Below are 56337 nucleotides of genomic sequence, written 5' to 3' on the forward strand. Positions count from 1 at the left end.
CGTTCGGACCGGAAGAGCTGGCGGAAGGTTTGCTGCGCAAGCAGCGCTCCACCGGAAACATAAGGGTCGAAATCGAGCGCCGGCTTGGTAGTCAGCGCGACAAGTTCGGGCGGCCAGTTGATGACAAGCAACGAGCCTCGCACCGGGCCCCTATTCGCTACCTCAATGACAATCGGACCAGGTGGCACAGCGGGCAACGCCGGCAAGAAGCGTTTGCCGTCATAATCAATCTTCAGAAGCGTCGGCGCCAATGCCGGGTCGCCTGATATCGGCACAGCGAATGCGGCCTGCGTCTGCACGTTGACGCCCGCAAGGGCGCCCGGTCCTAGGTCGGCACGGAGCACTGTGGTGGTGCCGGGCGGCAGAAACGTCATGCCCCGAACGAAGCCGTGCAGAACGTCAAGAAAGCGAACGTTTTGCCCCGGCAGCCGCGCGTCATGTCCGAAGTGGAGCTTCCAGTGAAAATCCTCGACAGGGAGCGTCTCGGGATTGTGGTGCGGCAGGCGCCGCAACTTCGGCGATATCGAGAAGGTGACCTCGATGAAGTCGTCGAGGTCGGTGTCGCCCGATACGTCGCACAGGCCACAGACGTAGTGGGTCTTCAGCGTGCGCAGGGCGCCGAAACTATCGAGCACCATCCCGGACTGGGGACAGAGCACATCCCAACTCATGTCGAACAAGCCGCAGCGGGCGGCATGAAGGAAGAGGTCGATTGCTTCAGACTCGGCGATTGCGCGGTCGCGAGCAAAGGCCAGCGGATTGACGCGATAGAGTGAGTGGTCGTCGGCGCTCTTGATCAGCGTCTCGAATTTCGAGATGACGCGTGGGCTCCAGGCTCGCGCTTGCTCCACCTTGGTCATCTTGCTTTCGAGAAGGCGATCGTTGACTACCATCACGCCGGATCCTCAAACCTACCTCGCGACAGCCTACTAAAAAACCAGCGCGATGCGAATGGACTGACTTCCCTTGTTGTACGACTGTCTTGACAGAGCAGTGCGGCCATCCGATGCCGTTATCCGTTTTCGAGGTTCCGAAGCTCGATGATCCAAGACAATGATCCCGTAAGCGTTTTGGTACCGATGGCCAATGATAACCATCGGCGCAACGCTTGCCGGCATCCGCCGGCAGATCTGCCTGGCACTGGATATAGTCGTAGTGGACGACGGGGTCGAGGGACGGATCGGGTTCGACTGCCTATGCCAGGCGCAGGAGACTGTTTGAAACGCAGCGTCCCTGAAAACCGTTTCTTTGGCAGGAAATCCGGCTATGTTTCGGGACTCTTGTTCTACCTTCGAAGCAGGCGCGGGTAAGACGGCGTGGCGCATAGTCCCTTGGTTTCAATCGTGGTTCCTGCGCACAACGCCGAGGCAACGCTGGCGCGCGCACTCGATTGCCTCGTCGATCAGCACATACCGGATTGGGAGGCGATCGTCGTCGACGGCGCCTCCACGGACCGCACCCCCGCGATCGCCGCCCGTTATGCGGAGCACGATAGCCGTTTTCGGGCGTTGAGGTCTTGTGCGTATAGCGCCGCCGGCGCGCGTAATAGCGGGATTTCGACAGCGCGCGGAAACTGGCTCATGTTTCTTGATGCGGACGATTGGGTGGATGCCAGCTTCCTGGCGAAAATGCTGGCCGCACTGGAAACCGCTCCCGATGCAGTGGCCGCCTATTGCGGTTCCCGGCGCGTGATGCCCGATGGCGAACTCACCCCGTCGAGCATCTCAACGGAGGTTGCGATCCAGCCCTTCGAAACATTCGCCCGCCAGTGTGCCATGCCCACCAACGCACTGCTGGTCGATCGGCAGACAATTGTCGAATTGGGCGGTTTCGACGTGTCGCTGCGCACCTGCGAGGACTGGGATATCTGGCAGCGCGTTGCGCGTCTGGGCAAACGTTGGGTGATGGTCGACGAGTCGCTCGCTTTCTATCGGGTCGGCCCGAACGCACTCTCCCGCAATTCGACGCAGATGCTGGTCGACGGAGAAATCGTGATCGCCCGCGGCTTTTCTCCTGATCTCAGGGTCAAACACCCGGCACCGGCTCACGCCGACGGAGCGATCGGGGCAAACGGCCGCACCGCTTCCGAAGCACTCGCGTGGTTCGCGTTGTGGAACGCCGCGTCTGATTGCGGCAGCGGCTCACGCTCGATCAACCCGCAGGCCCTGCGCGAGCTCCCGGCAGGACGTAAGTGGGCGCGTGAGATCGCCAAGGTGGTCCTCGATGGCCTTATGGTAGGAAGCCTATCGGTGCCGGCGCAATTGGCTGCCAGGTGGGACAGATTCGGCGGCTCGCTCACCGAGTTGATCATCGAACTCGGCAAGGTCTGGGGCGATCCCGTAGCCGGTCGCCGCGTCCAGTATCACCTCGAGCAAATGATTCTTGACGTCGACGACCTTGCCGCGCCGCGCAGCCTGGCGCGGACACTCGGAATTCGCGTCGACGCTCGAAAGCCAACCCCGACCGAATTGCCGGAAGGAATCGACCAGATTTATGCCTGCCTGATGATGGATGGCCAGATCGAGGCTCGTGTGCAGTTCGGCGTACTCGGGACGGTGACAAGGCGTCATTGGATTGAATTGATCCTGGATTCCGCGCCCCCTGAGCGACGTGCAAAAATTCTCTCCGCCGATAAGCGCGCGGGCCGCCGGCCTGATCGGGACAGCCACTTCGGCAAACTCGCGCAATTGGTCGCACAAGCGCGGCGGCTCGCTCGCTCGAGCGCCGAAGCTTCAGGGCCTCTTGCAGCGCCGCGCCGTGCAAAGGCCGCGGATGGGCACGACAATGATCGCACGTCGTTCTGGAATCGCCATTTCGCGATCGAGGATCCCTGGAACTACGGCTCGGCCTACGAACAGGAAAAGTATGAGCGGCAGCTCGAAATTCTGCCTGCCAGCCCTATCGGACGGGCGCTTGAACTGGCCTGCGCAGAGGGCCATTTCACGCGGCGACTGGCGCCTCGAGTGGACCATTTGACCGCAACCGACATCTCCGCCGTAGCCGTCGGGCGAGCGCGCGTGCGATGCGGCGATCAGCCGAATATTGAGTTCGGCGTGCTGGATTTCGTCGCCGACACGCTGCCGGGCGAGATGGACCTGATCGTTTGTTCGGAAGTGCTCTATTACCTGGATGATGCCGCCGAGTTGCGGCGCATCGCCAAGAAATTCGCTGAGGCGTTGGCGCCTGGCGGCAGTTTCATCAGCGCACACGCATTCGTGTTGCGTGACAATGTTGAGAAGACGGGCTTCGACTGGAACACATTCGGTGCACAAGTGATCTCGGAGACACTGGCGGCGACCGAAGGTCTAGTGTTGGAGCAATCGATCCAGACCGAGCTTTACCGCATAGACCGCTTCCGCCGCGTATCCCCAGACGACGTGACGACGCAACCGACGATTGATCATGTGCCAATCCGCGCGCGCCTCGAATTCGGGGTAGCGCGAAATGTCGTCTGGGGCGGGGCGCGGGCCTTGCGCCGCGACGTCAAACGTAGTGAGCGGCGGCAACGTATCCCTATCCTCATGTATCACAGCGTCGCCGATGATGGTCCGGCCGCGCTCGCCCGTTTTCGGTGCACGCCGGCCGCGTTCGGCAGCCAGATGGCATGGCTGCGCACCAATGGCTTTCACGCGATCACGTCCGAGCAACTGGAAACTTTCATCGCCAACCGCCAACCGTTTGTTGGTCGGCCAGTGCTCATCACCTTCGACGACGGCTTCCAGAATTTTGCCGACCATGCCTGGCCGGACTTGCGCAGCAACGACCTGACCGCGGAAGTGTTTCTGGTGACGGATCTGGTTGGTGGCAGTGCACGGTGGGACGCCGCCATCGGTCCGCCGACGCCACTTATGGACGCCGGGACCGTGCGACGCCTCGCGAGCGAAGGTGCATTCTTCGGAAGCCATCTGGCGACGCATCGCGCGATCGATGGTCTGTCGAGTTCTGACCTGGCCGCCGAGCTCCTGCGCTCTCGTATGTTCATCGAACGGTGGACCGGTCGGCCAACCGCGGCGTTCGCTGCACCCTTCTCTGTCACCGACCGACGGCTCGGCCGACTGGCCAGGGAGTGCGGCTATCGGATCGGCTTCGGCGGCAGACATGGGCCGGCGGACCTCGATTGCGATCCCATCGACCTTCCGCGCATCGAGGTTCGCGGGGATCGCTCGCTCGATGACTTCGTTGCCCGTGTCGAGGCCGTGCTCGAAGAGCGGTAAATCTCTCAGCAGGGTGCGTGCTGCCACGAGCGTGCGGACATCGCCGGGGCCAATGTCTAGATTTGTGACAAATTGGTTCCGCTTTTCATTCAGTGTCCCGCCCGTTACCTCGTTCGCAAGTCTATTGGGCGACTTGGGACACGGCTGACATCAGTTCCTGCGGGTTTGGCGCCAAAAACATGTATCGCCCACCCTCTGGAACCTCCGTGAAGCTCCAGCGGACAACCCCCTGCCGGTCCAGTAGGAACTGACCGATCAGTTGTCCGTGTCCGGTTGCCATCATCTGCTGGTCGGGTTCGGTCACGTCGTAATGGTCCCTCTTGTCGAGGAATTCGCTGGCCGCAAAAGGGTCCATTGGACCGGGCAACTCGCCTGGTACGTCGACCCGCATATCCTTTGCCACTGCCATCGAGACCTTATACGGCCAGTTTGTCTCGTTTTCGGTAAATTCGAGATTGGGCAGACCAAAAGCACGATGTGAAGCGCGTTCAGGATCGGAGGCGGCAAGCAGATTCGGCATCGGGTGGTAGCGGAAGTAGAGACGCGCCCGCTCGATCGGCGTGTTGACCACCGTCAGGCTCCCCACGCCTTTTTCGCGCAGCTCCGGATCAAGCCGCGCCTGGGCAGCGATATGGCGCCGGCAAAACGCACAATGAAGACCTCGAAAAAGGCCGACCAGCACAGGTTTTTGTCCGCGAAAGTCGTCAAGCGCGATCTTGCCTTCCTGGGTGATGGCGTCGAGCACCACGTTCGGCGCACGATCGCCCGGTTGAAGCGGTACCAAGTCACTAGGCGCGGACATTTCCAACCTCCCACCCCGGCTAGTCGAGAAAAGGCAGCACCACAAGCGTTTCCGGGTCGAGCCCGTGCTGGGCGCATATACCCTGCGCCAGGGAAAAGTAGCGTTCGGCCTCTGCCAGATTGTCGAGGTCGAGATTAAGCGTTGCAAGACCATCATAGCACGGAAACAGCAGTTGGGGTTCGCCCGTTTCGCGGGCTACGTCCAGTGCTTCGTTGAACAAGCCAACCGCCAGTTCCGGATGGCCGTTGCACTGGTGGATCTGCCCAAGCACGATCAACGGCACCGGCAGGTGCTCGCGCTGGTCGAGTGCCCGGTCGATCTCGATGGCCTTCTCGGCAGCAGGCACGCCCTCGGTTGGACAACGATCCGTGAAAGTACAACAAGCGACAGCCAGATTGGCGAGGAGGCGCGCCTGGAAGCCCAAATCACCAATATGGCGCGCCACTTCAAGACCGCGCCGACAGACCTCCATCGCCTTTGCCGGATCGATGGTCGTGTAAAGCACGCCGAGATTGGTGAAGCCGCGGCAGGCCGCGCCCAGTAGGCCGACGGCTTCGGCCAATTCAATGCTGCGCTCAACCAGACGCACGGCTTCACGGTTTCGCCCAAGGCGAGCCAACGCGACGGCCTTGGTATTGAGTGCCTCGGCGGTCACAAGAGTGGCATCACACCCTACCTCTGAGATATGCTCCGTTGTCAGAGTGCCTACGCAATCCAGCGCCGCGTCTGCCCATTTTGTCGCGAGAGCGTGATCTCCGCTACGGAACGCCTGTCGGCCCCGTTCTTGCCAGAGATGCGCCTGCTCGATCGGGGCATCCGCCCCATCGAGGAGCGCTGCCGCTTCAGCATAGCGGAATTCTGCGTTGTCCCGCTTGCCGACGTCCCAGAACAGCCGACCGATCTTACGCAAAACGCGCGCCGAAGCGACACGATTGCCTGACTCGCGATATGCCTGCAGCACCGCCTCGTAGTGGTGGTGCGCGATCTCGCGGCGGCCTACCGGGCCGCTCAAATCGGCAATGCGCTCTGCAATTGCCAGTTTGAGCGGTGTTTGCCCGATCACGCCCAACGCAGTCAGTGCTCGCTCGTAGAAACGAAGGGCGTCGTCGTTAGCGTATATCATGCGAGCGCGATCGCCCGCCGCCTGCAGGTAATGCGCGCCCTTCTCCCGCTCGGCGCTCTGTGCGAAATGATGACCGAGCACGGTCAAATCCTCGAGCCGTTCCGGTTTGTCGCCGCACAGATGCTCCAAGGCAGCACCGACCCGCCCGTGGATGTCGGTCCGGCGTTGCAGGAGCAGATTCTGGTAGATCACGTCCTGCAGCAACGTTTGCGTAAAGCGGTAGCTTTGCGACGAGACCGAGCCTGATCCGGCGACTTCCTCGATGATTTCCGCATCGCAAAGCAGTTCGCAGCCGGCTTCCAGGCGGCCGGGGTCGGCTGTCACGGCTTTCAGAAGTGTGGCCTCGAAGCGCGGGCCGATTACCGCGGCTTCCTGGGCCAACCGACGCACCTCTTGGGGCAGCCTGTCGACGCGAGCAAGCAACATTGCCTGGATAGTGGCGGGAATGCCGGTTGCGACTTCGCCTGCCACAGTCCGCCATCGCTGGCCCTCGCGCATCAATACACCGCGATCGATAAGGCCGCGAACGATCTCCTCTACAAAAAGTGGGTTGCCGCCCGCGCGCTCGAGAATCTGGTCGAGAAGCCCTCCTGCTGAGTTTACCCAACTCTCGCCGAAAAGCGACGCCAGCAGGCTGCGTCCGTTATCACTGTTGAGCGGCGAAAGCCTGAGCGCTGTGTGACTGACCCGACTTGAGTCGAGTTGGTCGTTGTGCGGCGCTGGACGATGCGTGACCAGCAACATCAACCGCGTGCGTTCCAACCTGTCCATCACGAAACGTAGTGCCTCGAGCGACACAGCGTCGGCCCAGTGCAGGTCTTCGACGACAATCAACAGCGGCGACAACGCAAGCCGCCGTTCGATGAGCGTGCGGACTGCGTAGAGAATTTGCCGCCGCAGTTGCTCGGGCTCGACATGCTGCAAGGTGGCATCGGGATCGCCGAGGCCGAGCACATGGTAGAGCAAAGGCATCAGCCGCTTCGCCTCCTCGCCCTCCAGGCCGAGGTCGGTAAGCAAGCCTGCGAGCTTCCCCCGCATTTCGTCCCCATTATCGCCTTGCATCATCCCGGAAGCGCTGCGCACCACTGCGCCCAAGGCGCCAAATGATTGTTCGCCCAGCGGTGAGCACGTGGCCTGCCGCACGGCGACGTTGCGAAAACGATCCTCGTCGCCGACGCGGGCGACGAACTCCTTCACCAGCCGCGATTTCCCAATACCGGCTTCTCCGACGAGGCGGACAAGTTGCGCCGAGCCACCGCACGCCTGGTCAAGGCTAGCCAGCATCCTATGGAGCTCCGCATCACGACCTATCATCGGCGCGCTGAGCCCAAGCGCCTCGAGTCCGCGCGCTGCGCGCGGCGCCGCAAGCGGTGCATGCAGTCGATGGACGAGCACGCTGCCAGCCTTGCCGCGAAGCACGACATCACCTAGCGGCTCGTAAGAGAAGGCATGCCGGGTCAGCCTGTGAGTGAGCTCGCCAACCAGCACCTCCCCCGGTTCGGCCAGCGATTGCAGGCGTTGCGCCGTATTCACTGTGTCGCCGGTCACCGAATAGGACTTGGCGGTGCCAATGCCCAATCCGCCAGTGACGACCGGACCAGTGTTTATGCCGATGTGGAGTAATAGAGGCGATCCGGAGTGGGGGGCGCTTTCGCCAAGCCGAGCCGTGCGGGCGATCATGTCGAGTGCGGCGCGAAGCGCACGTTCCGGATCGTCCTCATGCGCGACCGGCGCACCGAACAAAGCGAGCAGTGCATCGCCGATGAATTTGTCGACGAAACCACCAAAGTTTCGCACGGCCGCCGTCAATTCCTTGAACAGTTCGTTCTGCAACGCTTGCATCACCTCGGGGTCGAGCTGCTCGCTGAGTGTCGTGAAGCCGCAAAGGTCGGCGAATAGGACCGTCACCGTCCGGCGATCGGCGTCAGAGACGGGATGCAGCCCATCGCCTTCGATGTTCGGAAGCAGCGACGGAGTTCGAGATGGCGGCACAATGGTCCGGCTTGGTGTCGGAGCAGGCCGTTCGACGGCTTTTGCCGGCGCACCGACGCTTGTCCCACATTTCGGACAGAACTCGAAATCAGGTGCGCAGAGGTAGCCGCAACTGGCGCACGGCACGGGCTGGCGCCTGCCACACCTCGGACAGAAAGCGTAACCGCCCTCAACCTCGAAACCGCAGCCCGCGCAATCCATCGAACAAGACCTCAGCAGGGCCGTGACGGCGTGATCTCGCTACTCACTTCACGGCCGGAGTATTCACACAAGGATGAACCGATAGCCGTCGACCAGCAAGCGGCAACACAAATGGGCATCGAGCGATCAGTGTGGGTCCTGTGGCAGAGCGCTGTCGATTCGGGTGGCTGCGTGGCCGTCGTTTGCGAAAGTTCCCTCTTACCCTCCGTCTTCCTGCTATCCTGGAGATGAGGAGACGACCCATGGGCGAGAATCGTAAGCTAGCGGCAATCCTGGCTGCAGATGTGGTCGGATACAGCCGGCTCGCGAGCGCGGACGAAGATCGTACTTTGGCGAGGTTGCGGGCGCTGCGCAGCGACCTGATCGATCCGACCATCGAAGTGCACCACGGGCGGGTGATCAAACGCACCGGGGATGGGGCGCTGGTTGAGTTCCGCAGTGTGGTGGATGCCGTGCGCTGCGCCGTTGAGGTTCAGAATGGTATGGTCGAGCGCAATGCCGGCGTGCCGCAGGACCGCCGCATCGAGTTCAGGATCGGCATCCATCTGGGGGATGTGGTCGAAGAGAGCGACGGCGACCTGATGGGCGACGGCGTCAACATCGCCTCGCGTTTGGAGGGCGTCGCGGCGCCCGGCGCCATCTGCCTGTCCGAGGATGCCTATCGCCAGGTCAAGGCGAGGCTCGACCTCTCGGTCAGCGATCTCGGTAGCACGCAGCTCAAGAACATCGCCGAGCCGATCCGGGTCTATTCGCTGCAAGTCGGCAGCGCCGGAACCAAGGCGGCCGCGACCTCGGGAACCGCGACGAGCCGGCCGGCGACGGCAGCGCCGCCGAAGCTATCGATCGCCGTGCTGCCGTTCGCCAACATGAGCGGTGACGCCGAACAGGACTACTTCGCAGACGGCATCTCTGAAGACATCATCACGGCGCTGTCCAAACTGTCGCAGCTCTTCGTCATCGCACGCAATTCGTCGTTCACCTTCAAGGGCCAGAACGTCCATGTGCAGGAGGTGGGCACGAAGCTCGGCGTGCGGCATGTGCTTGAGGGCAGCGTACGCAAGTCGGGGAACAGGGTGCGCATCACCGCGCAGCTCATCGATGCAACCTCGGGCGGCCATCTTTGGGCGGAGCGGTTCGATCGCGATCTGACCGACATATTCGCGGTGCAGGACGACGTGACGCAGCAGATCGTCGGTGCGTTGGCCCTCAATCTGACTGAGGGTGAACGTCAGCGGCTGGCGCCCGAGCATCCACGCAACACGGAGGCGTATGACTGTTTGCTGCGAGGCCGGGAGCTGTGGCACCGGCTTACTAAGGAGACGAACGTCGCAGCTCGCGACCTCTTGCAACGTGCCACCGAACTGGACCCAACGTTTGCCTCTGCCTACGCTTTCCTCGCCCTCACGCACGGACTCGATTACCTGAACAGGTGGAGTGCATCGCCCCCGGAATCGATGGCGCAAGCGGAAGAAGCCGCAACGCGAGCGGTAACGCTGGATGACAGCGATCCATGGGCGCACTGGGCGCTGGCTATGGCCAAGCTGTACACACGACGGCACGACGGGGCCATCGAGGAGGCCGAGCGCGCGATAGTCCTCAATCCGAACTTCGCCGAAGGGCACTTCAGCCTCGGCGAAGCGTTGTACTATTCGGGCAGATCCGAGGAGGCGCTTGAGAGTTTCGCCCGGGGAAAGACCTTGAACCCATACTTTCCGGATGTGCTTCTGCACTTCCAGGCTTTGGCGTTGTTTCAACTGGGGAGGTACGAAGAGGCTGTTGACCTCTTGCTGCAACGGCTGGCGCGCAACGCTGTCACCGACGTCTCGCGCGCCCTTCTGGCCGCCAGCTACGGCCATCTGGGCCGTTTGGAGGAAGCCCGCGCGGCATGGCAGGAGGTGCTTCGCGTCAATCCCGATTATTCGCTGGAATACCGTCGCAAAGTCTTGCCTTACAAGAACCCTGCCGATTTCGACCTCATGGTCGAAGGGCTCCGCAAGGCCGGTGTGGTGCAATGACGGGGTGACGGCCGGATCAGGCGCCGGAGGCTCGGCCGATCTTGCGCCATCGGGCGTTTTCGCGAACCAGTTTCAGGTCCTCGGTCGTCTCGGCAAATGTCCGCAACCGGTATTGCCGGAGCAGCTCCGGGAACAGCGCCCCTTCCGGCAGGCCGGCAAGCTGGTCGCGGACCGAGATCCTATCATCGATAACCCGCATGCCCCAAGCATTTTCCCGAACCTGCAGCTCCGCAGCCAGATCGCGCTCTTCCGGCACGTTTTCATCCAGCGCAGCCAGCAGGATCGAGTGGAAAAGCGCTACATAGCCAATCTGTCTCAGGCCGCCTACAACCCGCACGCGCGGCAATATGGCAAGAACGAGGAACATCAGGAACAAGTTCGGCAGCAGCACCCCGTCCAGCAGTGCCTGCTTGAGATGCGGCCGCTCGAACGGGATCGAAAGACCATGTGGCCTGTCAGGCTCGATCAGATGCCCGTTCTCGAGGACGAGCTTGCGCACGCGCTGCTCGCGAATGCCCCAGAAATAGGCCGTGGCATTGGGCAGGAATCTGCCAAATGGGCCCGATGCGGCCTCTTGCAAGGCATGGTCGAGACGCTGGCGCCTTTGAGGCTCAAGGAGCAATCTGGAAAGAAGGCTGCCGTCATGGTCCAGATGCCGCGCCACGGCAGACGCGGCGAGCCGATCGTCGATGAAAACCGGCCGGGCCATGCCGGAACGATCCCAATCGGTGACCAGGTCCCCGTTGAGTTCTGTCAGCGCATCGGCAGCGGTTGCAAACACCTTATCCTGGCTGGCGAGCAGTGTGCTCAGCCATCGGCTGGCATCTGTTTCGCCGCCTACCGCTTCGAGCGCGCGCGTGTTGAGGGTGACGGGACCGGCCGCGCAGACGCTTTTGCGGCACAGTTTGTGGCGCCCCATGCCAAACAGGTTGACCTTGTCGTCGCCCACATCGAGCCATCCCGGCCCCTCCCGGCCAATTGTCTCCATGGTCATCGTTGTTCCCATGAAGCCGAAGAAGGCCGATAGCCCGTTTTCGACCGCGCCAAGCCAGGCAAGCAGGAGGGCATCGAAGGTGATTCGGTCCATCAGAAGCAGGCAGTGCATGCCGGACTGAATCACCGGTCTGTGCTCGAACTCTTCGAGGGCCTTGCCGATCTGTTCGGGCTGCATGATCACACCAAGGCGCTGATGCAGGACTTCGCGCAGGATCGAGCGGGCAGCGATCGCCGGGCCCGATCCAGGCCTTGCCACCGGCCGCCACAGATGGCGGGCGTAATCGGAAACCGGCGCATTCCAGTTCTGCTCGATGTCACGCACGACTTCCGGGCAGAGCAGTGACAGCACAGCCAGAATTTCCACCGGAGGCGTAGGGGTCGGGTCAACCACGGTGGTCATCGGTCCCGTCTAGCGGCTTGCGGTGCAAACGCCAAGAGAGACCAGACTTGCTGAATGCGGCCGGCCCACATGGATCGTACTCGATCAAAAACGGTGTGAGACGAAATTATCCTAACAGAGTTCTCCATGGGTAATCGCATGTTCGCCGACTCGGCATGAATTGTTGGATTGGCTAAACAGTTAAGGCCAAACAGCGGATCTCAGAACCGCAGCCGGGCCATGCTCAGGAGGTCGCGGTACTGCCCGTTGGTAAAACCGGCCTTCACATGCCGGCCCTCAACCTCGAAGCCGTGGCCGGTGTAGAGACGGATGGCCGGTTCGTTGTCGGCATAGACGCTCAATTCGACCCGCTTCAGGGCGCGCCAGTTGTCGGCCACGTCAAGCAGCGCGCCAAGGATGGCAGAGCCGATACCTTTGCCGACAAAGCCATCATCTAGGCCGATATTGATCTCGCCGATATGCGAACGGCGTGGCGAGCTTTGCACGACCAGGCTGCCATGGCCGACGACCTTGCCGTCCAACTCGGCGACGATCCAGGTGGTTTCCTGGCCGGACTTGGCGATGCGCCGCTCCACCTGATCCACCGTCTCGAAGGGCATCCTGAGCGTCCCCCAGCGGAAGCCCGGCATGTTGAAGATAGCGCAAAGCGCCTCCGCATCGCTTGCCCGGACGGCCCGGAGCTGCGGCTGGATTTTCTCGGATGGCGAGGTCGTGCTGGTCATGGCTTTCCCGGCGAAGGCAATCGGCCCGGCACGATGCACCGGACGTCACCTGAAAATCCAGCCGTCTCTGCAGCCTATGCTGCCGATTGCGAACCAAAATACCGGGAGGCGGTGTAGAGTTTGAAGGCGCCGCTGATGCCGATCCAACCGAAAAGGGCGAGCCAGCCCAATGTAGCGGCCGCCGCCCAATCGATCCGGTGCACCGCGGCGTCGGTGATAACGAGGCCAAGGATGGAAAGCAGGCCGACCAGAAATTGCGCCAGGCCTAGCACCAGCAATTCTTCGCGCGGCGCGCTTTTCCAGACGAGATATGCGCCGCCAGCGCCGGCGAGGAAGATGGCGCTGTAGACCTGGGCGTGGAAGGAATCGACCGGCCATGGCCAGGTGCTGCTGACCATCAGGGGAAACAGCAACATGCCGATGCCATAGAGCCCAAGGATCGCCGTTTCCGCCACCATGTAGCCGCGCCATGCGGGGCTTAGGGTCACGCCTTTTGCTGACGGACGGGCCTTTGCCCGCCACAGGAACAACCCGGATACCGCGACCGAACCAAGATAGACCAGAAACCAGAGCCAGGTCGCTTTGCGCCCAAAGTTGAAATAGCCGAGATTGATCAACGAAACCGCTGAGACGATGACGGTGAAGATGAAAGCCATCATCAGCACGAGCCTGCCGGGCGACCAACGATTCCAGAACAACAGCGCCGCCATCACCGCGATTTCGGCGGTGTAGAAGCCGCCGAGGAAGCGGGCACTGAACGGCGTGACGGCCCAGGGCCAACGCGGCTTGACCAACTCAGGCGCGAAAAACAGGCCGGCGCCTACGATCAGGACAACGATGACCCCCGCGGAGAAAAGGCGTAGGGTCGCGGGAAATGGCGGGTTGTCGGATGTCGGCATGGGAGAGAACCCCGATGATGAACGCCCATGGATCATCATAGTGCCGCTTGCGGCCGGTGAAAATCCGCCGAATGGAAATTGAACTTTCACCAGGTCTATTCGAATGGCCGTACTGTCCGTTTCGACGTAAAATGCAAAAAGACCGGCCCGGTCAACACGTATCGGGGCGCATTTTCCGGAGCCTGCACGATGACCGAAGCTCAGGATCTGTTCTCGCTTCTGCGGCAATCGACCGATGTCGATCCGCAGGCAATCGACGCGATCCGGCGAACCATCGCCGAGGGCAAGGACCACGAACTTTGCCGCATCAATGCGCTGGCCTTCGCCAGCAAGAATGGCCTCGACGAGGAACGCACCATCAGCGCCTTTCTCCATGCGGCGCGGGTGGGCATCTTCGACATCTCCTGGAATGTTCTGTGCCCCGGCTGCGGCGGCGTGCTCGACACCAACGCCACGCTGAAAACCATGCAGAAGGACGAATACACCTGCGCGCTATGCTCCCAGGGCTATTCGCCGACCCTCGACGAGATGGTCGAGGTGACATTCACCGTCAGTCCCCGCATACGCAGGATTGCCGCCCACAATCCGCACGAACTGCCGTTGATAGAATACTTCCGCCAGATCTACTGGGCGTCCGGCGCCGATCTGCCGGAAGAGGATTTCGCGGAGAAGATGGAAGCGTTCTCGCTGGAGGATATCGAGCTTGCGCCCGGTGAAAAGGCGGTTCTGCCCATACAGCTTCCGTCTGAATTCGTCATCGTCTTCGAGCCGGTCACGCATTCAGCGCAGTTCATCGACGCTAAGGGCGAACCAACAAAGGAGCGCCGAAGCCTCTCCTTGGTTTTCGACCGCGACCATGTCCAGAACCAGACGTTGGAGATGCAACCAGGCCCTTTGCGCATTTCGCTGGAAAACAGGACCGACACCCGCGTGCTGCCGACGGTCTTCATCGCCGGCCACGCATTGCATGATTTCCTGGGCAAGCGCCGGCCCTTCTTGACCGCCAAGCGCCTGCTCACCAACCAGACGTTCCGCGATCTCTATCGCACGGACACGCTCGACATCAACCAGCGGCTGAAGATCACCAGCCTGACCTTCCTGTTCACCGACCTGCGCGGATCGACCGAGCTTTACGAGCGGGTGGGCGATCTTTCAGCCTTCGATCTCGTGCGCGAGCATTTCCAGGTGCTGCACGAGATCGTCGCGGCGGAGGCGGGCGCGGTGGTGAAGACGATCGGTGATGCGGTGATGGCGACCTTCGCGACGCCTGATCGTGCGATTGCCGCGGCCCTCAGGATGCGCAATGCCATGCGTGCGCTCAATGAAAAGAGCGGGCGCGAGGATCTGCTGCTCAAGATCGGAGTCCATGCCGGCCCTTGCATCGCCGTGTCCATGAACGAGCGGCAGGACTATTTTGGCCAGACGGTCAACATTGCTTCACGGGTCCAGAACCTGGCCAACCCACAGGCGATCTTCGCCACCCGTGCGGTGGTCGACGACAATCTCACCGCCGATCTGTTGCGCAGGAACGCGCTGACGCCCGTGCCTCACGAAGTCTCGCTGCGCGGCATTGAGCGGGAGATCGCGGTGTATACAATCACCTGAGGAATTCCAGAGCAATTCCCGGAAAAGCGTGAAATGGCTTTCCCGGGAAAGCGCGTAACGCTTTCTCTTGGGAAAAGCGTTAAACTCTTGGGAATTGCGTTAAAACAAAGAGCTGGAGCAGCGTTTCCGTGAAGCGCTCTCGGCCGCTCACACGCGCTTGCAGAAGAAATAACGATCGGCGGGCTCGGACGTTGGCGCCGGGAGGCGTTGCAGCAGCGGGTGATCGAGCGGCGTGCCACTTACCGCGAAGCCGCCGACGCGAAGCAGGCTCGCAATCAGATCGGGAAGCCAGGTAGCGGTCACTGCATCGCGATCATCATAGCCGGTGCCGATGTCGGCATGAACAAGGGCGGCTTCGATGCCAATGAACTTGCGGGCCGTCTCGCGTATTTCGCCGAGCACGAGGTTTTCAGCTTCGGGAATTGAGCTGGCGTGTGCGCCGACTTCGCGGTCGAACACCACGATCCGGCGTCCGGGCAGGCGCTCGCGCAGATGGTGGAACGTCCGGCCATTGCCGAGGCCGAGCTCAAGCACCAGCCCTTCCATCTTCGCCACCTCGGGGCAAACTTGATCGAGAATGTCGCGCTGTGCGGTCATCCTGCTGATGAAATTCTCGAGGCGAGTCATATGCGTTTTGTGTGTCCTGAATCAGCTCAAGAAACCGGCAGTGCCCGCGACCAGAACGGTTCACGGGTGAAACCCGAGGGCGACGTGTTAAACCCCGATCGCGTCTCGGCACATATAGAGGCGAACGATGAACGCTGCAATAACCGAACAGGCTGCCGACAAGGATCATACCGGGTGGAGTCGGCGGCCTAGCGCGCGGCGGAATAGCGATCTCACTTGTAGGGGTCTGCGGCGTCCCGCAAGCCGTCGCCGAGGAAGTTGAATGCCAAGATGACGAGAATGACGGGGAGCATCGGCAAAAGCAGCCATGGATAGAACGCGATCACGCTGACGCTGCGCGCCTCGGTTAGCAGGATGCCCCAGCTGGTTGTCGGTGCCCTCAGGCCGAGCCCAAGGAAGCTCAGCGCCGTCTCGCCCAGGATCATGCCGGGTATGGAGATCGTGGCCGTCGCGATCAGATGCGACATGAAGCCGGGAATGAGGTGCCGCCGGATAATGCGGCTGCTGCCGGCGCCCATCAATTGCGCGGCCAGAACGTAATCCTCCTCGCGCAAGGCCAGAAGCTTTGAACGCACTGCCCGCGCCAGTCCGGTCCAGTGGATCAGCCCGAGGATGACGGTGATGCCAAAATAGATCAGGATTGGACTCCAGGTTATCGGCATGATCGCCGCCAGAGCCAGCCATAGCGGAATGCTGGGGATCGATTGCAGAACTTCGATTATCCGTTGAACGATCAGGTCGAAGATACCGCCGTGATAGCCAGCCAGTCCGCCGATGACAATGCCGAGCAGGAAGCTGAAACTGATGCCGACAAGGCCGATTGTCAGTGAAATGCGTGCGCCATAGATGATGCGCGAAAGCACATCGCGCCCCAGCCTGTCGGTGCCGGCCAGAAAGAGTTGGCCGTTCTCGGCAGGACAGACAAAATGCCTGTCACCTTCGACCAGGCCCCAGAACCGGTAACTGTCGCCCTTGCAGAAGAAACGGATCCGCTGAACATCATCCTGTTTTTCGATGTAGTTCCGCTTGAGCGTGTCCATATCCAGCGTCATCTGGCGACCATAGACGAACGGCCCGACAAGCTGGCCGTTGTGGAACAGGTGCACCTGCTGCGGCGGCGAATAGATGTAGTCCATGTTGCGCGTGTGCAGATTGTAGGGCGCCAGGAACTCACAGATCAGTATCCCGAAATAGAGCGCTGCCAGGAATATGCCGGATACAACGGCAAGCCGGTGCCGTCGGAATTTCCACCACATCAACCGTAACTGCGAAGCCTGAAAGACCTTCGACTGCTCCGCCGTCATCGCCTCGACCGACTGTAGATCAAAGGGCGCGATGGAAACGTAGTGTTGCAGTGGAGCACCCGGCGCGGGAAGCGGCGATTGCGTGTTCATTTGGTGCTGCCGCCCTGCAGACGAATTCGCGGATCAAGCAGCGCCAGCGCCAGGTCGGAAATCAGGACGCCGATGACCGTCAGGAAAGCGAGGAACATCAGGAACGACCCTGCCAGATACATATCCTGGCTTTGCAGCGCTCTGATCAGCATCGGCCCTGTCGTTTCCAAAGACAGCACTATCGCAGTGATTTCGGCGCCGGAGATGATGGCCGGCAGGATAGAGCCGATGTCGGAAATGAAGAAATTGAGCGCCATGCGCAGCGGATATTTGACCAGCGCCTTGAAGGGATGAAGGCCTTTGGCGCGCGCGGTCACGACATATTGCTTGTGAAGCTCATCGAGCAGATTGGCGCGCAGCCGCCGGATCATGCTTGCCGTGCCCCCGGTGCCGATGATCAAGACCGGGATCCAAAGATGGGCGAGGATCGACTTCGCCTTGGCCCAGTTCATCGGCGCGCTGAGATATTGCGGGTCCATGAGATGGCCGATGGACGTGCCGAACCAGATGTTGGCGAAATACATCAGGATCAGCGCCAGCATGAAATTCGGAATGGCAAGGCCGAGAAGGCCGAAGAAAGTCAGGCCGTAGTCGCCCCAGCTGTATTGATGCGTGGCGGAGTACATGCCGATCGGAAAGGCGATGAGCCAGGTGAAGATGATCGTGACGAAGGAAACCAGCACGGTCAGCCACATTCGGTCCCCGACGACGTCGCGAACCGGCAGCTCATACTCGAAGGAATAGCCGAAATCGCCGTGCAGCATCCCACCGACCCAGTAGAAGTAGCGAATGACCGGCGGCTTGTCGAAACCATATTCCTTCCGCATCATCTCGATGCGATCGGAATCCACCGCTTCGCCCTGAGCCCGAAGCTCGGAAACATAGCTGTCGAAATAGTCGCCTGGGGGAAGTTCGATGATCGTGAACACCAGCGCCGATATGATCAGCAGCGTTGGAACCATCACAGCGATGCGCCAGACAATATATCGAAACACGCTCAGGTCTCTCCAAGCCAGAATGTATCCGGCATGTAGACACCGAAATAGGCGGTCGGGTCGTAGCCGTAGAGCGCCTTGTCAGGCAGATTGCGTAGCCGTGAGGACGCCAGAACCGGCTGGTGCGTTCCGTTCACCGTGCCGATCGAAAACACCTGATCGGTGTAGATCGACAGCATCGAATTCCAGATCTCGGCGCGCTCCGCGGCCGCGGTCGATGCGTTCCAGCGCTTGAGTAAAGCCATCAACTCGACCACAGGCGGAAGATCGGGCGCCTCACCGAGCGTGCCGCGAGACAAGTAGTGGGCACCCCAGAGCGGCCATTGCAGTTGGTCGTCGACGGTGGGGGCCAGTTGGTAGGGGTTCATGTCGGCGGTCGGCACGCCATTGTCGATGCCCGACCACATCGACATCATGATCTCGCCGCCAAGCGCGCGGCTGCGGAAGATGTCGCGCTGCGAAGTCCGGATGAACAGGGCAATGCCGATCTGGCGCCAGTGATCGGTGATGAGTTCGAGCGCGTCGGTTTCCAGCGTGCTTTCGCCGGCCGTTTCCACTATGATTTGCGCCGGGCGTCCGTCGGACAGTATTCGCAGGCCGTCATCGTCACGCGCCTGAAGCCCGACCTCGTCGAGCAGGGCATTAGCCTGGTCGGGATCATGGGCAACCCAGGCTTTCGCAAATTCCGGCCGGTAGAGCGGGCTCTCCGGCAGGACCGTATCGGCACTTTCCTGCGCCAATCCATAGAACACGGCCATATTGATCTCGCGCCTGTCCACAGCAAGCGAAAGTGCGCGGCGCACGCGCATATCGCGAAAAAGGCCACGCCACACCTGGTCGGCACAATTCAGATTGGGCAGCAGCGCCAGCCGCGAACCCTGTGTGCGCTTCCAGAGATGCATCTTCACCGGGTAGCGCTTCTCCGCATCCTTCAGGAAGGAGTAATCTGTGAAATCAATTCCCATGCCTTGCAGGTCGCTCTCGCCTGCACCGGTCTTAGCGGAAATGATCGCCGACGAGCTGACATTCATCACAATCCGGTCAACATAGGGAAGTTGCCGGCCATTCTCGTCTATTCGATGAAAGAATGGGTTCCGCTCGAAGACGAACTGCTCGGCCGGCGGCTTGGTCCTGTTCTGCCAGGGATCGAGCGTCGGCAGATCCGGGTTCTCCGGGCGATACTGCCGCGACATGCGGATATGCAGGAGCGTCCATTTCTTGGCCCGGTTCTCCTCCATTAGGCCGGCGAGCCGGAATGGATCCTGGTATTTCTTGTGGAACTGCTTGAGATAGGCGGCCGGCAGAACAAGCGATAGCGGCGAAGCGGCAGCGAGCTTGGGCAGGAAGTCGGGATTGGGCGCATCCCAACTATACCGGACCGTCAACGGATCGACGATCTCGAAGCGTGGCGGCTTGCCGTCCGCCAGCAAGGTCGGGGCGAGCCCGCCTTGCGAAAGCTCATCATTCAGCCAGACATCTTCCCAGCAATAGCGAAAATCCTCCGGCGTCAGCAGGCTACCGTCGGACCATTTATGTGCTTCCCGTATCTTGAAAGTGAAGACGCGATCGTCCGCTACGTCGAAACTTTCGAGAATGTCGGGTTGGAGGTTAAGCTTTTCGTCATAGCCGACCAGGCGAGCATATCCGTAGATCGTCATCATTCGGATATCTTTCTGGCTGCCGATGATCGTGCGCAGCGTGCCGCCATACTGGCCGGGCTGCCGGCCCATCGCAGCGAGGTTCAACACGCGCGGACTCTTGGGCAAACGTTCGGAGAGTGCAGGCAGCGCCAGGGCCTTCAGCAGCGGCTGAAGAAATTCCGGTTCCAGATCGCTGGCGCGCAACGTGCTCGGCACAAATGCCGAAGCCATGAGTCCAAGGACGGTGCGCCGGCTGATCAATGGCGTAGCTCGCTGACATCGGCCGAACGTCGGGCCAGCACAAGGTGGCCGCCGCCAAGATCGAGCGGCGACAGCATGTCCTCTTCGCCCTCGTCGCGGAATTGCGGTCCCCATGCGCTGGTGTCGGAAGCGCCGCTGAGCTTCAGTGTCTTAAAATCCATCGGCCTGTCGAGATCGGGGAAAGGTACTGCGGCGACCAGTGAGCGCGTGTAGGGATGGACCGGTTTCCTTAGCAGAATTTCGCGCGGCGCAAGCTCGACAATACGTCCGCCGCACATCACCGCGATGCGGTCTGCCATGTAGTCCACCACCGCCAGGTTGTGCGATATGAACAGGTAGGTCAGGCCCAGTTCCTTCTGCAGATCCTTCAGAAGGTTCAGGATTTGCGCCTGGACGGAGACATCGAGCGCCGAAACCGGCTCGTCGCAGATCAGGAGTTCAGGCCCCAGCGCCAACGCGCGCGCGATGCCGATACGCTGACGCTGCCCGCCGGAGAAACTGTGCGGATAACGCTTGATGAAGCGGGGATCGAGCCCGATTGCCTGCATCAGGCTCTTGACCGTGGCGAGTCTGGATGCGGCGTTGCCACGTTGATGGATTTCCAGCGGCTCGCTCAAGATGTTCTCCACAGTCATACGAGGTGAAAGCGACGAAACCGGATCCTGGAAGACCATCTGGATTTTCGCGCGCAGCATGCGCAGAGTGCCTCCCTCGCCTTCCAAGACGTCGATCGGTCCATCGCGGCCGTTGAAGATCACAGAGCCACCGCTAGGGGTGACAGCCCGCATGAGTATCTTGCTGACGGTGGTTTTGCCGGAGCCGCTTTCGCCGACCAGACCCAAGCACTCACCCCGCCTGATATCGAAGCTCACGCCGTCCACGGCGCGAACAGAGGTCTGATGATTCCCGCCGAACCATCCGGACTTGCGGATGGTGAAGGTCTTTTGCAGATCCCTGACCGACAGCAGGATGTCTTCCGGCCCCTTCGACGCCGGCGCCGTCTGCTTGCCGAGCAGATTCTCGACATTCACCGGCACCTCGCGGAGCGCCTTTAGCCTTTCGCCAGGCTTCAGCTCGAAATGCGGAACGGCTGCCATCAGGCCCTTCAGGTACGGATGACCTGGCCGGCGAAATATCGCTTCGACAGGTCCCGCTTCCATGATCTCGCCGTGGTAGATGACCACCACCTCGTCGGCGACATTGGCGACCACGCCGAGGTCGTGGGTGATCAGCAGCATCGCCATGTTCAGCTTGGTCTGAAGCCCGCGCAGCAATTGCAGGATTTGCGCCTGGATGGTGACGTCCAGCGCCGTCGTCGGCTCGTCGGCGATCAACAGGGCGGGCCGGCAGATAAGCGCCATGGCGATCATGGCGCGCTGACGCAATCCTCCTGAAAGTTCAAAGGGATACATATCATAGGCGCGCTTGGGATTGGGAAAGCCGACAAGGCTGAGCATTTCCTCGGTCCGTGCCTTGCGCTCCGCCCGAGCCATGGGCGTATGAATCTGCAGGGATTCGCTGACCTGGTTGCCGATCGTGTGCAGCGGTGACAGCGATGTCATCGGCTCCTGAAAGATCTTGCCGATGCGGCTGCCTCTCAACGCCCGGATTTCGGGGCCATCACGCGGCATCTTCAGGATATCCTGCGTCGTTCCGGGCTTTTCAGGATCGGAAAACAGGATACGGCCGCGAACGTGGGCTGAACTGGGCAAAATGCCCATCACTGCCTGGCTGAGAACCGATTTTCCGGAACCCGACTCGCCCACAAGCGCGGTAACCTTGCCGGGCAAAACGCGAAGATTTGCGCGCCTGACGGCATGCAACGGTCCGCCGATGATGGCAAAAGAGATGCCAACATCTTCGATCCGCAGCAGATCAACACCTGAATTCATTCCACACCAGCCCCACTCTGGTAGTCCAGAAAGTGAGACTAGCGCATTGCCAGTTTAGAGCAACTTGGATTCGAAACGGTCGCCAGTGGCGGAACCGGCGGCCGGACTGCCTACCGAAGGCGTTCGGATTTTACTGAAGCTTCCTCGGGTCGCCGGCCGACAGCCGCGCGGTATCGCGGTGAAGCAGCATGACCTGCTCGGCGTCGGATCTTCGGTCGTAAATCGGCTCCAGGGCACCATCTTCATCGAGTGCGAGAGCACCCGACAGATCGGGTGAAAGCACCGTCAGCTTCTTGATGCCCGCCAGTTCCTCGTTGCCGAGCGTCAGCCAGTTGTTAGCGCCGCAATAGCTGGCGAAGTCTTTGCTGGCCAGAACGCTGTGCGGATATTTCTTGGTCAGGGTCTGGAGGCGCTGGACCTCGTTTACAGCCGATCCGAAGACTGAGAATGTGAGCCGGTCGGTAAGCCCGACATTTCCGAACATCACGTTGCCGACATGCAGGCCGATGCCGAATTTTATGTCGGACAACCCCTTTTCCTTTCTTCGCACATTGAGATCCGTCATGCGCGACGTGGCCTTGTGTGCTGCCGCAAGAGCAGCCTGGCAGGCGATCTCGGACTGTGAGCGGTGCCTTTCGCAAGGGTAGACGGCAATGAAGCCATCTCCTATGAAACTCATGATCTGCCCGCCTTTGCGATTGAAAGGTGCGGCAACGGCGTCGAAAAACTGGTTCAGCGTATCGATATAGATTTCGCGGCCGGCGGTTTCGGCAAGCCTTGACGACCCGCGCATATCGCCCATGACCAACGCGGCCCGGATTGTATCGCCCTCGCCGCGCTTGATCTGACCGTCAAGCACGCGCCTGCCAGCGTCGCCGCCGAGATAAGTGGTCATCATGTTGTCGGCGAGCTTGGTGAGCACCGCCATCTTGGTGGCGATAGCGAGATGGCTCTGGATGCGCAGCAGCGCCGAAATCATGCTGTCGCTGAAGCCCGCGGCGCTGTCGGTGGACCAGGATCCCATCATGCCCTGACTGGTGTTGCCGCTGAAGGGATGGACGAAAGCCATGTAATCGGTGATGCCCATAAGCCGGAGGTCATCGAAAACAGGAAACTCCGACGGCACCGACGGGTCGAGCCGGCGTCGCAGATGGTCGAGCTTATTGCTGAGCAGATGGTAGTATGGACTGGTCAGGAATCTGTCAGACGGCACGCCGGCCTGCTTGCGGAAGCCTTCCACTTCCATGCCCTGGCCGCGAACCCAGGTGAAGCCGAGCGCGTCATAAAGCGGATGAAGCATCGAGAAGCTCAGGTGCACCCGCTTCAGCGGCAGGCCGGCAGCAGCCAGCCGTTCGCAAAAGCCATTTACCAATGTCTCCAGGTCGTTGCCCGCCAGCGCCGATTGGTTCAGCCAATCGGCAACCTTATCCATGAGAATGGTGGAAATTTCTGCTTGCGCTGTGCTCATGCTATCTCGAAACCCGTGGAAGACGGAGCCATTATCCTCTGATCTGCCATAACACAGTCCGCCAACGACCAACCGATAAGACACCCGAAGTCAACAAGACCGGCCTCGGTGGCAAAAGCGGCGAAGAATTTCCCGGATGACTATCCTTGCGGCCAAGGGGAAGGCGTAAATGCGTCTGTGTTCTGCGGCGTTTATGTGGCGAGGCAGCCGGCGGAGTGCAACCACGATCCTGACACCGCGCAAGAAATTCGCCGGCTCAGATGCCGTCAGGCCTTCACCACCGTCTCTCGGTCCAGCCCGAGGCGGCCAAAAACATTGCGTGTGTCGACGATCAGAAGAGCGTGATCAGCGATCGCCTGATAGTCGATCGCGTCGTGGTCGGTTGCAACGAGGACAGCATCGAAGTCCTTCAAGGCCGCCTTGGTCAATTCGACCGAGCGACGCCCTTTAATCGCCATGTGCTCCCGTGTGCTCGGGATCTCGGTAACATGCGGATCGTGGAATTCCGCCTTGCCGCCCCATTCCTCGATGAGTTCAATGAGCCGCAATGAAGGGCTTTCGCGGATGTCGGGTACATTTTTCTTGTAGGCGAGCCCGATGATGAGAATACGCGAGCGGCTGAGCGCCTTGCCGCAGCGCCGGTCCAGCGCCTTCGCCAGCTCATCGACCACATGACGCGGCATTGCCGTATTGATCTCTGCCGCCAGCTCGATGAAGCGGGTCGGCAGTTCGTATTCGCGCGCCTTCCACGTCAGGTAGAAGGGATCGATCGGAACGCAGTGCCCGCCAAGTCCGGGGCCAGGATAGAAAGGCATGTAGCCGAAAGGCTTGCTCTTTGCCGCCTCGATCACCTCCCAGATGTCGATGCCCATCGCACCGAGCACGACCTTCAACTCGTTGACCAGGGCTATGTTGACCGAGCGGAAGATGTTTTCCGTCAGCTTGACCGCCTCGGCGGTCGCCGTGGTGGAGACCGGAACGACGGTGTTGACCACGCCCTGGTAGAAAGCCTGCACGAGCGTCGCCGCTTCAATGCCGTCGCCTGCCACAACCTTGGGGATCGTCGCGACTTCAAAGCTGCGGTTCCCGGGATCCTCGCGTTCGGGCGAGAAGCCGAGGAAGAAGTCTATCTTCGATCGCAAGCCGGTTTCTTCCAGTATGGGCTTGATCACGTCGTCGGTGGTGCCTGGATAGGTGGTCGATTCCAGCACGATCAGCTGGCCGAGACGCAGATGCTTCGCGATGGTGCCTGCCGTGTTCCTGACAAAGGAGAGGTCCGGCTCACGGTTTTTCGTCAGCGGTGTCGGAACGCAGATTATGATGACATCGCAGACGGCCAGTTCGGCAAAATCCGCGGTGGCGCGGAACTGTCCGCTCGCCACCTGGCCGGCAAGGGCTGTCGACGTCACCGCCTCAATGTAGGATTGGCCGCTGTTCAGGCTCTCGACCTTCTGCGCTTCGATGTCGAAGCCAAAAACCGGGAAGCCGGCGCGTGCGATCGCAACCGCCAGCGGCAACCCGACATAGCCCAGTCCGATCACGCCGACTTGCGCTGCTCGCGTCGAAATCCGGTTCAGAAGACGGTCATATGTCGATCGCGAGGCGTCCAAAAATCTGCTTTCCGTCAATTCGGACAGGCCGTCCGCATCCATGGCGAGGCTCACCCGGCCCCAAGAACCCCGAGACATTATGCGGAAAATTGATTTCTGCAAGCCGTCGTCAGACCAGCACCTTCGCCTTCAGGCCTGCGGCAGCCATCGCATAGCCGCCGGCGGCGCCATCGATGAAATGAACGTGATCGCGCTGCAGCGGCGAGGCGACGAGGCATGTCATCAAAGCCGATTTCTGGCGGTGCAGGCCATAGTTGCAGATGCCTGCCCCTTCCGCCTGTTTCAGGCGGTTCTCGATCCGTTGCAACACATCCGCGTCAACGTCGATGGTCATCTTCAAGCCGTCGTCGAACTTCCGGAAATCGGAATTGCTGGCCACGTCGCGTTTGTAGATCTTCGGGTCGAAACTGCCGATCGTCCAGCCATATCTATCGGTGACAGCCGTAAGCGTCATCAGGAAAACTACCCACAGCTTCGACAGCCACCGCCGTCCTGCCGGCGCCGTGGCCCGCGCCTCGATATCGAGGCCGGCGGGCAGCAAACTGTAGCTCGGACCGTCCACCGGCACCGGGTGGCCATCACGTTCCTGCCTGCTGGCAAGGGCGATGATGTCGGAAACCAGAATCTGAAAACCGCGCAAGTCGCGCGAGGCACCCGGTATGGCTATAATCGAGACGATCTCGCCATGTCGGGCTTCGATCGGGTTCCAGCGGCAGGAGAGGCCGGTCAGATCCGGCCGTGCGCCAGCCGGCGCAGGATCGATGCGGTAGCGCCCCGCTTTCATCTCGGCTTCCGCCCAACTGCCGCCACCGCCGGCGAACATGGCATAGAAGACCGCTTCGGAGGCTTGGAACCTCGCCACGCGAACGTCGAGGCCTTGCGCTCTTATATCCTTTATCGGCACGATTGCGGCACGCAAGGTCAGGTCCAGTTCGTCCGCCACCCATCTCTGGACAGCCGCCAGCGCGTTGCGCGTGATCTCCAGCGCCGAGCCTGGAAACGCCACTAGCGCGCCGTCGCCGCCGAACACAAAGGGAAGATCTTGCCGACCCAGCGCATTCAGCAGCGCCGAAATGACGCTGGCGCCGGCCATATTGACGGTTTTATAGCGCCCAGCCTCGATCGCCTTGGTCGAGCCGACAATGTCTGCGGCGGCCAGCGCCCAGCCATCGGGGAGCGGTCGATAGTTGTCGATATCGGCAACGCTTTCGAACTTTGCGAAGACCGGCAGAGAAGCGACAAACGTGTTGGACGCGGCAGCTGTTTCCATGAGCATGAGATAGCACATTCCACTGCTTGAAGGTGAAGTCGATCGTGCTTCGAAATTGACTTGCCCTGGCTTTCCGATGATAGGGTCCGGCGATGCGAATTGCCTTCTACGCGCCGCTGAAGTCACCCAATCATCCCGTTGCCTCCGGCGACCGCCAGATGGCACGGGCGCTGGTCAAGGCGCTGAAGCATGGAGGGCATAGCGTCGAACTGGCATCCGAATTACGCTTCTATTTACGCGAACCGGAGCCGAAAAGTTTCGATGCGCTCAAGATCGAGGCCCGAGACGAAGCCGCGCGGCTGACAAGGCTTTGGGATCGTCACGGCAAGCCCGATCTCTGGTTCTCCTATCATCCCTATTACAAAGCGCCGGACCTGATCGGGCCCGAGCTGGCGTCGGCCTTTGCTGTCCCCTACGTGACAGCGGAAGCCTCCTATTCGAGGCGGCGCAACGCCGGTTTGTGGGCCGATACGCAAGCGTTGGTGGCGCGAGCCGTCGAACAGGCGGCGCTGAACATCTGCTTCACGCAAAGGGATCGTCAGGGACTGGCAGATGCGATACCCGGCGCCGCTCTCGGCATGCTTTCGCCCTTTATCGACACATCCGTATTCCGGGAAGGGCCGGCACGGGGTTGTCCGAAGCGTCTCGTTACCGTTGCCATGATGCGCCCGGGCGACAAAGTCGAGAGCTATCGCATGCTGGCGCAAGCGCTCGGTTCGATCGAACACCCGCCCTGGACCATGTCGGTCGTGGGGGACGGGCCTGCTCGTGAAGAGGTCAAAGCGCAATTCGCCGGCTTGCCCGCCGATCGTATCGAATGGCTCGGCGCGATTGAGCCGGCGGCGGTGCCGGATGTCCTCTACAGGGGGGGAATTTACGTCTGGCCGGGTTTCGGCGAGGCCTATGGCGTTGCCTATCTTGAAGCACAAGCCGCCGGCCTTCCGGTGGTGGCTCAGGACATCGCCGGCGTGCCGGAGGTCGTGCGGGACGGCCAGACCGGGTTTCTCACCCCGCCGGGCGATGTGGCGGCGTTCGCTTCTGCCATTGAAAGGCTTCTGGCCCGTAACGACGAAAGAACCATCATGGCCGCAGAAGCCAGACGTTTCATCCTCGAAGAACGTTCCCTGGGTGCTGCAGCAGCTCGCCTGGCCGAACTTCTTGCGAATATCCCGCTTTCATGACATCCGATCCGACCTGGCAGCCCTTGTTGGACGAACTGGCGTGCTGGCAACGGGCCGACCGCAAGGCGGAGTTCTGGCTGCGCGATGATGACGCCGTGGATCCGACGCCTGCGCTTGATCGGCTGCTCGACCTCACCGGTGAATTCGGGGTTCCGGTCACTCTGGCCGTCATTCCGGCCCTGACTGATGAGAAGCTTGTCGTCCGGCTTGACGAGGCGCCGCATGCCACGGTCGCCATCCATGGCTGGGCGCACCGAAATCATGCGCCCGAGGACCAGAAAAAGCAGGAGCTCGGTCCGCATCGGCCACCCGAGGCGGTGCTCGATGATCTGGCTCGCGGGCTGGCGCGAGTAACCGGCCTGCACGGCGCACGTGCCGTTCCGATGCTGGTGCCACCCTGGAACAGGATCGACGCCGGCTTGGTATCCGCCCTTGGATCGATAGGATTTGCGGCATTGTCGGTCTTTGGGCGGCCGAAGCCGGCTTCACTGCCGTTCATCAACAGCAATGTCGACGTCATGGATTGGCATGGCACGCGCGGTTGCCGCGATCATGGCCTATTGCTTCAGGCTATAATCGCGCAATTGCAGCATGCATTCGATGGCGGCGAACCGGTCGGTCTGCTCACTCACCATCTCGTGCATGATGGATCGGCATGGCTTTTCCTCGAACGGCTGTTCGCAGTCACCGCACAGACTGAAGCCTGCGCATGGCTTCCGATCAGGACATTGATCGAGCGCGGCGCCGGTAGAGGAAAATAGCTCAGCGCTTTTTGTGCAATGAGACTGGAAATTTGAGCATCTGGCCATCCCGCGCGGCAAAAGCGCCGGCAAACCTGTCTTTGGCCAGTTTCTCGATCTCCTCCAGTTCCTCGTCGGTGCGTGTCGGATCGTGGTGAAACAGCGCAAGCCGCCGCGCACCGGCCGCCTCACAGAGCTTGACACCCTGTTGCCATGTCGAGTGCCCGTTACCACGGCGGTGTTCCATTTCGTCCTCGGTGTAGGTGCAATCGTAAATGACGAGGTCGGCATCTTCGATCAGGCCGAGCACCGTCTGATCGAGTTTGCCCGGTTCGTGCTCAGTGTCTGTGATAACCGCCACGACGCGGCCGCCCCATTCGACCCGGTAGCCTATGCTGTTGCCTGGATGGACAAGACTGCCGGTTCGGACCATCACCCCTTCGCGCGGCCGAAGCACGTCTCCGGATACGAAATCGCGGCAGTCGAGGCTTGCCTTGCAGATATCCAGTTTCACCGGAAACCACGGCGGCCGCATGAACGCATCGACCATCTGGTGGGTCGTCATGCGTCCTGCAAGATGCCCTGACCAAAGCGTGAGCTTGACGCATCGGTCGTAGATCGGCGCAAAAACCGGTAGCCCGATGATGTGATCGTAATGGCAATGGGTGAAAAGCAGGTCGAAATCGGTCACGCCCGACGCTCGAAGCGCCCTGCCGGCAGGCCGCAGGCCCGAACCCGCGTCGAACAGAAGCGTATGCTCACCGCATCGCATCTCGATGCAGATTGTGTTGCCGCCATAGCGAGAGAATTCCGGCCCCGATACCGGAATGCTGCCGCGCACGCCCCAAAACTTGACCAGGAAATCCATGCTATTTTTCGCTCATCGTAGCTAAACAACTGCTGCTAGGCGCTTCGTGCGTCGATCAGATCCGCAGTCGTATGGCTTAGGCGATCGGCAAGAACCCGCAATATCTCGATGGTCATTTCCGGGAACTCCTTCATAAGCCTCAGGAAATGATCCTTGCGGATTCTCAGGGCTTCCAGCTGACTTGCCGCTCTGACTGTGGCGGTGCGGGAGCTGTTGCACAATATGGCGATCTCGCCGACGATCGAATTTGGCATCAATTCGGCAACCTTTATCGGCCCGCTGTCGGAATCGACCAGAATATCCGCGCTGCCTGAAAGAATGACATAGGCGGCGTCTCCCTCGTCGCCTTGCCGGAAAAGGATCTGCCCTGCGCTGTAGCTCACGCGATCTGATGTGAACGCAAGCAGTTTGAGTTTTGCGAGCTCGATGCCAGAGAACAAGGGAACGCGTTGCAGCATTCCAACTTCATCCTTCAGCAGCATTGTCGCAAACCTTCCCAAAATTCGCGTTTGCCAGGCTATGACAGAAGTTCCTTGAAGATACCGTTTTCTGCCAAAAGTTTCTCGTGTGTTCCGTCTTCCACCAATTGACCCGCATCGAAGACGATAACGCGATCGAACATCATCGCCATTGCCGGATTCGTCACCACCCACACAATTGCCGGCGAATGGCCGTCGCGTCTGGCTTCCTCGAGCACGTTTCGCAGCACCTTGTCCTGCACGCGCTGGTCGAGCGCTGACAGCGGCCGGTTGAGAATGAGAAAATCGGGACGCTTGAGCAGGGCCCGGGCAACATCGAGCTTCTGTCGCTGTCCACCGGTCAGCCGCCTGCCGCCGGCGCCGACGTTGAAGTCCAGGCCGACGTTCAGAAGCTCGGCATAAAGGCCCAGTTCGTCAAGAATATCATAGACAATGGAGCGTATGCGGTCCGGCGCGTCGGGATGATTGTTGCCCACGCGCCCGAACAGGACATTGTCCATGACGGTGGCCGCGGCAATGTATTTGGCAGGATCATACCGTTCGACCGCATTTTGCAGGTCGGGCGGAAGATCTTCATAGAACTGGTTGCGAGCGGCGACGATCTTGCTCATCAGCTCGTCGGTCAGCAGGCCGAAGCGGTGCCGGGGCTCGATATAGGCGAAGCTCAAGGTGATGATCATAGCGCGGTCGGCCTCTGAAACCGCCTCGTAGGGACGGTTCTTGAGCCGTTGCAGCAAGGTTTCGTAGGCGGGTATCTCCTCGGCGCTCATGAAGGCGAGCTGCTGGAAGAAGGGGTGATCGGGCGGCAGGTCGGCAAACAGCTCGATCGCCTGTTCGGCGATCTCCATGCCCATTTCGTAGAGTGTCCGGTCGAGGCCGGCTTGCTTCAGCACAGACGCAAAATAGGGATTGGCCGCCAGAGCCCTGTCGGCCAGTTCGGGGCCGGCGGCAGCGCCGAAGAGCAGGTTCTGGCCAATCGCCGCTTCCTTGTTGTAGGCGCCCGGTTCGAAAGGAACCACCAGTCCGCTCAGCCCTTCTTGTTCCAGCCGGGTTCGCAGCGCCGCACGCAGTTCGACGATCCGCCCGGCAAGCTTCGTGTGACGCGTGAGGTCGGCCGAAGAGCGCAAGCCAAGATCCAGAATGTCGCGCGACAGAAGAACCGCGTCGAGCACCTGGCGCACGGCTTCAAAGAGGTCGTGCGGGCCGGTAGCGCCGGCGGATGCATAGTTGATCCAGTCGCTGTGGATATCGAGATCCGGATTGCCCGACCGGCGCGCCTCTTCGATGTTCCAACGCTGCTGGTCTGCCGCGGCACCGTCGTAAGTCACCGATGTCAGCGGCGCATGCTTCAACCCGTAGAGCAGATTATCGCGGAGGCTTGCCTGGAACAGGAAAACATCCGACGAGGCGTAGGACATACGCCGGCCGGTCACTGCTTCGGGGAGTTCAAGCAGGTCATCGGCGCCCGAAGTGACCTTTCCACTGTCCGGCCAGTTCAGCCGCGCGAAGGCTTCCGCAAGCGCCTCCGCGCCGCCTGTTGCGGTGCTGACCAGCGCCACCGTCTCACCCGGCTTGACCTGCAGGGAGATACGGTTGATGAGCATTGCGCCGCCATCGTCTGCTATGGACAGACCGATCGCCGAAAGGGGGTCGGTCATCGGACCGGGATCGTCGACGGTCAGTGCTCCGATTCCCGGCGCAATGAGGCCCTCGACGGTGAACTGTTCAACGACCTGCTGATATTTGACCTGGACATCCTGCCGATCCTGATCCCAGTCGATCAGTTCCTTCATGGGTCCAGGCAGGTCCTTGTAGGCGCCGATCACGGCCACGAGCTGGCCGACATCCAGCCGTCCTCCGATAACCAGGTACCCGCCAATCATGTAGAACAGAAAGGGCGTGAGCTGCGCGAGAAAATTGTTGAGGAACTTCACCATGAATTTCCATTGGTAAAGATCGAAGCGGATCTTGAAGATGAGCCCGAGCCGGGATGCTATGTCGGCGCGCTCGTAGTTTGACGTATCGTGGACGTGAACCGCGCCGATGCCGTCGACGATTTCGCCAACCCGGCCCGAAAGCGCGCGCGCTGTCAACTGCCGTTGGCGCCCGAGCACGAGCAGCCGCCGCCGCATTCGCGGGATGAGCACGATCTGGATCACCACGATCACGACCGCTATCATTCCGAGCCAGACGTTCTGGACCATGATAAACAGCATGGCCGTCAGCGCCTGGCCGCCGAGCAGCACCGGCTGCAGGAAGGCATCGCCGATGAAGCCGCCCAGCGGCTCTACCTCGTCCTTCACCATGGTCGCCACTTCGGCGGATTTCACCCGCTTGAAGTAGATAGGCGGAAACCGCAGCACACGATCGACCAGATCGAAGCGGATACGGCGCAGCATGCGCTCGCCGAGGCGGCCCTTGTAGGTGTTGATGTAGAGTTTGAACAAGCCGTTGATGACGACTAGCAAGAGGAACACAATGCTCAGGGCAAGCAGCGTTGCCTTGCGGCCGAGCTGAAAACCGGAGAACAACAGGACCTCGCCAATGAACGGCAGGTTATAGTGCAACCTCATGAATGGCTGGGTCGAGCCCGGTTGCTCGAAGCCCCTGCCCTGGATCGGGCCGTTGACGATCAGCTTCGGCAGGTCGAAGGACATGAAATAGGGGATCATCGACAGCAGGACGATCATCAATATCCAGATCTGCTGCTTCTTGGTGTGCGTCCAGATATATCTGGCTAGGCTGGGTTCCATATGCGGCTGTGGACCCTTCAGTTGGAAGGATGCAGGATGTAAAAGCACCTGCTGGCGAATGGCGTATCGGCAATTTCTTCGTCGCCAATGACAAGCTCGAAGCTGCAGTGCACGGAGGTAGTGCTGCGCTCAGCAAGATTGCGTTGTGTCGCCCGAAATCCCAACATACAAGGCGACTATGATGGATGTCACGCAACCGCGCAATGCCGGCATGGACGGGCACGAGCAAGCCTTGGACCTCACCCGAGGAATTGCTGCCTATGTCAAAAGCCCTCTCGTGGCTGGGCTGGCGCGGGTCATCGCCAAGCACCCGAAGGCCGATATCGCCAACGCCTTCAACCACAAGCAGGTTGCCTGCAAGATGTGGGCGCTCGACAGGCTGTTCGAAAGCTGCGGCGGCCGGTTCGGGCGCCTGTGGATTCTGGGTGGATGGTACGGCGTATTGCCGGCAATGCTTTTCAACGACGGCCGCTTCGACATCGCGGCGGTCGATAGCATCGACATCGATCCCGACGTCGCGCCGGTCGCCCGGACCCTCAACCGGGAAGCCGGCGACAGGTTCCGGGCGCTGACAGCAGATATGTATGCACTCGACTATGCGGCCGGGCGGCCCGACCTGGTGGTCAATACGAGCTGCGAACACATTGCCGACCTGCGCGCATGGCTTGCTCTGCTTCCGCGGGGCGCGAATGTACTGCTGCAATCGAACGATTATTTCAGCGAGCCGACACACATCAACTGCGTGGCTTCACTTGCGGCCTTCGAAGCAATGGCGGCGCTACGGGAGGTGCGGTTCTCCGGCGAACTGCCGACAAAAAATTATACGCGCTTCATGCTGATTGGAACTGTTTGACGCATTTCGCCCAACAGTCCGTAGCGTTTTTGGGACAACGGCCTGCATGAAACAATGACTTGAAGCGCGCCGCATGAATCTCACCAGACTCGACGCCCGTTAGCATCTATCATCTGTTTGATCATGAACGTTTCCGAAACCGGACCCCACTTTTAGGGACCATGTTCGATACCGCTCGCGCAGGATTTGCGCCGAGCGACGCGCGCCTTCCAGATCCAGACGATGCGCGGATGGCGTCGGACGTACAAGCGCCTGTTGGATCGTTTGCGCCAAACCTTCAGGCATTAGGTCCTTTTCCATCAGCACCGTTGCAAGACCGAGTTCTTCGAGCATCAGGGCGCGTACCGTCTGTTCGGTTTCCCCGCCGGCTGCAAACGGAACGAGCAAGGAGCGACAACCCGCGCGCAGGACATCGCAGACCGTGTTGTAACCCGCCTGCGAGACTGACAGGCGGGCGCCGGTCAGTAGGCTGGCGAAATCCTCGCGGAACCGGAAGATGGACAAGCCCGACGTCGTATCACGTGCGATCACGTCAAACTCGTCTTTCGGCAGATTTGGGCCGGTGATCAAACACCATTTCAAGGCGTTGTTGGCATTCCGCGCCGCTGCGATGGTGGCGCTGACAAGGCTCCTTCCGGCAGCCCCGCCGCCAACCGACACCAGAACGTCGAAGCGCTCGGAGGTCGCGGGCGATGGGGGGGCGGCAACGAGCCCTGTGTAGGCAACTTCGGCCCTGATTGCATCAGCCAATGGAAATGTCTTGTCGATGGTTGCGAAAGCCGGATCGCCATGGACCATGACAAGGTCGAAATGCCTGTTGATGAGATCGACCGTTTCTTCGTTTCGGCCCGGCTTCACGCGCTCCTGAAGAATATCACGCACGGACGTCGCCAGTAGCGGTCTGGGCGACGACGCGTCGATGGCCTCGATCAGCGGCAGGAGTTCGAAACGCATCTGCCGGCGTCCAAATGGAAATGCCTCGACAATGACGATATCGGGCCTGCTATCCCGGAATGCCTGCAACAGCATCCCCGAACGCCGGTTCTTGAAAGCATCGTCGATGGGTTTGCCCTGCAGGTCGACAAGTCCGGAAAATCCTTCATCATCGGAGGTGACAGGTGGCAAGGCTACAGATTTTACACCCAGTCCTGGAAACCCCGCGATCGGCGCTCCGCCGGTCACCACGGTTACGTCAAACCCATCATCGACCAGGGCCGCCGCAATGCGGCTGGCGCGCGCGAGATGGCCGATACCGAGGAGGTGCTGGACATAGAAGAAAGCGCGCAGTCGCTTCATTCGGAGGCCCGCCACTCCCGCTCGAACAGTTCCTTGAGCTGTCCAATGCTTGCCATATGATCGAAATTGCCGCGTACGCGCCGCTCTGCGGCGTCGCCGAGACGGGCACGCAGCACGGGATCACGGATCAGGAGCTCCAGCGCCTCTGCCAGGGCAATTGGGTTTTCCGTCGGAACCAGCAGCCCGGTTTCATCTGGCGATAAAAGCTCCGGTACGCCGGAAACATCGGTCGACACGCAGGCAAGCCGCTGGCTAGCCGCCTCCACCAGAACGTTCGGCAGACCGTCCCGGTCGCCATTGGCGGTGATCCTGCAGGCCAGGGCGAAGATGTCGGCGCAGCGGTAGTGCTCAAGCACCTCCTGCTGCGCAAGCGCGCCTTTCCAAGAGACGCGACCATCCAGTCCGAGCTTTTGCGCCAGCGCCTTGAACCGTTCCAGCTCCTCGCCGCCGCCGATATGCTCGAAACGCCACGCCAAATCACCGGGCAAGAGGGCGAGCGCCTCCAACAAGATATCGTAACCTTTCTTTTCGACGGCGCGCCCGACGCTCAGCACGATGACCGGTTCGTCCGGTGCCGAGCCGTCATTCTGTTTCCGCGCCTCGCCGAAACTGCCGAAGCGATCAAGGTCGAGCCCATGATAGCTCAGATGCACAGACGAGTTGCCGCTAGCGAGTTTTTTCAGACGGTCGAAGCCGGTCTTCGTGCAAGTGACCGTCCATCGCGCCGAGGAAAGCTTGCCTGCCAAATCCCAGTCCGCCGAAGTCCAGATATCCTTGGCATGGGCTGAGCAGCTCCAGGGCAGGCCACGAAGCAGGCTGGCATAGCGCGTCACCGATGCCGGTGTGTGCGCGAAATGCGCATGCAGCCAGCCCGCGCCTTCCGGCCATTCGGCCGCCAGCACGAGCGCTTGCCCGAAGCGGCGCACGCGATTGCGCGTAAAGTCGCGGCGGATATCGGTAGCCAATGATCCGAGCGCGCGCCAGAAGCCTGGCCGCATCAGATAAGCAAACAGCGAGCGAACCACGCGCAGCGGCTCCTCATGCAGATATTCCGGAAGATAATGGACGGGTGCTTTGATCTCGTCATGCACGGGGTGGCGTTTTTCGTCAGTCGGCCGCCTGAGTGCGACGAGTATCAGGTCGAACCCCGCACGCTCCAGACCGAGCAGTTCCTGCGCGATGAAGGTTTCCGACAGCCGCGGATAGCCCTTCAGAACCACGACGATCTTGCAATGCTTCAACTCAGTTCACGCCTTCAATGACCGAAAGGTGATGGCCGGCCCGCCGGTCGAGCAGTTCCGCGACGATTTCGGAAATATGAGGCAGCCCTTCGAGCGTCAGATGCGGATTGCTCTGCGATGGGCGGGGCCGGTCCGGCAGCGCCACCAATGCATCGGCAAACCGCTGCGAATCCTTGGCTTCCTCCGGCAAAAGCATCTCGACGAGGCTGAGTTCGGCTGCGCGCCGAGCGCGGATCAGTTGTTCCTCGCGGGGCTTGACGCGCGGCACGATCAGCGCCGGCTTGTCGAAAGATAGTATCTCGCAATAGGTATTGTAACCGCCCATCGCCACCACCGCCTTGGCGCCGGCAATGAGGTCTTCCATGCGGTTATCGAACTCGATGATCTTGACGTAGGGGATCTTGGACCCCTTCCTGAGCAGCTTGTTACGCTTGCGCGCCGGCATATAAGGCCCAAGCACGATCAGCGCCCTATGCTGCAATTGGGGATCCTGCTGATAGGCATCGATGACGTCATGGATCAGTTCGGCGCCGTCACCGCCGCCACCGGTGGTGACAAGGATATAGTCGCCCTCAGGCCGGTGGCCGGGCAACTCGTTCCGCTGCAGGCTCCGTTGCAGGAAACCGACGAACCGCATCTTTGCCCTGACAGCCGGCTGCACATCCAGACCGGTCAACGGATCGTAGAAATCCGGCGGACCATAGACCCAGACCTTGTCGTAGAACAGGCCTATCTTACGCATCACGTCCCTGCGTTCCCACTCTGCTTCGAGCAGATGCGGCGCGTCCATCACCTCGCGCAGGCCAAGCACGAGCGTGGTGCCCCGCGTTTTGAGGTAGGACAGCGTGTCCTCGATCTCACCGCGCAGGCCGAGCGGTTCCTTGTCGACGATGAAGATATCCGGCCGAAAGGTCTCGGCTGTGTGGCGGATAATCGACTGGCGCATCCTTAGCGTCTCATGCAGATCGATATCCTTTTCCAGCGAGGTGTATTCGCCGTTCCGCAATTTGATGACGCTGGGGATCTTCACGAAGTCGACACGGGCGCGGTAGTCGAAGGCTCCGGCGATGGTCGCACCTGAAATGATAAGCACCTGAAGTCCGCGGAAATCCTCGACCAGAGAATGCGCGATCGTCCGGCAGCGCTGCAAGTGGCCGAGCCCGAACGTGTCGTGGCTATACATGAGAATTCGAGCGTCTTGTACGTGCTGCGTCATTGTTGAACGTCTTTCAGAATTCTCGCGTTGAGAACCGTGGGCGACCCGCTGGATTCGAAACCACCATCGAGCATCTCCTGGCCAGTTGTGAAACATGAGGGCGCAATTTTCAATTCGTATTACTCAAGGGGTCCATATGCTGAAGTGGGAGGCCGCGTCCGCTCAGTTGCCCGCTTGCCACGGGTCATGAAGAACCTGCACCATTCACTGGTATTGATCATCCCGGATTCTCCATCTTTGGCTGCCGACCCTGAGCGCTGCCGCTGTCGTTATTCGGTTGATCGCCTTGCGGTTGAACGCCCGTGAGCGAAGAGATTGCGGACCGTCACTGCTTCGACGACCCCGCGCTTGCCGGCCTGATCCCCGATAAGTTGCGGCCGCTTTTAAGATGGCATCGCCCCAACTTCCATTGCCACGTCGGTGACGTAGCGCTCGGCTGCCTCACGAATCGGGTCAAACCAACGGGTTTCCGGCTTGCGGGTCGGGTATTTGTCTGACACAATTTAACAATTACTAATTTTGCGTCAGGCGCACGGGGTATGAGTATGGCCAAGGAACCTTCGAATGCCGCTTCGTCGGCAAGTAAAGCGGACGGAAATCTGTTAGGCAATCCAGCCGAAAACGGGCTGAACTTTATGGCCGCCCACGCTCGCGAGGGCGGGGCCACCAGCGACGCTCCAGGTGTCGACAAGATACGCGATCTGCTGTTCGGCAACCAGATGCAGGACTATGACCGTCGCTTCTCCAAGCTTGAAGAACGGTTCTTGCAGCGCTTCAAGGATGTCGAATCCGAGGCCAAGCGTAATCTTGAAACTTACGAGTCAAATGCGAAAAAGCAGGTTGACTCGCTTGCGACGCAGTTGCGCCACGAGAAAGATGCGCGAGCTGAGGCCGACAAAGAGATTGACCGCAATCTTCGCGAGCAAAATCAGGCACTTGAAAAGCAGGTTCGCGCGTTGTCGGATCAATTGAGCGAGCTCGAGCGCGACGTTTCGGACAGGATAAATCGAAACGATCATTTGCTGCGTGAGGAAATCAAGCAGAAGAATGAAGGCGTTCAGATGCTGATAGAGAAAATGTTTGCCGATCTCAGCAACGTCAAGACCGACCGAAATCTTTTGGCTGGCCTGTTTGTCGAGGTTGCAAAATGTCTGAATCAGGATCCCGTCGGCAGCAAGAGCAACTCGGACCGTAGCTGGAAAGTGAGTTGATGGGACCTTGACGTCAACCGTCGACCCAATCAACCTTCCGCAAAGAACAGCCTCGAACGATACAGAGATTGATCGCGAGGCTCTGGCTCGTCTTTTGATCGAAATTGCCCGGAACGTTGATCCGGACTACCGTGCGCGTTTCGACGGAGTTCCAACCGCTGATCCTCGCATGGAAACGCTGCGCCAGTTGCTGGTCAGCCGCGAAATTTCAGAGCTTTCACGAGTTACGCACCTGCTCGACGAACCCGAGCAGCTTGCGGCTGCGGTGGGGAACGTTCTCCCGGACGCGGCCGCACGCGCGTCTCATGCGCAACTCGGCGAGGCCCTTGCGCCGGCTGTCGAAATGGCTGCGCAACGGTCTATCCAGAAGAACCCCCACACGCTGACGGATATATTATACCCGGTGTTTCTGCCGGCTATCCGCAAGTCGATCGGCGAAAAAATCGACCAGACTTTTCAGTCGCTGAATGAGTCTTTAAGACATATATTCACCTGGCATGGGCTCAAGTGGAGATTTGAAGCCTGGCGAACGGGCACAAGCTTCTCGGAAGTCGTTCTTAATCATTCTCTTGTTTATCGTGTCGAACATGTCTTTCTCATCAGCCGCAGTTCCGGGCTTCTGATCGCACATGTAACTGCCGAAAACGCCACCAGCGAAGACCCTCAGCTGATTTCCTCGATGCTGAGCGCAATCCAGGATTTTGTGAAGGACTCATTCAACGAGAAAGAACAGAGCGGACTGGACACGATCCGTTTCGGGGAGCTTCGCCTCTGGTCGGAGGTTGGGCCGTTTGCGACCCTGGTTGCTGTGATCCGGGGAAATCCGCCGGAGGAATTACACGAAGTAATTCGCGATGTATTGCTTCGCATCCACGATGAATCCTCGCAGGCTTTGGAGCGGTTCGACGGCGACAGTTCGAAATTGCTCGGCGTAGAGACGCAGTTGCAGACCTGCGTTGAACTGCAGCACGCGGATTCAAATCGGGGATTTCCATGGCTGGTGGTATCGGCAATCCTGCTGGTTTTGATCGCGGCAGGCGGCTGGTTCTTTCTTTCCTGGCAATCCGGGCAGCGCTGGCAGGCCTATCTGTCGCGACTGGCGACCCAGCCGGGCATCGTCGTTTCCGAACAAAAGATTAGCGGTGGCCAATTCTATATTGCCGGCCTGAGAGATCCGCTCACCGCCGACCCGCAGTCGCTGTTGTCGGGAACGCAGGTCGACCCCGCTCGCGTTCATTCGAACTGGCAATTCTATCAGAGCTTCGAGCCGGGGTTCGTGTTGAAGCGGCTGACGGCGTCGCTGGCGCCACCCGCGTCGGTACGACTTTCAGTCGTCGACAATCGCATCGTTGCCGAGGGCGAGGCTACCACCACGTGGATCAACCAGGCGCGGGCCGCCGCCCAGCAGCTTTCGGCAGGCGGACCGGTCTTCGACATCTCCGGGGTCCGTGATGTGAGCGCCGAGGAGCGCTGGCAGGCCTATGTGTCGCGACTGGAGACCCAGCCTGGCCTCATCGTCGCCGATCAGAATGTGCGCGACGGCCAATTCTATATTACCGGTCTGAGAGACCCGCTTGCCGCCGACCCGCAGTCGCTGTTGGCCGGAACGCAGGTCGATCCCGCGCGTGTTCATGCAAGCTGGCAGTTCTATCAGAGCCTTGAGCCGCAGTTCGTGCTGAAGCGGCTGACGGCTTCGCTGGCGCCGCCGGATTCGGTGCGGCTTTCGATCGTCGACGGTCGCATCGTTGCCGCGGGTGAGGCCACGACCGCGTGGATCAACCGGGCGCGGTCCGCCGCCCAGCAGCTTTCGGCCGGCGGACCGGTCTTCGACATCTCCGGGGTCCATGACGTGAGCCCCGAGGAGCGCTGGCAGGCCTATGTGTCGCGACTGGAGACCCAGCCCGGCATCATCGTCGCCCAACAGAATGTGCGCGATGGCCAATTCTATATTACCGGCCTGCGAGACCCACTCGCCGCCGACCCCCAGTCGCTGTTGTCCGGAACGCAGGTCGATCCTGCTCGCGTTCATGCAAGCTGGCAGTTCTATCAGAGCCTTGAGCCGGCGTTCGTGCTGAAGCGGCTGACGGCGTCTCTGTATCCGCCGCATACAGTACGACTTTCGATCGTCAATGATCGCATCGTTGCCGAGGGTGAGGCTCCCGACACCTGGATAGATCGGGCGCGCGCAGCGGCTCGACAGCTCTCGGCAGGCGGACCGGAGTTCGACATCTCCAAGGTTCGTGATGTGAGCCCGGATGCACGCGCGGCGGAGCACTGGCAGTATTATGTGTCGCGACTTGAGGCCCAACCGGGAATCATCGTCGCTCAACAAACAGAGAGGGGCGGACATTTCTACATTTCCGGTCTGAGAGACCCTCTTGCCGCCGACCCGCAAGCTCTGCTGTCAGGAACGGACGTTGATCCTGCCCGCGTTCATTCACAGTGGCAATTCTATCAGAGTCTTGATCCGAAGTTCGTGGTGAAGCGGCTGACGGCGTCGCTGTCCCCGCCGAAATCGATTCGGCTTTCGATCGTCCAAGGTCGTATCGTTGTCGTGGGTGAGGCTTCTGCCGGCTGGATCAGCCGGGCGCAGGCCGCAGCCGAGCAACTTTCGGCGGACGGAGTGGTTCTGGATGTCTCGCAGCTGCGCGAGCTGAACCTTGTAGAACTTAATCATTTGAGAGAGGCCATTCAGACGACCGATATTTTCTTCTCTTCCGGCAGAGTTGTCCCGGGACCGGAGCAGACGCCGGTACTCGACAGATTGGCTGATCAGTTGAAGGAATTCGCCGAAAATGCCCGCAAGGCAGGCGTGACAGCGCGGTTCATGTTGACCGGCCATTCGGACACAACGGGCCGTGAGACGGCCAACGCGTCGATCAGCGCCGCCCGCGCCGAGACAGTTCGCGCGCTTCTCAACAAGCGCGGCGTCGCTCCGGAACTGCTGCTGGTTCGCGGCGCCGGCACCTTTGAGCCGGCGGTGCCCGAAAATGAAAATAGTCGAACTGGGAACTCCACCAATCGCCGGGTTTCGGTTACGGTGAACCTGGAGTAGTGCGGAGCCCAGGATGCTGCAAAAAAAGATCTGCATGTTGGGCGGCTTCGCTGTCGGCAAGACGAGCCTGGTGCGCAGGTTTGTGCAAAGCATCTTCTCGGAAAACTACCTGACCACGGTGGGCGTGAAAATCGACAAGAAGAGTGTCGTACTCCCGGACAAAGCCGTGGATCTGATTTTGTGGGATTTGGCCGGAGAAGACGATATCGGCTCGTTCCGTGTCAGCTACGTGCGAGGTGCGACCGGGCTCGTGCTTGTTGTCGATGGAACCCGGCCCGCTACTCTCGCTGTGGCGCTCTCCCTGCGCGAACGGGCCGAGGCTGAATTTGGCGCCATGCCGTTCGTAGTGCTGTTCAACAAATCCGATCTGACCGACCGGTGGGCGATATCGGATGGTGAGATAGACGAATTGAGGCAACGGGGATGGCAAATCTATCTGACAAGCGCGCTTTCGGGCGAACGTGTTGACGATGCGTTTCGTCAGCTTGCTTCGATGGTCGCCAAGTAGACATGCCGGGCTTGCCGAAAGAAGTCAGAAGCTGGTTATATGATTTCTTCTATAATGAGCGCTCTGCCGCATATCTGAAAATCGACGCCAGGCAATGCATATCCGCGAAGGGCGGCAACATTGAACATTACGGACTCGCGTCGCTTCGCACCGGCAAACCTGTTGCCGATCAGCTTGAATTCATGGAAGGTCTGCTGCCCTGCCCGCAGCTTCCCTATCATATGCCCATGGTGGAACTGCCCGGCGGGCATGTCACGGACCTTCATCTCTTTGGCGACGGCGGCTCGGTCTGGTTGCTCTTTCTCGACGCAACTGCCGAACGCTACAGCCAACAGCGGCTTCAACAGAAGGCCTATGAAATGACGCTTCTGCAGGAGAGGGAGCGTCAACTCAATGCCAAGCTGCAATCGACGAACGACGCGTTGAGGGAGAGCCAGGAGGGATTGTCGCGCGAATACCGCCGCGCCGAATCCCTGCTCCTCAACATTCTTCCGGCGTCGATCGCGGAGCGATTGAAGGCGGACGAGCAGATTGCGGACAACCACGCGGAGGTCAGTGTGCTTTTTGCCGACATCGTCGGTTTTACGGAAAGAGCGCGGAGCGTCGGAGCCGTGATGACGCTCGCTATTCTAAATTACTTCTTCAAGTCGGCGGATCTGCTCTCGGAACAATATGGTTGCGAAAAGATCAAGACCATCGGCGATTGTGTGATGGCGGTCGCCGGCCTGCCCATCGCACGATCCGATCATGCTGAAGCCCTTGCGCGCTATGCCCTCGAACTGCGGGAGGCGGCCAGGCGCGAGCGCTTCGCGGGAGAACCGCTAAGCCTCAGGATCGGAATCCACTCCGGACCGATCGTGGCGGGCGTCATAGGCAAAAGGCGGTTTGTCTATGACCTCTGGGGCGACACCGTCAATCTCGCCGCGCGCATCCAAAAGGCCGCGGAGCCCGATGAAATCCGTATTTCGGATGCGACTCGTCAATTGCTTGGGCCGGAATTTGCTTGCGAGCCGCTCGGGGAAACGGAATTGCGAGGTACAGGTCGCGTGCGAATGTGGCGGCTCTAGGCTTGATTTGCCGCTCGGCAGTGCCGACCCTGGAGCGCATTACATCTCAGGTTGGTCAAACATCATCGTTTCGGATATCCGCAGGGGTGCGCGAAGCAGTCGACAGCCGAGCGACCGCCAAAGATCTGTCCTGGGTCAACTCAGGACATCGGATCCTGAGATTTGACGTCCGCTATCGTTCTTCCCTGCACCAACAGCGGACCTATTGCTCTGTAGATAAAGAGAGTTCTAGCTAGCCTGTGCGACTGGCGGGCGAGGTTGCGGCGGCTACCTCAGAGCCGATGTCACGCCCACTCAATGAATGTGGACAACGACGTAGCGTCCGCCGTAAGACTGATAATATGTACTGCCACAGTGCCATAGCGCAATGCCGGTAATCGAGGTCTTCACGCACCCTGTTGGGAGCCTGGGGGCGTAAATAGTCGAACGGCGAATCGTCCGGCGTGTTGTACGCCTCGCGACCCCTGCGACACTGCCTGGCGTGAGCGGACGGCCAACTCTCGCCTGCGCGTCGCCAACGAAGGAAACGAATGGCGTAGCCGCGTCGAGCAGACCGGCAAACATTAAGGCGACGACGATCCCGGCAGCACCGGTCAATCTCAAGCTAAGTCTTGTCATTGTCCATCCTCCCAAGAATTTTTCGCCGATTGCACGCGTGTGGAAATCCGCAGCCGAGGTAAGCCATGCGCACTACACCAGCCCGCGCCGAATCAGAATTGAAGCATTTGCAACGCCCGTCCCTCGACCCCAAGGCCAACGCTCTCTAGTATTTAAGCGGATACTAATTTTATGGCGCGACTTCTATCCGAATTGCGCAAATCCGATTGCGCTGGTCAGTCCTGCAATGACACGGCACAATTCCTCGGCGCCACAATGCTGGAATTCTATGGCATCGAGCAGCTTCACGCGCCGGTCACGCTGTCCCGGTACGATGGAATGTTTCCTTGGGAGACTCCCCGAAGAGTAAGCGATAGTTCGCTGCGAAACGCCCAAGGTGGGTGATCCCAACCTCCATCGCCACCCTTGTAACGCTTAAGCCGTGCGCACGCGCGATGGTCAATTGCCGCCTGGCTTCATTGAGCCGGAGCGTCCTGATGAATTCCTGCGGGCTTACGGCGAAGGTGGCGCGGAAGGCGTACTCCAGTTGTCGACGGCTAACGCCAATTTCCTTGCATAGTCGAATGACGGGAATCTCTTCCCCAATGTGAGCGTGAATGAACTCCTCGGCCGCGCAGGCTTGCCGGAGATGGCGACTTCCGAGGCCGGCTATCCCTTTGTCTCCCTCGGCCGAAACTGCACGAGCTTCAGCGAGCGCTCCCAAATATTCGATAAGCGCGACCGGAGGGCGCTCCAGTTGAGCCGGATTGCTAGCAACTGCCGCGAAGCCGTCTGCCATTTGCTCGATCATGCTCTGGATCGTTTGCGCATCGCTGGTGGCGAGCCGAATGGCGTCGGGCCGATCGGCAGCTTGCTCGACGATCAGTCCGGCGGCGGCCGCCTGGATTTCCGCCCAGATCGCGGTTGGAACAACGGCGCCTGTATAACTGAGGCCTGGCTGTATCATTGCCGTCACCGTCGTCCCACCTGGGATCGTCAGGATCATGTCGTCCTTCAGTTGGATGCCGCAGATTGTCGATTCACTGGCGCGCTTAACGGCCAACAGGACCACAGAGCCTGGATCCAGACCGCCGCTGGCCCGCAAGGCGCAGTTGAATTCGGCAAAATCAATTGCCCACCTGCCGTGAGATTGGACTTGACGGATGCGCGACGGCAGTGCTCCGGCCGAAAGCCTGTCAACCTTCACCAGCATCCCAGACGCTGCATTGGCAAGCTGGTCTGGGCTAAGCTGCACATCCCTGCGTAAAGGCGATGAAGGCCAGGAGGTCAAATTGCACGTCCTTTGCGCAAAGTGGATAGCAAGACACCAATATGAGATGTAGCTTATGCTTAAATTGCGCCAGATCAATTGGCGCGAGAACATTGCCGACGCACGGCTGGTGGGGACCATGCACAGGGAAGACGTATTTCGAAAGCGTGCGCTCAGAATATTGAACGCCCGTGCCGGGGCTATGATCCGGTGTGGAGCCAAAGGCTTCTTGGGCGCGGTCACGGTGCTCGCCAGCCTGGCGATAGCCCCGAGCGCGCACGCTGCGGAAGGTGGCGCGAGCTTCTATCTGCTCGGCTCGCGCGGTCCCATGGCAGGTTTCACCCCGCCGCCTGGCCTCTACTTCCAGAACGATTTTTACATCTATTCCGGCCAAGCAAGCGTCGATCTCGACCTTGGCGGAAAGCTGGTGGCGGACGTCCATGCAAAGGCCCTTATCAATCTCTCGACCGCCCTTTGGGTTTCTCCCTGGCAGGTGTTGGGCGGCAATCTGGCGTTCACGGCGACAGTGCCGATCGGCGGACCCGATATAACGGGCAGAATTGTCCCGAGCCCGTTTTCGGTGTCCGACAGCATCACGACCGTGGGCGATCCGGTGCTTGGAAGCTTCATCGGCTGGCACAGTGGCGATTTTCACTGGCAGACCGGAGTGAGCGTGAACGTGCCGGTGGGGGACTACCACGACGGCGACATCGCCAACCTGTCGTTCAATCACTGGGCCACGGACATTTACGCATCGGGCACGTGGCTCAACGGCGCTACAGGCCTTGAACTCTCAGCGGTGACCGGCGTTACCTTCAATGGCGAGGATTCGGCGACCCACTACAAGAACGGCACGGATTTCCACTTCGAAGGAACAGTCGACCAACACTTCAGCAAAGCCTTCGACGTGGGTATGGTTGGCTATTATTACCACCAGTTGACCGACGATACAGGATCGGGAGTTCCCCCGGTGCTTGGCGGGTTTAGAGGCGAAGTGGCGGCGATCGGAGCCACCGCGGGCTATAATTTTCAGATTGGCAAGCTGCCGGTCTCGACCCGGATCAAATATTACCACGAGTTCGATGCCAAAAATCGTCTCGAAGGCGATTCAGTCTTTCTAACGGTTGCCATGCCGCTTTGGGTGGCTGGGCACTGATCGGAAGAAGGGCTCAAGCGTCCAGTCGGCGTAAGCCAAAACGACACTGGGGGCTACTGCCGACAAATTAAGGGAGGGCTAAAAGTGAGCAGGGATCAAGACTTACCGGCTGAAGCCGGTATGAACAAAATCACCCGTCGGGACGCACTAATGGCCGGTACGGCGGCAGCCGTCACCCGACTAGCCGCACCGGTCGGCCTTTCAGGCGCACTCGCCGGTCTCGCCGGTGTTCAGGCTGCGGCGGCCCAACCGGCACCCCCCAACATCGTCTACATCATCTCCGACGATCAGGGCTGGAAGGACGTGGGCTTCCACGGCTCGGACATCAAGACACCCAATATCGACAAGCTCGCCGCCGAGGGCGCGCGGTTGGAACAGTTCTATGCCCAGCCAATGTGCACGCCCACCCGCGCGGCGCTGATGACGGGACGCTATCCCTTGCGCTACGGGCTGCAGATGGGCGTTATCCCGTCGGGCGGCAGCTACGGCCTTGCCACCGACGAATATATCCTGCCCCAGATGCTCAAGGACGCGGGCTACAGGACGGCGATGGTGGGCAAGTGGCATCTGGGTCACGCAAAGACCGAATACTGGCCGCGTCAACGGGGATTTGATTCGTTCTATGGCGCACTGGTTGGTGAAATCGATCACTTCAAGCATGCTTCCCATGGCGTGATGGACTGGTATCGCGACAACAAGCCGCTGAAGGAACCCGGCTTCGACAACACCCTGTTCGGGAAGGAAGCCGCCAAGGTGATCGAAAAACATGACGGCAAGGCGCCGCTATTCTTGTATCTGGCATTCACGGCGCCGCATTCGCCTTACCAGGCGCCCGAAGAACACATCAAGAAATATGCTCATGTCGCCGATGAGCAACGTCGGCTGTACTCCGCCATGGTCTCTGTCATGGACGATGAAATCGGCCGGGTTGTTGTTGCGCTCGACAAGAAGAAGATGCGCGATAATACCATCATCGTCTTCCAGAGCGACAATGGCGGTGTCCGCTCGGCCATGTTCGCGGGTGAATCGAAGGTCGGCAACAATCTCCCTGCCGACAACGGGCCGTACCGCGATGGCAAGGGCACGCTTTACGAGGGTGGCACCCGCGTGTGCGGCCTGGTGAATTGGCCGGGCAAGGTGAAGGCGGGCGATGTGAGCGGCATGATACATGTCTCGGACATGTATCCGACTCTCGCCGGGCTTGCCGGGGCGAAACCAACGAAGAACAAGCCGCTCGACGGCTTGGATGTCTGGGAAACGATCAGCGAAGACAAGCCTTCGCCGCGTAGTGAGATCGTCTACAATGTCGACCCGACCGGCGGCGCGATCCGTGAAGGCGATATAAAGCTTGTGTGGGCGGCGGGCGTGTTGGAGCGGGTCGAACTGTTCGATCTTGCCGACGACAAATCTGAAAACACGAATCTGGCCGACAAGAACCCTGAAAAGGTCAAGGAATTGAAAGCGAAAATCGTGGATCTCGCCAAGCAGATGGCGCCCCCGCTGCTGATGATGGAGGCAATCAAGCTGACCTTCGGCGCACCGCCAATCGCGGCCGATCCGTCGTCGTTGTTCAATGAACTCGGAGACTAAGAGCGCAGAGTCGAAGTCGGAAGCTGCCAAAACCATGAATGACGTCGGCGCGGCGGTGCCAACTGCAGGGAATCTGGAGTCTGGGCATTCCGTTCCCGGGCGCAGCCCGCCATTTCCAAATATGGTATGGGTGTCCGGCGGCGAATTCCTTATGGGCTCGAACAGCCACTATCTCGAAGAGGCGCCGGCGCATCGAGTCGTCGTCGCCGGCTTCTGGATGGATCGCACGACCGTCACGAATGTTGAGTTCAAACGCTTCGTTGAGGCCAGCGGCTACGTCACGTTGGCCGAGCGACCGGCAAATGCGGCTGACTATCCTGGAGCCAGCGCCGATTCATTGGCGCCGGCTTCAGCCTTGTTCGTCAGACCTGCGCGCGGCATCGATCGTAGCAATCACTACAACTGGTGGGCCTACGTGCGCGGCGCGAATTGGCGGCATCCGCGCGGCCCCGCCAGCACCCTCAAGGGCCTCGAAACCCATCCCGTCGTCCATATCGCATACGAGGACGCGCAAGCCTATGCGAACTGGGCGGGGAAGGCCCTGCCGACCGAGGCTGAATGGGAGCTTGCCGCTCGTGGCGGGTTGGACGGCGTCGAATTCGTATGGGGCGACGAACTGACCCCCGGCGGCCAGCATATGGCCAACACCTATCAGGGCGAGTTTCCGTTCCGCAACGATTGCGAGGACGGCTATGAATGGACCGCGCCGGTCGCCTCGTTCCCGGCAAATGGCTATGGGCTCTACGACATGGCAGGCAATGTCTGGCAGTGGACCACAGACTGGTATCAGGAGCACCGCCGGATCGAGAGCCCCTGTTGCACGATGGAGAATCCGCGCGGCGGCGAGCGCGAGGCAAGCTATGACCCATTGACGCCCGAGACCAGGATCCCGCGCAGGGTGACTAAGGGCGGCTCCTTCCTCTGCGCCCCCAGTTATTGCAGGCGCTACCGCCCGGCCGCTCGCATGGCGCAGCCGGTGGATACATCCACGTGCCACCTTGGGTTTCGTTGCATCGCTCGCTCGGAACGATGACGTCTTGCACCACAACATCGGCTTCTTCAAGGTAGGAGCAACGACGACACATAGATGTCGTTGCTTGCCGATTTGACCGGAAGGTTACAGCACGATGCCACTCATGAATCTACGATTGGGAGCCAGGAATCAGGCGCGCCCGGCACGACGTTCCGGAGAGCTGGCTGCGATGTTTGCCCTGATTGCCAGGCCGCTCATCCTTGGGATCGCCTTCTTTTTGGCTTGTCCGGCACAGGCGCAGGCGCCGGCGGCCGTCCCGCCTGAAAAAGTCAAACAGCTATTCGAGCTTCTCGACGATCCGTCAGTGAAGGCCTGGGTGGCCGAACAAAGAAATCAGGACGCCGGGTTAACCGGAGCGCCTGCCAAGACAGGACCTTCGCCGGCCGACGCATCGTCCGACGCCCCGGCCGCGACAGGCCAGATGAATACGATGGCCTCCTCGACGCTCGATCGCATCAAGCATAATATCGAAAGAATCGTGCGAACTTTGCCCTTGCTGCCAGGCCAGTTCGCGCGCGTTCGGGCAGAGACTATGCAGGATATGTCCAGCAAGGGGCCTCCCGGCGTATTTCTGCTGATTGCGATGTTCATCGCTGCCGGCCTGGCGCTCACCTGGGCAACGTACAAGCTCACCCGTCCATTTCGTCTTTGGATCATCGCGCAGCCGAAGGACACGCCTATCGGGCGGGCCAAGAAGATTGGCGGTCGCACGCTTTATTCCAGCCTACTGATCGTCTCGTTCGCGCTGGGCAGCGCCGGCGCGTTCATGTTGTTCGACTGGCCAATGCTTATCCGCGAGATTGTGCTGACATTTCTGATGGCTGCAGTCTTTACATGGGCTGTGCGCACTTACGTCGCAGCCCTGCTCGTCCCCTCCTTCATGCACGTCGAGAACGCCGTCGAGGTTCGTGCTTTGCCGGTCACCAATGAAACGGCTGACCATTGGTCCTATTGGCTATCCCGGATCGTCGGCGTCTTCGCCTTCTTCGCCGCCGCGTTCATCCTCTTGCCGGGTCTCGGCATCGATCGGGACGGGATGATGGTCCTGTCGGTGGGCGCCGATTTCGTGCTGCTGTTGCTCTTGCTGCTTGCGGTCTGGCGCCGGCCAAGAACGCAGCGAGAGGGTGTGCACCAAGGCGGCCACACGGCAGCGACATGGTTATTGACTTCCTATTTCATCGTTCTGTTCCTGGAGCGCATCGCCGGCCTTTATATATTATTCTGGTTTACCTTCGCGGCATTTTTCCTGCCCTTGGCAATCGTGCTGACACAGCGCGGTGTAAATTTCGTCCTGCGGCCGGGTTCGGAAGATGCTGGCCGGCCTACGATTCCGCCGGTGACGATCGCTGTCATCGATCGCGGAGTCCGGATGATTTTGATCCTGGCGGCGGCTTACTTTCTCGCGCGTGTCTGGGGTCTGGACATGCAGTCCATGCAAGGCAGCGATATGACGACCATGCTCATATTGCGCGGCCTGATAAATGTCGTGGTCATTGCGCTTGCCGCCGATTTCGGGTGGTCGATCATCAAAGCCTTGATCGAACGAAAGCTGGGCATCGAAACGCCGCATGCGGTGATCGACGACGAGGAGGTTCCGACCCTCGATCCGCAGCAGGCGCGGCTGCGCACGCTTTTGCCGATCCTCCAGAACATTCTGCTCGCTGTGATCGTCGTGATGGCGGTGCTGATGATGCTCGCCTCAATGGGTATCGAGATCGGCCCGCTGATCGCCGGCGCTGGAGTCGTTGGTGTCGCTGTGGGATTTGGAGCACAAACCATAGTCAAGGACATCATTTCGGGCGTGTTTTTTCTGCTCGATGATGCGTTTCGTGTTGGCGAATACATCACATCCGGCCGTTATGTGGGCACGGTGGAGAGCTTTTCGCTGCGCTCGGTGAAGCTGCGCCACCATCGTGGCCCGCTGTTCACAATACCTTTCGGTGAACTCGGGGCAGTCCAGAACCAGAGCCGCGACTGGGTCACCGACAAATTCAACATCACCGTTGGCTATAACACCGATATCGACTTCGCCCGCAAGCTGATCAAGCGAATCGGCCTCGAATTGGCGGAAGATCCCGAATTCAAACACTGGGTGATCTCACCGATCAAAATGCAGGGCGTGCAGGAGTTCGGCGAGTACGGCATCGTATTGAGGGTCAAGGTCACAACAAGGCCGGGAGGCGCCTTCAGTATGAAACGCAAATTCTATGTACGCCTCCGCCAAGTCTTCAAGGAGCAGGGCATCGAACTGCCATTTCCGACCGTCCACGTCGAGGGGCTACAAAACCCACATGGGGCAACGAATGCGCCTGTGGAGGCCACACCCCAGTTGAAAATGGCCGTCGCGCAGTCGCACACCAATCGGCGCAGAAAGAAAGCTGACACGACGGAGTAGGAAAGCTGTGGCACCTAGAGCGGTTCAAGATTTGACGGAGCCGCACCGTGCCTTCATCGAGGCCCGTCTGCGTGAGATGCCGCATCTGACGCTGCACGGTCTGAAAGATGAGTTGGCCGGTCGCGGGGTCAAGGTCTCGCACAACGCAGTGTGGCAGTTCCTGCGCCGCGAAGGCCTGAGCTGCGCGGCTGGGGGCCGAAGGGCAAGCGGCTGCGCGGCTTGGCTCCTCACGGCCACTGGCGCACGCTGACCTTCCTGGGCGCGCTGCGCTGGGATCGGCTCTCGGCACCTTGCGTCTTCGACGGACCGATCAACGGCCAATGCTTCCGCGCTTATGTCGAGCAACAGCTCGTCAGTGTGCTGAAGCCCGGCGATATCGTCATCATGGACAACCTGGGAAGCCATAAGTCGGCCGCCATCAGGCAGGTGATCAAAGCCGCCGGCGCCAGGCTTTGGTATTTGCCGCCCTATTTGCCGGATCTCAATCCGATCGAGCCCCTCGCCAAGATCAGCACTGGATGTGCCAAGCTCAGAAACGCACCGTCGAAGATACTTGGCGCCGCATCGGCCATCTCGGCGAAACCATCGAGGCAGCCGAATGCAACAACTATTTCGCAAACGCAGGGTATGCTTCCGTCAAAACGTGAAAGACTCTAATGCCCGAGATCGAAGGTCTGGCCGGCACCGTGATCTACGCTCAAGGCGAAAAAGCCGGCGCCCTTACCAGGTCGAATTCGGGGCCGTCCGCATCTATCGCCTGCTTGCCGATGACTGCAGGCAGATCAGCGCGTTCAATTCTGGCGGGAGAAACTTTCGGCTTCGAAGCCGACACCACCCACCACTTCTTCGCCGAGGCGATCAACGCAACCGGCGTGCGGGTCTTTCGCACTCCCTCGGGCATGGACATGTCCCGCCAGTTGCACACCTGGTACCGTCAAGCCATCGGCGCTGCGCCGCGCCGCTCGAGCGCGGTCTTGCGGATGATTTCCGCGATCTCCGGGCTGCTGCTGCACAGCATCTGGAAATCCGACGAGTGCAGCGACAGCAGTGAGGCCGCCGTTGCGGCGCTGACGGTCGCCATACGCGGTTCGCCGCTGATCAGCGCCATCTCGCCGAAGAAGGCGCCAGGACCAAGCTCCACCGGATTCGGCGTCGCGACGCTGACGCGCCCCTCCACGACGAAGAACATCTGGTCACCGATCTCGCCATTGCGGCAGATCACGGCGCCCACCGGCACGATGCGAGGTCTTAACGCGCGCACGATCTCGATCAGCACGGCCGGGCCGAGCTTCTGAAACAACGGCACGGCGGCGACCAATTGCCAATTACGGACAAAATCCCCGCGACGGACTTCTTGATAGAAGCCGGTGGCAAGAATGCCAGCCCAGAGCGCGAAGATGCCGATGCCACTCATCATGACAGCCCCAGCAAGGACGCGGCCAGCGAAGCTTTGCGGAATAGCGTCGCCATAGCCGGTGGTGGACAGCGTGACCACCGCCCACCACATTGCCTGGGGGATGCTGCCGAACTTTTCCGGTTGGATATCGCGCTCGATGACATAGCCCGCGAGGGCGACGCCGAACAGAACGACGCCGAAGAGCGTGGTGACGCCGATCAGGTTGCGCGCTTCGTTGGCCAGCACCCTGCCCAGCACCGGGAAGAAAGTCGAGTCGCGCAGCGGTTTCAGCAGCCAGACCGCACAGTAGAGGCTCCGGTCGGGCGTGCCAACGAGCAGAAATGCGGCGAGTGGAACCAAGACCGCGAGCACATCGATGGCGATTGCCGGCGTCCCGTCCCTAACGTCTCCCGCCCGGCGCTTGAGCAGCGCGGCGGCCATTTGCTGGAGATAGGCGCCCCAAATGACAGCGAGCACCGCAGCCAGAGCCAGCCTGCTTCGTTCGGACATGTCCGGTATCGTGAGCCCAGCCACCGCCAGAAGCCCAAGCGCAGCCAGCACCGCGTTGAGCGGCGCGTAAATTCTTAAGAAAGGCAATACCGACATCTCTATGCCCACGAGCGGCTGCTGCCCTCCAAAATAGGATGCCTTCGAGGCAAGCGTAAAGGTACTTACTGTCGCTGCGATGTGCATCACCAACGGTTAGCTCAGATGTCAGGGATTGCTTCGTGACCGGACGTGAATAGACAGGCCACAACCGACGGGAATGACCCGATCCGGACAATTGCAAGAGGTTTCGCGAAGGTCAGCTTCGGAGAAAAGGCGGGGGTCAGTTTTGGAAGCCGTTTGACATGTTAGCTAATCCTATTGCTGGGGCGGAAACCAGACGGTCAGCAGACGGCCCCGAAGCCGCCGGTCTTTGGCAACTTTCTTCGAGAATTTGCATTCTCCTGAACCATGCCGGGCATCGTTCGCTCGACATCGCTGTCGATGGACAGCTCGATGTCGGTATGGCAGCTCATCGAAACCGCTATTTGCGTGGCAACTGTTGGACGTTTTCGATTTGAGCACATCGAGGATTGGATCAAGCTGCCAAAAACGTCGGGCATTGAGATGCGCTTTTCGAGAGCTGGCTGCCAGGGCACGAGCTGGAAGCCGACACCGTCGTCAATCATGGCAAAACGGCCGGATGCGAGATTAGCCGCTCCGACCAGCCGGCCGCTGACATGCTCACCAGTCTGAGCCTTTACAAAGCTCAGCCCGCGCTCGGCCGCCATCCATTCAGCCGACGCGGGCGACTTCGGCCTGCTCGAGCCGCTGCAGCAGGTCCCTTGACGCTCGGATACGTCCGTCGTCCAGGCGCGTGGCATGGCCCATATCGACAAGGCTTTGGCGACATCGATCCACAGCGTCACTCACGTCCCGACCAAACCCGACTTGTGCCAGCGGTGTCCGGTTTGCCGAAGCCAGTTCCCGATCGAGCCAGGTCGCGCCGTCGCTCGTCGCCTGGTTGTCAAGGTCGAGGAAGGAAAGTGTGCGGACAGTAAAATCCCTGCCCCGGTTGCGAGCGTCATAGTCAGCACCTTGTTCGGCGAAGTCGTTGGGTATCTTCCAGCGGCCGGCATCGATGCGCTCGACAATGCCCGCGCGCCGCAGCGCTTCGAGCCGCCGCACATGAGAGCGGATGAAAGCGTCAGGATCACCATCGATGCGCTCGATCCGTGACCGTGTTGCGTTGAGGTGCTCGCTCGGCCGGTAGACACCACCGTGCGCGGCCGCCAGGTTTTGGACGTTGAGATCGGCTGCACACGGTTCAGCCTCTGCCAAAACCGGCTCATCGGCTTTCGAGCCGATCGTCCCGAAAGCGGACATTCCCTTTTCGGACCCCATTTGAAACTTTGAAACATGCGATACGTTGCTGGGTGTCTGGGTGTGGGTGCTGGGTGCTGGCGCCACCGAGACGTCCCTGGCCTTTAAAGCGCAAAAACCGCCCCGGTTAGACCGGGACGGTTATTGATTTATGATGAAAGTGGTTGCGGGGACAGGATTTGAACCTGTGACCTTCAGGTTATGAGCCTGACGAGCTACCGGGCTGCTCCACCCCGCGTCAACCCTAGAGGTAAGTGTAAGCTTACCGGATTCAAGAGCCGCCAAATGAAAGGGCCGCTTGCGCGGCCCGAAATCCCGTTTGGCGGGCCTAAATCGTAAGGAGAAGATTTATCCCCATCCGGACATTTCGATCCGGATGTGAGACGAACGTGCGCTTGGCAGACCTGGCAGCGACCTACTCTCCCGCGTCTTGAGACGAAGTACCATCAGCGCTGGAGCGTTTCACGGCCGAGTTCGGAATGGGATCGGGTGCAGCCGCTCCGCCATAACCACCAGGTCGGCAAAACGCACGTTCAAATCGAGAAGCTGTTTTTTGTGCAATTCGTATCTGGCGACAACCCTGCGGGTTGCGCCTCGATGGATATTAGGAATGAGAACGATCAAGCCTATCGAACTATTAGTACCGGTAAGCTTCAAGCGTTGCCGCTCTTCCACACCCGGCCTATCAACGTGGTCGTCTTCCACGGTTCTCAGGGAATACTCGTTTCAAGGTGGGTTTCCCGCTTAGATGCCTTCAGCGGTTATCCCGTCCGGATATAGCTACCCTGCGATGCGGCTGGCGCCACAACAGGTCCACCAGAGATCCGTCCATCCCGGTCCTCTCGTACTAGGGACAGATCCTTTCAATATTCCTACACCCACGGCAGATAGGGACCGAACTGTCTCACGACGTTCTGAACCCAACTCACGTACCGCTTTAAATGGCGAACAGCCATACCCTTGGGACCTGCTCCAGCCCCAGGATGCGATGAGTCGACATCGAGGTGCCAAACAACCCCGTCGATATGGACTCTTGGGGGTCATCAGCCTGTTATCCCCGGCGTACCTTTTATCCGTTGAGCGATGGCCCTTCCACGCGGGACCACCGGATCACTATGACCGACTTTCGTCTCTGCTCGACTTGTCAGTCTCGCAGTCAGGCAGGCTTATGCCATTGCACTCAGCGAACGATTTCCGACCGTTCTGAGCCCACCATCGCGCGCCTCCGTTACTCTTTAGGAGGCGACCGCCCCAGTCAAACTACCCACCATACATTGTCCCGGACCCGGATAACGGGCCGCGGTTAGACATCCATAGTAATAAGGGTGGTATTTCAAGGGTGGCTCCACCTGAGCTGGCGCCCAGGTTTCAAAGCCTACCACCTATCCTACACATGCCACTACGAATGCCAATGTAAAGCTATAGTAAAGGTGCACGGGGTCTTTCCGTCTAACCGCAGGAACCCCGCATCTTCACGGGGAATTCAATTTCACTGAGTCTATGCTGGAGACAGCGGGGAAGTCGTTACGCCATTCGTGCAGGTCGGAACTTACCCGACAAGGAATTTCGCTACCTTAGGACCGTTATAGTTACGGCCGCCGTTTACTGGGGCTTCGATTCAGAGCTTGCACCCCTCCTCTTAACCTTCCAGCACCGGGCAGGCGTCAGACCCTATACGTCGCCTTGCGGCTTCGCAGAGCCCTGTGTTTTTGATAAACAGTCGCTACCCCCTGGTCTGTGCCACCCTCCTCTGCTTGCGCAGAAAAGGGTCACGCTTCTTCCGAAGTTACGCGTGCAATTTGCCGAGTTCCTTCAGCATAGTTCTCTCAAGCGCCTTGGTATACTCTACCTGACCACCAGTGTCGGTTTCGGGTACGGTCTATAAGGAGGAGCTATTTCCTGGAACCACTCCGCTGCCCTTTCAATCCGATAAGATTGGACAACTTGTGTGATCCGTCACTACCTCCAGGCCCACGAATATTAACGTGGTTCCCATCGACTACGCGTTTCCGCCTCGTCTTAGGGGCCGGCTAACCCTGCTCAGATTAACTTTAAGCAGGAACCCTTGGTCTTTCGGCGGGGGAGTCTCTCACTCCCCTTACGTTACTCATGTCAGCATTCGCACTTCTGATACCTCCACCGCCCCTCACGGGTACGGCTTCATCAGCTTACAGAACGCTCCGCTACCGCTCGTATTGCTACGAACCCTAAGCTTCGGTGTATGGCTTTAGCCCCGTTACATTTTCGGCGCAAAGACCCTTATTTAGACCAGTGAGCTGTTACGCTTTCTTTAAATGATGGCTGCTTCTAAGCCAACATCCTGGTTGTTTTGGGATCCTCACATCCTTTCCCACTTAGCCATAACTTGGGGACCTTAGCTGTAGGTCAGGGTTGTTTCCCTTTTCACGACGGACGTTAGCACCCGCCGTGTGTCTGC

General features: G+C 60.1%; 38 protein-coding genes, 1 tRNA gene, 2 rRNA genes and 2 pseudogenes (2 of these 43 running past the window's edge). 16 read left to right on the forward strand and 27 right to left on the reverse strand.

The window, feature by feature from the left end:
- Positions 1-896, reverse strand: partial view of an adenylate/guanylate cyclase domain-containing protein gene (locus tag RFM68_RS00550; RefSeq protein WP_320230712.1) — the 5' portion only. It extends 550 nt beyond the left edge of the window; only the first 896 of its 1446 coding nucleotides appear in the window; it begins with the start codon at positions 894-896; its stop codon lies beyond the left edge, outside the window.
- Between the two features lie 435 nt (positions 897-1331).
- On the opposite strand from RFM68_RS00550, the gene RFM68_RS00555 reads away from it, so the two are divergent.
- A complete protein-coding gene (locus tag RFM68_RS00555; RefSeq protein ID WP_320230713.1) occupies positions 1332-4214 on the forward strand; it encodes a trifunctional glycosyltransferase/class I SAM-dependent methyltransferase/polysaccharide deacetylase in 2883 nt (960 codons plus the stop codon).
- 121 nt (positions 4215-4335) lie between these two features.
- On the opposite strand, the gene RFM68_RS00560 is transcribed toward RFM68_RS00555, so the two are convergent.
- Together RFM68_RS00560 and RFM68_RS00565 are read right to left on the reverse strand one after the other, a co-directional pair.
- The gene (locus tag RFM68_RS00560; protein ID WP_320230714.1) at positions 4336-5016 is read right to left on the reverse strand and encodes a redoxin domain-containing protein; all 681 of its coding nucleotides are present in this window, start codon (positions 5014-5016) and stop codon (positions 4336-4338) included.
- Between the two features lie 19 nt (positions 5017-5035).
- Positions 5036-8332 (reverse strand): adenylate/guanylate cyclase domain-containing protein, encoded by a 3297-nt coding sequence (locus tag RFM68_RS00565; protein WP_320230715.1) that lies wholly within the window; start codon positions 8330-8332, stop codon positions 5036-5038.
- 242 nt (positions 8333-8574) lie between these two features.
- Between RFM68_RS00565 and RFM68_RS00570 the strand changes: the two genes are divergently transcribed.
- Positions 8575-10347, forward strand: a complete 1773-nt coding sequence (locus tag RFM68_RS00570) for an adenylate/guanylate cyclase domain-containing protein (RefSeq protein WP_320230716.1) — start codon at positions 8575-8577, stop codon at positions 10345-10347.
- A 16-nt stretch (positions 10348-10363) separates the two neighbouring features.
- On the opposite strand, the gene RFM68_RS00575 is transcribed toward RFM68_RS00570, so the two are convergent.
- From RFM68_RS00575 to RFM68_RS00585, 3 genes are all read right to left on the reverse strand, one after another.
- Complete coding sequence (locus tag RFM68_RS00575) at positions 10364-11743, reverse strand: hypothetical protein (RefSeq protein WP_320230717.1); 1380 nt, start codon at positions 11741-11743, stop codon at positions 10364-10366.
- 200 nt (positions 11744-11943) lie between these two features.
- Positions 11944-12465 (reverse strand): GNAT family N-acetyltransferase, encoded by a 522-nt coding sequence (locus tag RFM68_RS00580; protein ID WP_320230718.1) that lies wholly within the window; start codon positions 12463-12465, stop codon positions 11944-11946.
- A gap of 74 nt (positions 12466-12539) precedes the next feature.
- Positions 12540-13592: a hypothetical protein gene (locus tag RFM68_RS00585; RefSeq protein ID WP_320230719.1), complete on the reverse strand. Its 1053-nt coding sequence runs from the start codon at positions 13590-13592 to the stop codon at positions 12540-12542.
- On the opposite strand from RFM68_RS00585, the gene RFM68_RS00590 reads away from it, so the two are divergent.
- Entirely contained in the window at positions 13554-14969 is a 1416-nt protein-coding gene (locus tag RFM68_RS00590) for an adenylate/guanylate cyclase domain-containing protein (protein ID WP_320230720.1), read from the forward strand. The genes RFM68_RS00585 and RFM68_RS00590 overlap by 39 nt on opposite strands.
- 147 nt (positions 14970-15116) lie before the next feature.
- Here the strand turns inward: RFM68_RS00590 and RFM68_RS00595 are convergent, their stop codons facing one another.
- The 8 genes from RFM68_RS00595 to RFM68_RS00630 all read right to left on the reverse strand — a co-directional run bounded on the left by RFM68_RS00595 (position 15117) and on the right by RFM68_RS00630 (position 26144).
- Positions 15117-15596: a class I SAM-dependent methyltransferase gene (locus RFM68_RS00595; protein ID WP_320230721.1), complete on the reverse strand. Its 480-nt coding sequence runs from the start codon at positions 15594-15596 to the stop codon at positions 15117-15119.
- Positions 15597-15808: 212 nt separating this feature from the next.
- The gene (locus RFM68_RS00600) at positions 15809-16990 is read right to left on the reverse strand and encodes an ABC transporter permease (RefSeq protein WP_320230722.1); all 1182 of its coding nucleotides are present in this window, start codon (positions 16988-16990) and stop codon (positions 15809-15811) included.
- Positions 16987-17985: an ABC transporter permease gene (locus RFM68_RS00605; protein ID WP_320230723.1), complete on the reverse strand. Its 999-nt coding sequence runs from the start codon at positions 17983-17985 to the stop codon at positions 16987-16989. The genes RFM68_RS00600 and RFM68_RS00605 overlap by 4 nt, the downstream gene beginning before the upstream one ends.
- Positions 17986-17987: 2 nt before the next feature.
- Positions 17988-19886, reverse strand: a complete 1899-nt coding sequence (locus RFM68_RS00610) for an ABC transporter substrate-binding protein (RefSeq protein WP_320230724.1) — start codon at positions 19884-19886, stop codon at positions 17988-17990.
- Positions 19883-21778, reverse strand: coding sequence for an ABC transporter ATP-binding protein (locus RFM68_RS00615; RefSeq protein ID WP_320230725.1), 1896 nt, complete (start codon positions 21776-21778; stop codon positions 19883-19885). Before RFM68_RS00615 ends, RFM68_RS00610 begins: the two co-directional genes overlap by 4 nt.
- 130 nt (positions 21779-21908) lie before the next feature.
- Positions 21909-23246 (reverse strand): adenylate/guanylate cyclase domain-containing protein, encoded by a 1338-nt coding sequence (locus RFM68_RS00620; RefSeq protein ID WP_320230726.1) that lies wholly within the window; start codon positions 23244-23246, stop codon positions 21909-21911.
- Positions 23247-23512: 266 nt separating this feature from the next.
- On the reverse strand, positions 23513-24898 hold the full coding sequence (locus RFM68_RS00625) for a nucleotide sugar dehydrogenase (protein ID WP_320230727.1): 1386 nt from the start codon (positions 24896-24898) through the stop codon (positions 23513-23515).
- Positions 24899-24965: 67 nt separating this feature from the next.
- The gene (locus RFM68_RS00630; protein ID WP_320230728.1) at positions 24966-26144 is read right to left on the reverse strand and encodes a DUF3095 domain-containing protein; all 1179 of its coding nucleotides are present in this window, start codon (positions 26142-26144) and stop codon (positions 24966-24968) included.
- Positions 26145-26218: 74 nt separating this feature from the next.
- Here RFM68_RS00630 and RFM68_RS00635 point away from each other — a divergent pair, with 74 nt between their 5' ends.
- Together RFM68_RS00635 and RFM68_RS00640 are read left to right on the forward strand one after the other, a co-directional pair.
- Positions 26219-27307, forward strand: a complete 1089-nt coding sequence (locus RFM68_RS00635; RefSeq protein ID WP_320230729.1) for a glycosyltransferase family 4 protein — start codon at positions 26219-26221, stop codon at positions 27305-27307.
- Complete coding sequence (locus RFM68_RS00640; protein ID WP_320230730.1) at positions 27304-28068, forward strand: polysaccharide deacetylase family protein; 765 nt, start codon at positions 27304-27306, stop codon at positions 28066-28068. Before RFM68_RS00635 ends, RFM68_RS00640 begins: the two co-directional genes overlap by 4 nt.
- Position 28069: 1 nt before the next feature.
- Here the strand turns inward: RFM68_RS00640 and RFM68_RS00645 are convergent, their stop codons facing one another.
- The 3 genes from RFM68_RS00645 to RFM68_RS00655 are packed head-to-tail and all read right to left on the reverse strand — an operon-like array spanning position 28070 to position 32147.
- Positions 28070-28915, reverse strand: coding sequence for an MBL fold metallo-hydrolase (locus RFM68_RS00645; RefSeq protein WP_320230731.1), 846 nt, complete (start codon positions 28913-28915; stop codon positions 28070-28072).
- A gap of 35 nt (positions 28916-28950) precedes the next feature.
- A complete protein-coding gene (locus tag RFM68_RS00650; RefSeq protein ID WP_320230732.1) occupies positions 28951-29397 on the reverse strand; it encodes a cyclic nucleotide-binding domain-containing protein in 447 nt (148 codons plus the stop codon).
- Between the two features lie 35 nt (positions 29398-29432).
- Positions 29433-32147 carry an ABC transporter transmembrane domain-containing protein gene (locus RFM68_RS00655; protein WP_320230733.1) on the reverse strand — a complete coding sequence of 905 codons (2715 nt, stop codon included), beginning with the start codon at positions 32145-32147 and terminating at the stop codon, positions 29433-29435.
- A gap of 181 nt (positions 32148-32328) precedes the next feature.
- Here RFM68_RS00655 and RFM68_RS00660 point away from each other — a divergent pair, with 181 nt between their 5' ends.
- Complete coding sequence (locus RFM68_RS00660) at positions 32329-33000, forward strand: class I SAM-dependent methyltransferase (RefSeq protein WP_320231035.1); 672 nt, start codon at positions 32329-32331, stop codon at positions 32998-33000.
- Between the two features lie 99 nt (positions 33001-33099).
- Here the strand turns inward: RFM68_RS00660 and RFM68_RS00665 are convergent, their stop codons facing one another.
- Genes RFM68_RS00665 through RFM68_RS00675 form a run of 3 tightly spaced genes read right to left on the reverse strand, consistent with a single transcriptional unit; the run spans position 33100 to position 36753 of the window.
- The gene (locus RFM68_RS00665) at positions 33100-34296 is read right to left on the reverse strand and encodes a glycosyltransferase family protein (RefSeq protein WP_320230734.1); all 1197 of its coding nucleotides are present in this window, start codon (positions 34294-34296) and stop codon (positions 33100-33102) included.
- Complete coding sequence (locus tag RFM68_RS00670) at positions 34293-35537, reverse strand: glycosyltransferase (RefSeq protein ID WP_320230735.1); 1245 nt, start codon at positions 35535-35537, stop codon at positions 34293-34295. The genes RFM68_RS00665 and RFM68_RS00670 overlap by 4 nt, the downstream gene beginning before the upstream one ends.
- Position 35538: 1 nt before the next feature.
- Complete coding sequence (locus tag RFM68_RS00675) at positions 35539-36753, reverse strand: glycosyltransferase family protein (protein WP_320230736.1); 1215 nt, start codon at positions 36751-36753, stop codon at positions 35539-35541.
- A gap of 545 nt (positions 36754-37298) precedes the next feature.
- Between RFM68_RS00675 and RFM68_RS00680 the strand changes: the two genes are divergently transcribed.
- From RFM68_RS00680 to RFM68_RS00695, 4 genes are read left to right on the forward strand one after another with little or no spacing between them, the layout of a single operon-like run.
- Entirely contained in the window at positions 37299-37964 is a 666-nt protein-coding gene (locus RFM68_RS00680) for a hypothetical protein (protein WP_320230737.1), read from the forward strand.
- Positions 37965-37971: 7 nt separating this feature from the next.
- Positions 37972-41019 carry an OmpA family protein gene (locus tag RFM68_RS00685; protein WP_320230738.1) on the forward strand — a complete coding sequence of 1016 codons (3048 nt, stop codon included), beginning with the start codon at positions 37972-37974 and terminating at the stop codon, positions 41017-41019.
- A gap of 13 nt (positions 41020-41032) precedes the next feature.
- The gene (locus tag RFM68_RS00690; protein ID WP_320230739.1) at positions 41033-41527 is read left to right on the forward strand and encodes a Rab family GTPase; all 495 of its coding nucleotides are present in this window, start codon (positions 41033-41035) and stop codon (positions 41525-41527) included.
- A 2-nt stretch (positions 41528-41529) separates the two neighbouring features.
- Positions 41530-42594 carry an adenylate/guanylate cyclase domain-containing protein gene (locus tag RFM68_RS00695; RefSeq protein ID WP_320230740.1) on the forward strand — a complete coding sequence of 355 codons (1065 nt, stop codon included), beginning with the start codon at positions 41530-41532 and terminating at the stop codon, positions 42592-42594.
- 913 nt (positions 42595-43507) lie between these two features.
- Here RFM68_RS00695 and RFM68_RS00705 read toward each other — a convergent pair.
- Positions 43508-44404, reverse strand: a complete 897-nt coding sequence (locus RFM68_RS00705; RefSeq protein ID WP_320230741.1) for an AraC family transcriptional regulator — start codon at positions 44402-44404, stop codon at positions 43508-43510.
- Positions 44405-44537: 133 nt separating this feature from the next.
- Here RFM68_RS00705 and RFM68_RS00710 point away from each other — a divergent pair, with 133 nt between their 5' ends.
- The 6 genes and pseudogenes from RFM68_RS00710 to RFM68_RS00735 form a co-directional block, all read left to right on the forward strand.
- Positions 44538-45617, forward strand: a complete 1080-nt coding sequence (locus RFM68_RS00710; protein WP_320230742.1) for a SphA family protein — start codon at positions 44538-44540, stop codon at positions 45615-45617.
- A 120-nt stretch (positions 45618-45737) separates the two neighbouring features.
- A complete protein-coding gene (locus RFM68_RS00715; RefSeq protein ID WP_320230743.1) occupies positions 45738-47207 on the forward strand; it encodes an arylsulfatase B in 1470 nt (489 codons plus the stop codon).
- Positions 47208-47328: 121 nt separating this feature from the next.
- Positions 47329-48240, forward strand: a complete 912-nt coding sequence (locus RFM68_RS00720) for a formylglycine-generating enzyme family protein (protein WP_320231037.1) — start codon at positions 47329-47331, stop codon at positions 48238-48240.
- Between the two features lie 169 nt (positions 48241-48409).
- Positions 48410-50635: a mechanosensitive ion channel family protein gene (locus tag RFM68_RS00725; RefSeq protein ID WP_320230744.1), complete on the forward strand. Its 2226-nt coding sequence runs from the start codon at positions 48410-48412 to the stop codon at positions 50633-50635.
- Between the two features lie 37 nt (positions 50636-50672).
- Positions 50673-51282: pseudogene (locus RFM68_RS00730) on the forward strand (IS630 family transposase); the annotation flags it as partial.
- A 30-nt stretch (positions 51283-51312) separates the two neighbouring features.
- Positions 51313-51555, forward strand: a pseudogene (locus RFM68_RS00735) (cyclic nucleotide-binding domain-containing protein); the annotation flags it as partial.
- A 14-nt stretch (positions 51556-51569) separates the two neighbouring features.
- On the opposite strand, the gene RFM68_RS00740 reads toward RFM68_RS00735, so the two are convergent.
- The 6 genes from RFM68_RS00740 to RFM68_RS00765 form a co-directional block, all read right to left on the reverse strand.
- Positions 51570-52637 carry a cyclic nucleotide-gated potassium channel gene (locus RFM68_RS00740; protein ID WP_320231038.1) on the reverse strand — a complete coding sequence of 356 codons (1068 nt, stop codon included), beginning with the start codon at positions 52635-52637 and terminating at the stop codon, positions 51570-51572.
- A gap of 284 nt (positions 52638-52921) precedes the next feature.
- The gene (locus RFM68_RS00745; RefSeq protein WP_320230745.1) at positions 52922-53308 is read right to left on the reverse strand and encodes a DUF3363 domain-containing protein; all 387 of its coding nucleotides are present in this window, start codon (positions 53306-53308) and stop codon (positions 52922-52924) included.
- A 4-nt stretch (positions 53309-53312) separates the two neighbouring features.
- Complete coding sequence (locus RFM68_RS00750; RefSeq protein WP_320230746.1) at positions 53313-53903, reverse strand: DUF3363 domain-containing protein; 591 nt, start codon at positions 53901-53903, stop codon at positions 53313-53315.
- Positions 53904-54061: 158 nt separating this feature from the next.
- Positions 54062-54138: transfer RNA gene (locus RFM68_RS00755), tRNA-Met, on the reverse strand.
- 164 nt (positions 54139-54302) lie between these two features.
- Positions 54303-54417, reverse strand: a 5S ribosomal RNA gene (gene rrf, locus RFM68_RS00760).
- 99 nt (positions 54418-54516) lie between these two features.
- A 23S ribosomal RNA gene (locus RFM68_RS00765) occupies positions 54517-56337 on the reverse strand; it runs 977 nt beyond the window's last position.

Origin of the sequence: Mesorhizobium montanum, from assembly GCF_033977145.1 — a bacterium.
In the GTDB taxonomy this organism is placed as follows: domain Bacteria; phylum Pseudomonadota; class Alphaproteobacteria; order Rhizobiales; family Rhizobiaceae; genus Mesorhizobium; species Mesorhizobium montanum.

What these genes read in the sequence shown, in the direction of transcription:
- RFM68_RS00560 (WP_320230714.1), bottom strand. Translation starts at nt 5,016, where the DNA reads ATGTCCGCGCCTAGTGACTTGGTACCGCTTCAACCGGGCGATCGTGCG.
- RFM68_RS00565 (WP_320230715.1), bottom strand. Translation starts at nt 8,332, where the DNA reads ATGGATTGCGCGGGCTGCGGTTTCGAGGTTGAGGGCGGTTACGCTTTC.
- RFM68_RS00570 (WP_320230716.1), top strand. Translation starts at nt 8,575, where the DNA reads ATGGGCGAGAATCGTAAGCTAGCGGCAATCCTGGCTGCAGATGTGGTC.
- RFM68_RS00575 (WP_320230717.1), bottom strand. Translation starts at nt 11,743, where the DNA reads ATGACCACCGTGGTTGACCCGACCCCTACGCCTCCGGTGGAAATTCTG.
- RFM68_RS00580 (WP_320230718.1), bottom strand. Translation starts at nt 12,465, where the DNA reads ATGACCAGCACGACCTCGCCATCCGAGAAAATCCAGCCGCAGCTCCGG.
- RFM68_RS00590 (WP_320230720.1), top strand. Translation starts at nt 13,554, where the DNA reads ATGACCGAAGCTCAGGATCTGTTCTCGCTTCTGCGGCAATCGACCGAT.
- RFM68_RS00595 (WP_320230721.1), bottom strand. Translation starts at nt 15,596, where the DNA reads ATGACTCGCCTCGAGAATTTCATCAGCAGGATGACCGCACAGCGCGAC.
- RFM68_RS00600 (WP_320230722.1), bottom strand. Translation starts at nt 16,990, where the DNA reads ATGAACACGCAATCGCCGCTTCCCGCGCCGGGTGCTCCACTGCAACAC.
- RFM68_RS00615 (WP_320230725.1), bottom strand. Translation starts at nt 21,778, where the DNA reads ATGAATTCAGGTGTTGATCTGCTGCGGATCGAAGATGTTGGCATCTCT.
- RFM68_RS00620 (WP_320230726.1), bottom strand. Translation starts at nt 23,246, where the DNA reads ATGAGCACAGCGCAAGCAGAAATTTCCACCATTCTCATGGATAAGGTT.
- RFM68_RS00625 (WP_320230727.1), bottom strand. Translation starts at nt 24,898, where the DNA reads ATGGATGCGGACGGCCTGTCCGAATTGACGGAAAGCAGATTTTTGGAC.
- RFM68_RS00630 (WP_320230728.1), bottom strand. Translation starts at nt 26,144, where the DNA reads ATGTGCTATCTCATGCTCATGGAAACAGCTGCCGCGTCCAACACGTTT.
- RFM68_RS00635 (WP_320230729.1), top strand. Translation starts at nt 26,219, where the DNA reads ATGCGAATTGCCTTCTACGCGCCGCTGAAGTCACCCAATCATCCCGTT.
- RFM68_RS00640 (WP_320230730.1), top strand. Translation starts at nt 27,304, where the DNA reads ATGACATCCGATCCGACCTGGCAGCCCTTGTTGGACGAACTGGCGTGC.
- RFM68_RS00645 (WP_320230731.1), bottom strand. Translation starts at nt 28,915, where the DNA reads ATGGATTTCCTGGTCAAGTTTTGGGGCGTGCGCGGCAGCATTCCGGTA.
- RFM68_RS00650 (WP_320230732.1), bottom strand. Translation starts at nt 29,397, where the DNA reads ATGCTGCTGAAGGATGAAGTTGGAATGCTGCAACGCGTTCCCTTGTTC.
- RFM68_RS00655 (WP_320230733.1), bottom strand. Translation starts at nt 32,147, where the DNA reads ATGGAACCCAGCCTAGCCAGATATATCTGGACGCACACCAAGAAGCAG.
- RFM68_RS00660 (WP_320231035.1), top strand. Translation starts at nt 32,329, where the DNA reads ATGGATGTCACGCAACCGCGCAATGCCGGCATGGACGGGCACGAGCAA.
- RFM68_RS00665 (WP_320230734.1), bottom strand. Translation starts at nt 34,296, where the DNA reads ATGAAGCGACTGCGCGCTTTCTTCTATGTCCAGCACCTCCTCGGTATC.
- RFM68_RS00675 (WP_320230736.1), bottom strand. Translation starts at nt 36,753, where the DNA reads ATGACGCAGCACGTACAAGACGCTCGAATTCTCATGTATAGCCACGAC.
- RFM68_RS00680 (WP_320230737.1), top strand. Translation starts at nt 37,299, where the DNA reads ATGGCCAAGGAACCTTCGAATGCCGCTTCGTCGGCAAGTAAAGCGGAC.
- RFM68_RS00690 (WP_320230739.1), top strand. Translation starts at nt 41,033, where the DNA reads ATGCTGCAAAAAAAGATCTGCATGTTGGGCGGCTTCGCTGTCGGCAAG.
- RFM68_RS00695 (WP_320230740.1), top strand. Translation starts at nt 41,530, where the DNA reads ATGCCGGGCTTGCCGAAAGAAGTCAGAAGCTGGTTATATGATTTCTTC.
- RFM68_RS00705 (WP_320230741.1), bottom strand. Translation starts at nt 44,404, where the DNA reads ATGCTGGTGAAGGTTGACAGGCTTTCGGCCGGAGCACTGCCGTCGCGC.
- RFM68_RS00710 (WP_320230742.1), top strand. Translation starts at nt 44,538, where the DNA reads ATGCTTAAATTGCGCCAGATCAATTGGCGCGAGAACATTGCCGACGCA.
- RFM68_RS00715 (WP_320230743.1), top strand. Translation starts at nt 45,738, where the DNA reads ATGAACAAAATCACCCGTCGGGACGCACTAATGGCCGGTACGGCGGCA.
- RFM68_RS00720 (WP_320231037.1), top strand. Translation starts at nt 47,329, where the DNA reads ATGGTATGGGTGTCCGGCGGCGAATTCCTTATGGGCTCGAACAGCCAC.
- RFM68_RS00725 (WP_320230744.1), top strand. Translation starts at nt 48,410, where the DNA reads ATGTTTGCCCTGATTGCCAGGCCGCTCATCCTTGGGATCGCCTTCTTT.
- RFM68_RS00740 (WP_320231038.1), bottom strand. Translation starts at nt 52,637, where the DNA reads ATGTCGGTATTGCCTTTCTTAAGAATTTACGCGCCGCTCAACGCGGTG.
- RFM68_RS00745 (WP_320230745.1), bottom strand. Translation starts at nt 53,308, where the DNA reads ATGGCGGCCGAGCGCGGGCTGAGCTTTGTAAAGGCTCAGACTGGTGAG.
- RFM68_RS00750 (WP_320230746.1), bottom strand. Translation starts at nt 53,903, where the DNA reads ATGTCCGCTTTCGGGACGATCGGCTCGAAAGCCGATGAGCCGGTTTTG.